This window comes from Ancylobacter mangrovi (assembly GCF_024752355.1).
Taxonomy (GTDB): domain Bacteria; phylum Pseudomonadota; class Alphaproteobacteria; order Rhizobiales; family Xanthobacteraceae; genus Ancylobacter; species Ancylobacter mangrovi.
In genome coordinates, this window is sequence record NZ_JANTHZ010000005.1 from 1 (window position 1) to 54886 (window position 54886).

Consider the following 54886-nt stretch of genomic DNA (forward strand, 5'->3'; position numbering starts at 1 on the left):
CAGGTTCAGCTCCGAGCCGAACAGCCAGCGCGCGTCATATTCGCGAAACCCCGTCGGCTTCACCAGAGGCACCGTCTCATACGCATAGGTGTTCGGAACAAGTGACGCCGAGGGCTTCGGGAACATGCTGCATCCTGTCGGTGGGGAAGGAACCGGCGAGTTATGACGGCTGGCGCGCGAGCTCGTCAATGCGCGCCTACACCGCCCGCCGCAGCGAGCGCGCCCCGCGCCACAGCGCCCAGATCCGCAGCAGCGGCGGCAGGGCGGGCACGCCGGTGAAGGGGTCGTGCGGGCGCGTCATGCGCGACAGGTCGCCGGGCACCAGCGCCAGCGGCAGGAAGGCCGGCAGATTGGCGGGGTCGGTGCCCGCCAGCGCCGCGATCGCCTTGTCGTAGTGGCGCCGCGCCAGCGCCCGCATCTCGCCGAGCGCCGCGCGCAGGGCCGGGCTCGCCTGTCCGGAGACGGCGTCCTCGCGCGTCAGGCCATGCGCCGCGAGGATGTCGAGCGGCACGTAGCACTGGCCGCGCCGCGCGTGGAAGGGAAAGGCGCGCAGCAGCCCGGTGATCGCATAGGCGACGCCGGCATGGCCCGCCACCTCGGCCGACGCCCGGTCGGCCGCCCCGGTCAGCACGATGGTGGCGAGGCGGATCAGCGCCGAGGACGTCTCGCCCGCATAGCCCTCGAGGTCGTTCACCGACGGCATCGGGTCGTCATAGAGGTCGAAGATGCGCGCATCGAGCAGCGAGAAGAAGGTCTCGCGCGGCAGGTCGTAGGTCTCGACCGCTTCGAGCAGCGCGCCCGCCACCGGGTTGGCCCGCACGTCGCCGCGCGCGCCGCCGATCAGCGCGTCGCTCCACCATTGCAGCCGCACCTCGCCCGCCATCGGGTTGGTGATCGCCTCGCGCACCCGCGCGACCTCGGCATTGAAGGCGTGCAGCGCGAACAGCGCCCCGCGCTTGTCGGCCGGTGCGAACAGGTCGGCGATGTAGCGGTCGCGGTCGAGCCCGCGCACCAGCGCGGCGCAATAGTCGGTGTCGCTGGTGGTCATGGCAGCGCCAGCAGCGCGGCGGCGACCGCCCTGTCCTCGGCGAGGAGCACGTTATAGGTCGAGGCCGCCGCCCGCGTCGGCATGGCGTCGACCGAGATGCCGGCATCGCGCAGACGCCAGCGCAGCGCGTCGGGTATCGCCCAGGGATCGACGCCGGTGCCGATCAGCAGGAGCTCGATCCGCGACGCCTGCTGGAACACGCGCGCCAGTGCGCCCGCGTCGATATCGGCCGGCACGCGCGGCGCCCAGGCGTGCATGCCCGAAGGCAGCGCCAGCAGCGAGCCCTCGGACGCCATGCCGGAGAAATGGAAGGCGAAGCGGCCATAGCCATCGATCGGCACCTGGAGCGGCAGATGGGCGTCGGGCGTGGCCATGGCTTCCTCTTCGGGCGCCGGGATCGCGCCCTGCTCCGGGCGGCGAGGCTGCGGGGAGCCCGACCGCGGGCTCCCGTCAGGCCGGAGGCATCAGGGCGCGATGCGCTCCGCGCGCGGATTCGCCGTCTTCGGCTCCTTCTCCACCAGCGTGCGCGTGGTGACGCCGAGATAGATCAGCAGCGGCGAGGCGATGAAGATCGAGGTGTAGGTTCCCACCAGCACCACGCCGAACAGCATCGTCACCGAGAAGGAGTGGATCGCCCGCCCGCCGAACAGCACCAGCGCCAGCAGCGCCAACGTCACCGTGACATGGGTGATGACCGAGCGCGAGAGCGTCGAGTTGATCGAATGGTTGAGCAGTTCCTCGGTCGGCATCTTCTTGTAGCGACGCAGCATCTCGCGGATGCGGTCGTAGATGACGATCGTGTCGTTCAGCGAGTAGCCGAGGATGGTGAGCAGCGCCGCCACGCTCGTCAGGTCGAAGTCGATCTGGAAGATCGCCATGAACCCGATGGTGAGCACGATGTCATGGAAGTTGGCGATCGAGGCGCCGAGCGCGAACTGCCATTCGAAGCGGAACCACAGATAGACCAGGATGCAGAACACGGCGAGCATCAGCCCGACGATGCCGTAGCTCAGCAGCTCCTGCGAGACGCGCGGGCCCACCACCTCGACGCGGCGGTACTCCACCGTGTCGCCGAGCGTGCCGCGCACCTTGCCGACCACCGCCTGCTGCGCCTGCTCGCCGCCCGGCTGCTCGGCGACGCGGATCAGCACCTCGCCGTCATTGCCGATCTCCTGGATCTGCACCTCGCCGAGGTCGAGCGCCTCGAGCTTGGAGCGGACGTCGGCCATGTTCAGCGAGTTGTTCGGGTAGCGCACCTCGAGCAGCGTGCCGCCCTTGAAGTCGATGCCGAAATTCAGCCCGAGCGTGAGGAAGGCGGTCAGCGCCACGATCGACAGCAGCGCCGAGATCGGGAAGCTGATGCGCCGGAAGCGGATGAAGTCGAAATTGGTGTCGTCCGGAACGATGCGGAGCAGACGCATGGGTGCTCGCCTTTCTCAGATCGGCACGTGCTGGGGGCGCCGCCAGCGTACCCACATCGCCACCATGAGGCGCGTGAGGGTGAAGGCGGTGAACACGGTCGTCATGATGCCGATGCCGAAGGTGATGGCGAAGCCGCGTACCGGGCCCGAGCCGACATAGAACAGCACGGCGGCCGCGATGAAGGTGGTGATGTTCGAATCGAGGATGGTCGCCAGCGCGCGCGAGAAGCCCGCGTCGATGGCCGAGATGGCCGACCGGCCCGCCCTCGCCTCCTCGCGTATGCGCTCGTAGATCAGCACGTTGGAATCCACCGCGATGCCGACCGTGAGCACCACGCCGGCGATGCCCGGCAGGGTGAGCGTCGCGCCGAGCATGGCCAGCAGGCCCATGATCATCGCCACGTTGATCGCCACGGCGAAGACGGCGACGATGCCGAACACGCCGTAGGTCGCGACCATGAACACCGCCACGGCGGTTGCGCCGACGATGGAGGCGATGATGCCGGCCCGGATCGAATCCGCGCCGAGGCCGGGACCGACCGTGCGCTCCTCCACCACCTGCAGCGGCACCGGCAGCGCGCCCGCGCGCAGCAGGATGGCGAGGTCGTTTGCCTCCTGCACGGAGAAGCTGCCGCTGATCTGGCCCGAGCCGCCGAGGATGGGCTCGCGGATCACCGGCGCCGAGATCACCTTGTTGTCGAGGATGATGGCGAAGGGCCGCCCGACATTGGCCTGCGTCGCCTCTGCGAAGCGGCGCGCGCCGTTGGTGTTGAAGCGGAAGGTGACGACCGGCTCGCGCGTCTGCGGATCGAAGCTCGGCTGGGCGTCGGTCAGGTCCTCGCCTGCCACCAGCACCCGGTCCTCGATCAGGTAAGGCACGGGCGGGTTGGCGTCGGAATAGAGCACCTGGGTGCCCGCGGGCGGACGGCCCTGCAGCGCCTGCTGCGCGCTCATCGTGTTGTCGACGAGGCGGAAGCTCAGCTTGGCGGTCTGGCCGAGCAGTGCCTTGAGGCGCGAGGGGTCCTGCAGGCCCGGCACCTGGACCTGGATGCGGTCCGATCCCTGGCGCTGGATCGAGGGCTCGGTGGTGCCGAGCTGGTCGATACGCTTGCGGATGATCTCGATCGACTGCGACACCGCCTGGATGGTGCGCGCCTGGATGCCGGTGCTGGTCGGGGTGATGGTGATCACGTTGCCGTCGCGCGACACGTCGGTGTCGAGCTGCCCGGTCGCCGACAGGGCGCCGCCGATCGGCTGGGCGAGCGCGCGCAGCTTGGTGTAGGCGCCGTCGGCATCCTGCCCCTCGCGGATGCGCACCTGCACGGAATCGCCCTGGATGCCGAGGCCGCTATAGCCGATGCGGTCGTCGCGCAGCACGCGGCGAGCATCGTCGCGAAGCTGCTCGAGCCGAGCCTTGCGCACCTCGGACTGGTCGACCTGAAGCACGATGTAGGACCCGCCCTGCAGGTCGAGCCCGAGCACGATCTTGCGCTGCAGGAAGCTCGGCAGGGCGTCGTAAGCGGCCGACGGGATCAGGCTCGGCACGATCATCAGACCGATGATCGCGCACGCCGCCAGGATCGCGATGGCCTTCCATTTGGAAAAGTAGAGCATGTCGATCTTTCCGGCCGCTTAGCAGGCGCGCGGCCGCAGGGGTAGGCCGTCAGGCGGCGCCTTCTTCCTTGGCCGGCTCGCCCTTGGCGCGCACTTCCGAGACCATGCTGCGAAGCTGGCGGATCTTCACGCCTTCGGCGAGCTGCAGCTCGATCTCCGAATCGTCCACCACCCGCGACACCTTGCCGATCAGGCCGCCGGACGTGACCACCGTGTCGCCGCGGCGGATGTTCTTCACCATCTCCTGATGCGTCTTCACCTTCTTCTGCTGGGGACGCAGGATCAGGAAGTACATGATCACGAAGATCAGCACGAAGGGCAGCAGCGACATCAGCATGTCGGTGCCAGCGGGGCCGGCGGCCTGCGCATAGGCGGGCGTGATGAACATGTCGGTTCCTTGTCCGTCAGATATAGGCGGGCGAAAGGCCCGGCGAAGCGGCGCGGACTATACTGGTGCGCCTGCCGATTGCAAACGCCGTCCACAAGCCCGCCGGTCACGGATAGGAAAGCCCGCGCCGCGGCGCTGCGACGGCTTGTCCGGAAGCTCCGGTCTGGCTATTCCCGCCGGGCTGAAGGAGCCTCGACATGACCTCGCTGCCTGACGACCTCACCTCCCCGGACCTCGGCGCCGTTCTCGTGCGCATCGCCGACGCGCTGGAGCGCATCGCCCCGGCCCGCGCCGCCTCGGCCGACTTCGACGCCGCCGACGCCTTCGTCTGGCAGGCCGAGGCCCGCCACCTCGAGCCGGTGCCGCGCGTCAACCGCGTCGAGATGGAGCTGCTCAAGGGCATCGACCGCACGCGCGACATGCTGGTGGACAACACGCTGCGCTTCGCCCGCGGCCTGCCGGCCAACAACGCCCTGCTCTGGGGCGCGCGCGGCATGGGCAAGAGCTCGCTGGTCAAGGCCTCGCATGCCGACGTCAACCGCAGCATGGCGGCGGAGGGGCTGAAGCCGCTCAAGCTGGTCGAGATCCACCGCGAGGATATTGAGACCCTGCCGGCGCTGATGACGCTGATGCGCGCCAGCGCCTACCGCTTCATCGTCTTCTGCGACGACCTGTCCTTCGATGCCGACGACACCTCGTACAAGTCGCTCAAGGCAGTGCTGGAGGGCGGCATCGAGGGGCGGCCGGAGAACGTGATCTTCTACGCCACGTCGAACCGCCGCCACCTGATCCCGCGCGACATGATGGAGAACGAGCGCTCGACCGCCATCAATCCCGGCGAGGCGGTGGAGGAGAAGGTGTCGCTGTCCGACCGCTTCGGGCTGTGGCTCGGCTTCCACAAATGCGACCAGGACGACTATCTCGCCATGGTGAACGGCTATGCCGCCCACTTCGCCATCCCGCTCGACGCCGAGACGCTGCGTAGCGAGGCGCTGGAATGGGCGACGACGCGCGGGGCGCGCTCGGGCCGTACGGCGTGGCAGTATGTTCAGGATGTCGCGGGGCGGCTTGGGGTATCGCTGTCGGAACCGCCCGCCGCCCCGCGCTGACCGGCGCCAAGGTCCACTCGTCGCGCCGGCATCGTGTCAGGCGGGTGTGACCCCGCCTGGCTGATCGGGTGCGGCGCTCAGAGCCCGGCGAGATACTGCGAGGGGTCCACCGGCTGAGAGCCCTTGCGGATCTCGAAGTGGAGCTGCGGGGTCGAGACGTTGCCGGTCTGGCCCGCCTTGGCGATCACCTGGCCGCGGCGGACGGTGTCGCCCTTCTTCACGTCGATCTCGCTGTTGTGGGCGTAGGCGGTCACGTAGCCGTCCGAGTGCTTGATCAGCACCAGATTGCCGTAGCCCTTCAGCTCGCTGCCGGCATAGGCGACGACGCCGTCCTCGGCGGCCTTGATCGAGGTACCTTCCGGCACCGAGACGTTGATGCCCTCGTTCTGCTGCCCGCCCGGCTTCGGCCCGAAGCCGGAGATGACGCGCCCGCGCACCGGCCAGCGGAACTGAACGTTGTTGTCGGTGCGCACCTCGTCCGGGGTCTCGGAGGGCTTCACGGCGGCAATCGTCTGCGGCTTGGCGGCGGCAGGCGCCGCGTTCGGGGCGGCGGCGACGGACGGGGTCGGCGCGGCGAGCGGCTTTGCCGCCGGGGCGGCCGGCACGGCCGGCGGCTCGGGGACACGGGACGCGCTGGCGACGACCGGCGCGCCGGCGGCGGGGATGGTCAGCTTCTGGCCGATCCGCACCTGCGCGTTCATATCGAGGCCGTTCGCCGCCGCGAGCGAGCCGCGGGCGATGCCATAGGTGCGGGAGATCGAGCTCAGCGTCTCGCCCGAGGTGACGACATGCGAGCCGCCGCCGGTGGCGGCCGCCGTGGCGACGGGCGCGGGAGAGGCCGGCGGCTCGGGCGTGGCGGCGACGGGCGCCGGCTGCGGGCGGGTGCCGTAGAGCGGCTGCGGCTGGCCATAGGCCGGCTGGCTGCCATAGGCGGGCTGGGCACCGTAGGTCTGCTGGGGCTGCGCGCCGTAGCCGGGCTGGGCGCCGTAGCCGGGCTGGGCGCCATAGGCCGGCTGCGTGCCGTAGACCGGCTGCTGCGGGTTGGCGCTGGCCATCTGGCGTGGCGAACCATAGGGCTGCGGCACCGGCTGGCCGTAGGGCGAGGGATAGTTGGAGGCGACCGCTCCGCCGGGAGGCGCCATCGGCGCACCCTGCACTGAACCTGTCGGCGCTGCGGCGACCGAGCCGGTATAGGCCGGCGCCCCGGTCTGCGCACCGAAGCGGCCGACATCCGAACTACACGCGGCCGCGACCCCTCCAAGAAGAGCCACGATGGACAGCCGCACAATAGGCCTGCAACCGGACGCCGGCAGGAAATTACGCATCGCACCACACCCGTACTCTAGACACGCATGGATTAAAGACCTGTATAGGTAAACGTCGGCTTAAGTCGGTGGCGCTGCGGCAGGATTGGCGGCGAATTCACGGCAAAAAATCAGAGGCTGGCCGCGATTCCCGCCATTATCGGAACAAAACGCACCCGGCCGAGGTCGCGCCGCTCCATTACCTGCCCCTCCCGCCCCTCGCCCGGCTTGCGCAGCCGCACCAGCGTCTGGGTGTCGTCGGGCGGGCCGAGCGGGGCGATGAGGATGCCCTCGGGCGCAAGCTGCTCGATAAGCGGCGCCGGCACCTCGCTCACGGCGGCGGTGAGCACGATCCGGTCGAAGGGCGCGCGGGCGAACAGGCCCTGCGTGCCGTCGGCGACGATCACCTCGACATTGGCGAGGCCGAGCTGGCGCAGCCGCACCGCCGCCGAATGGGCGAGCGTGCGATAGCGCTCCAGCGTCACCACGCGGCGGGCGATGTGGCCCATGATGGCGGCCTGGTAGCCGGTGCCGGTGCCGACCTCCAGCACCGAATGGGTCGAATCGAACTCCAGCGCCTGCGTCATCGAGGCGATCACCGAGGGCTGGCTGATGGTCTGCCCGCATTCGATCGGCAGCGTCTGGTCGGCCCAGGCGAGATCGCGGAAGGCGGGGTCGACGAAGCGCTCGCGCGGCACCTCCTCGAAGGCGCGCATGACGCGGTTGTCGAGCAGCCCTCGCCGGCGCAGCGCCAGAAGCAGCTCGGCACGCTCCACCAGTTCGTTCTTCTCGGCTTCCGTCACCGCCGCCTCCGCTCGCCTTCCCTATGGGATCTGTGAGCGCAGACTCGTCAACGTGCGGTTACCATTCAGCCGCGGAATACCTGCGCGAGGCGCGTCATCATCGGCTCGTCGGTCATATCGAGCCGCAGCGGCGTCACCGAGATGCAGCCCTCGTCGAGCGCATGCAGGTCCGAGCCGTTGGCCGGCTCGAACACCCGCTTCTCGAAGGCGATCCAGAAATAGGGGTTGCCGCGCCCGTCGGAGCGCTGGTCGATGCGCAGCAGGTCCTGGTTGCGCTGGCCCTGCGCCGTCACCTTCACGCCCCGCACCTCCTCAACCGGACGGTTGGGGAAGTTGACGTTGACGAGGATGCCGGCCGGCATCCCCTCCTCCAGCAGCGTGCGCACAACGCCGGGCCCGAAATGCTCGGCCACGGTGTAGGGCGGCGCGGTGCGGGTGGCGAAGCCGAAGGCCTGCGACAGGGCGATCGAGGGGATGCCCAGCACCGTGCCCTCCATCGCGCCGGCGACGGTGCCGGAATAGCCGACATCCTCGGCGACGTTCTGGCCGCGGTTGACGCCGGAGAGCACGAGGTCCGGCTTGCCCTCCTTCAGCAGGTGCCGCACCGCCATGATGACGCAGTCGGTCGGGGTGCCCTTCACCGCGAAGCGCCGCTCCTCGACCTGGCGCAGGCGAAGCGGATCGGACAGCGAGAGCGAATGCGACACGCCGGACTGGTCGGTCTCGGGCGCCACCACCCACACATCGTCCGACAGCGCCTGCGCGATCCGCGCGCACGCGTCGAGGCCGGGGGCGTGGATGCCGTCGTCATTGGTGACCAGAATGCGCATGGATCCGCTCGTTTCTCCCGCAGGACCGCGGCCGGGCACGCCCCGGCCCGCGGCTCAGTTCCGCTCGATCGTCTTCAGCCCGCCCATATAGGGCACCAGCACGTCCGGCACCGTGACGGAGCCGTCCTCGTTCTGGTAGTTCTCGAGGATCGCCACCAGCGCCCGCCCGACCGCGACGCCCGAGCCATTGAGCGTGTGGACGAAGCGCGGCTGCTTGGAATCCTTCGGCCGGTAGCGCGCATTCATGCGCCGGGCCTGGAAGTCGGTGCAGGTCGAGACCGAGGAAATCTCGCGATAGGCGTTCTGGCCCGGCAGCCACACCTCGATGTCGAAGGTGCGCGCCGAGGCGAATCCCATGTCGCCGGTGCACAGCTCGACCACCCGGTGCGGCAGGTCGAGCTTCTTCAGCACCGCCTGCGCGCAGGCGAGCATGCGCTCCTGCTCGTCCAGCGACTTCTCGGGCGCGACGATCGAGACCATCTCGACCTTGTTGAACTGGTGCTGGCGGATCATGCCGCGCGTATCGCGCCCCGCCGCCCCGGCCTCGGCGCGGAAGCAGGGCGTGAGCGCGGTGAATCGCAGCGGCAGCTCGTCCTCGGCGAGGATCGACTGGGCGACGAGGTTGGTCAGCGGGACCTCGGCGGTGGGGATGAGCCAGCGGCCGGTTTTCGATAAGATGATGTCTTCATACCGCGCCAGCCCCTGCGCGGTCATATACGGTACTATCCAGCCGTCCGACTTCGTATCTTCGAAGTATCCCGCAGCTCGACCATCTTCGCGACGCCCAAAGTCAAACTCTTCAAAAACTTGATCAAACGCAGCTTCTCGTTCCTCGTCAGTCGAAAGAGAATGGGCCAAGAACTGATCATCCCGGAACTTCGGCAGCTGCGCGGTGCCGAACATCGCCTCGTCCTTCACCAGCACCGGCGGCGCGACCTCGGTGTAGCCGTGCTCTTCCGTATGGGTGTCGATGAAGAACTGGCCGATGGCGCGCTCGAGCCGCGCGATGCGGCTCTTCAGCACCACGAAGCGGGCGCCGGAGAGCTTGGCGCCGGCTTCGAAATCCATCTGGCCGAGGCCCTCGCCGATCTCGAAATGCTGCTTCGGCGTGAAGGGGAAGACGCGCGGCGCGCCGAAATGGTCGATCTCGACATTGGCGCTCTCGTCCGCCCCGTCCGGCACGCTGTCGAGCGGCGCATTGGGGATCGCGGCAAGCGTGTCGTTCAGTTCGCGCTCGGCCGCCTTTACGTCCGTTTCCAGCGCGGGGATGTCGGTCTTCAGCGCGGCGACCTCGGCCATCAGCGTCTCGGCGCGGTCGTTCTCGCCCGCCTTCTTGGCGGCGCCGATCTCCTTGGAGGCGGCGTTGCGGCGCGCCTGCAGCTCTTCCAGCCTGGCGATGCCGGCGCGGCGGCGCTCGTCCAGCGCCAGCAGGGCGTCGATTTGCGCCCGCGCCTCGTCCTCCGGCGTGCCGCGCCGCACCAGCGCACGGGCGAGGCCCTGCGGCTCCTCGCGAATCCATTTGATGTCGTGCATGGAAGTCTCGCTCCCGCCCTTCGGCGTTGCCCTCGGGCGTCGTTACCCATGGGCCTCGGCCCGTTGGGGCACGGACCTACCCAATCGGCGCGGTCGCGACAAGAGCGGCTTTGGAAAGAGAGGGTTCGCAGGCGTCGGCCATGCGGGCCGGAGGGGTGACGCTCAGGTCGCCCCGCCCGTGGCCGCCCCGTCCGCCGCCGCCTTCTTCTTCTCCACCATGCGCACCAGCAGCAGCGAGACCTCGTAGAGCATGAGGGTCGGCACCGCGAGGGCGATCTGGCTCACCACGTCCGGCGGGGTGAGCACTGCCGCCGCGATGAAGACGCCGACGATGGCGTAGCGGCGGAACTTCCGGAGCTGGTCCGAGGTGACGATGCCGATCTGCGCCAGCAGCGTCAGCACCACCGGAAGCTGGAAGCAGATGCCGAAGGCGAAGATGAGCGTCATGATCAGCGACAGATACTCGCTGACCTGCGGCAGCATGGAGATTTCGGCCGAATCCGGCCCCGCCATCTGCTGCATGGAGAGGAAATAGGTCATCGCCAGCGGCATGGCGACGAAATAGACGAAGGCCGCCCCGATCAGGAAGCACACCGGCGTCGCGATGAGATACGGCCTGAAGGCACCGCGCTCGTGCTTGTAGAGGCCCGGCGCGACGAACATGTAGATCTGCGTCGCCACCACGGGGAAGGAGATGAACGCCGCCCCGAACATGCCGAGCTTGATCTGCGTGAACAGGAACTCCTGCGGCGCCGTGTAGATCAGCTTCACATGTTCCGTCCCGCCGGCCGCGAACTCGTAGGGCCAGAGCAGGATGTTGTAGATGTGCTTGCCCAGCAGGAAGCAGGCGAAGAACGCGACGAAGAACGCGATCAGCGACTTGATGAGCCGCGAGCGCAGCTCGATCAGATGTTCGATCAGCGGCGCCTTGCTGGCGTCGATGTCCTCCTGGCTCATGCCGCCGGCCCTTCATTGCCGTCGCCCGACGGAGCGGTCGGCGGTTCGTCCGGCGCCGCCTTGGGCGCGCGGGGCTTGCGGACGCTCGCCTTGCGGACGGTCTTGGCGGTGGCCTTGGCGGGCGCGGCCGGGCTGGCGGCGGCAGGCGACGTCGAATCGTCCAGCGCGGCGACGGCCTGCGCGACTTCCGGCTCCGCGGCCGGCGATGGCGCCTTGCGCCGCGGCGCGCGCTTGGGCTTCGCCTCGCCCGCCTCCGCAGCGGATGCCTTCGCCGCGGGAGATGCCTCGGTGACGACAACGGGAGGCTTGGCCGCGCGGCTGCGCTTCGGCTTGGCCGGCGCGGCCTCCGCCGGCGTCTCGGCCGCCTTGCGGTCCGCCTCGAGCTTGGCGGCGGCCGCCTTCACCTCGTTGGCCACGTCCTCGAACGCATAGGGCTCCAGCTCGCTCGGCTCGGGAAGCTGCGTCACCGGCTCGGCGGCAGGCAGGTCCGCCCGCTCCACCGGCTGGGTCGCGCTCTTCAGCTCGCTCTCGATATCGTGCAGCGGATTGGTCGGCAGCGCGCCGGAGATGCTCTTCTGCGCGTCGCTCGCCAGACCGCTGATCTCGTTGCGAAGGCCGCTGACGCTGTCCTTGAGGTCGGACAGCTCCGCCTCGCGCAGCGCCTCGTTGAACTGCCCCTGGAACTCGCCCGCCATGCGGCGCAACTTGGCCACGGACTGCCCCAGCGTGCGCAGCACGCGCGGCAATTCCTTCGGCCCGATCACGACTAGCGCGATGATGGCGACGACCAGAAGCTCGGACCAGCCGATATCAAGCATAGGTTATGACAGGGCCGCGCGGCGGCGCCCCTCCCCGATCCTTGGAACCCGAAGATCGGGAATCAGCCGACCTTGGTACGTTCGGCTTCGGTGGCCGGCTGATGGTCGATGTTACGCACCGGTTCCGCGGGCTTCGCGGGCGGCGCGTCGTCGTCGTCGGCCATGCCCTTCTTGAAGGCCTTGATGCCCTTGGCGGCGTCTCCCATCAGTTCGGACAGCTTGCCGCGACCGAAGAGGAGGAGCACGACCACCAGCACTATGATCCAATGCCAGATGCTCAACGAACCCATAATCAAACTCCCTTATCGAAGCGCCGCCGGCCCCTAGCGGCCGCGCATCGCAATTCCACCCGGGACACTAGGGCCGGGCCGAGGCGAAGACAAGAACCTCTGCCGGATCGATGTGCACGCCTACGTCATGCCCGCGCGAAAGCCCTGCGGTCGTTCGCCGCCGTACAACCAGCGGGCGGTCCAGCCCCTCGACCGCCACCTCGTAGAGATCGAGCTCGCCGAGGAATCGGTGGCTCACCACCCGGCCCGCTATGCCGGTGCCGGGCGCGCGCAGCTCCAGCCCCTGCGGGCGGATCGCGGCGACCGCCCCGCTCCCCTCCCTGAGGTCCGGCGCGGGGAAGGAGCCGAGCGGGGTCGCGATCCGGCCCGCGCCAACGATGCCTTCCACCTCGTTGATTTCGCAGAAGAAGCGGGCGACCTCCACATCCACAGGGCTGCGGTAGAGCTTCTCCGGCGTGCCGACCTGAACCAGAGTGCCGGCGCGCATCAGCGCGATGCGGTCGCCCATCCGCATCGCCTCTTCCGGGTCGTGGGTAACGATGATGCAGGTGGCGCGCGCCTCGCGCAGCACGCTCAGCGTTTCCGCGCGCACACTGCCGCGCAGGCGACTGTCCAGCCCCGAGAACGGTTCGTCCATAAGGAGAATGCCGGGGCGCGGCACGAGCGCGCGGGCCAGCGCAACCCGCTGCTGCTCGCCGCCGGAAAGCGCATGGGGAAAGTCGCCCGCATAGTGTTCGAGCCGCACCCGGCGCAGCGCACGCAACGCCTCCTCGCGGGCCTCCTTCGGGCTCAGCGCGCGCAGGCCGAAGGCGACGTTCTCGAGATTCGTCAGGTGCGGAAACAGCGCGTAGTCCTGGAACACCAGCCCGATATTGCGCTGCTCGGGCGGCACGAACGCTCCCGGCCCGGCCACCTCGGTGCGGTCGAGCCGGATGCTCCCGCGGCTCGGGCGCTCGATGCCGGCGATCAGGCGCAGCAGCGTGGTCTTGCCGCAGCCGGACGGGCCGAGCAGGCACAGGATCTCGCCCGGCTCGACCACCAGCGACACGCCGGCCACGGCCTCGAGCGTCCCGTAGTCGTGGTGGACGTCGTCCAGCACCAGCCGGCTGGCCAGCGAGACCGGGGTACGGGAGGGGGAAGGCTGCATCGCGGCTCTTTCATCGGCGCGGAGACGGGGCTTATCGGAGGCCGGACGCGTTCGCGGCCCCGCCTTCAGCCTTCCGCGTCCTCGCCCGCGTCTTCGTCTTCGCCCGCCTCGGGCTCGGGCGCGAAGGAGAGGTCGAATTCCGGCTCCAGCGGGTCCTCGTCGTCCTTCAGCGCCGTGTCGTCGTCGGGCAGCGGCACCGTTAGGCCAGCCGATACCCTTGCGTCAATCAGGCCGGTGCCGCGCAGTTCCTCGAGGCCCGGCAGGTCGCCGATCGCGTCGAGGCCGAACTGCACCAGGAACAGCTCGGTGGTGCCATAGGTCACCGGCCGGCCCGGGCTGCGCCGGCGCCCGCGCATGCGCACCCATCCCGCCGCCAGCAGCACGTCGAGCGTGCCCTTGTTGGTGGAGACGCCACGGATTTCCTCGATCTCGGCGCGCGTCGCCGGCTGGTGGTAGGCGATGATCGCCAGCGTCTCCAGCGCCGCGCGCGACAGGCGGCGCGGCTCAGGCTTGTCGCGGGAGAGCAGGAAGCCGAGGTCCGGCGCGGTGCGCAGCATCCACTTGCCGGCGACGCGCACCAGGTTCACCCCGCGCGCGGCGTAGTCTTCAGAGAGCTCGGCGAGCAGCGCCGGCAGGTCCGCGCCCTCCGGCAGGCGGGCGGCCAGCGTCGCCTCGTCGAGCGGCTCGCCGGCGGCGAACAGCATCGCCTCCAGAAGGCGAAGCGCCGGCTTGCGGTCCCCCTCCTGCCCGGAAGCGCCATGGACGTCGTGCGGCACGCGCGCCGCTTCGGCGCTCATGCGTCCTCCCCGTCCGAAGAATTGTCCGAGGCTTCGCGCGCCCGCCCCTCGGTCCGGCTGCGGATCCAGATCGGGGCGAAGGGCGCTTCCTGCTGCACGTCGATCAGCCCCTCGCGCACCATTTCCAGGCTCGCCGAGAAGCCGGAGGCGAGCGCGGTGGCGCGCATCTTCGGGTCGGCCATCCAGTTCAGCAGGAAGCCGTCGAGCCGCGCCCATTCCCCGCCCAGGGCCAGCCGGCCGATCAGCCGCTCCAGCCGCTCGCGGGCGTCGGCGAGGGGAATGACGTTGCGCGGCGCGAAGCGCACGCGCGAGAGCGCCATCTTCTGGCGCTGCGCGCCATAGGCGGAGAGCAGGTCGTACAGCGTCGCCTCATAGACCGGCGTTCCCTCGCTGCGCAGCGGCTCCGGCGCGCCGCGCCCGAACACCTCATGGCCGATGCGGTCGCGCGTGGCGAGATGGGCGGCGGCGCCGCGGATCCGCTCCAGCCGGCGCAGCCTCTCGGTGAGGTCGGCGGCGAGATCGGCCGCGCTCGGCCCCTCCTCGCGAGGCGGCTCGGGCAGCAGCAGCCGCGATTTCAGATAGGCGAGCCACGCCGCCATGACGAGATAGTCGGCCGCCAGCTCCAGCCGGATGCGCCGCGCCTCCTCGATGAAGACGAGATACTGCTCGGCGAGTTCCAGGATGGAGATGCGCGCCAGGTCCACCTTCTGCGTGCGGGCGAGCGCGAGCAGCAGGTCGAGCGGCCCTTCGAAGCCGTCGACGTCCACGACGAGCGAAGGCTCGCCCGTCCGGCGTAGGGCGTCCGCTTCGAAAGCGAATTGGCTCTGTTCCATGGAAGATCGCGGCTGACGTTTAGGATGCCGCGATCATATCCGAAAAACGAGCGCGCGCCTGCGCTTGTTCGATTTTATGCGGCTGGGCGAGCCGGGCCAGCGCCGCCTCGCAGCGTCGTGCCGCCTCGCCGGCGAGAAGCGGCGAGCGCGAGGCGACCTCGCGCATCTCCGCGAAATCGCCGTTGCAGTGCAGGGCGAGGTCGCAGCCGGCGGCGAAGGAGGCCTCGGCGCGATCGGCCAGCGAACCCTTGAGCGCGCCCATGGAAAGATCGTCGCTCATCAGCGCGCCATCGAAGCCGATCTCGCCACGGATGATCTCCTCGATCATCCGGCGCGAGGTGGTGGCGGGGCGTTCGGCGTCGATCGCGGCATAGACCACATGGGCGGTCATGCCGAGCGGCAGGTCGTTCAGGCGGCGGAACGGCTCGAAGTCGGTCGCCTCCAGCACCGCGCGCGGCGTCTCCACCACGGGCAGGCTGAGATGGCTGTCGGCGCGGGCGCGCCCGTGGCCGGGAATGTGCTTGAGCACCGGCAGCACGCCGCCGCTCATCATGCCCTCGGCGACCGCGCGGGCCAGCGGGACCACCTCGTCCGGCGTCGCGCCATAGGCACGGTCGCCGATGATGCCGTGGCCCTCGGGCAGGCGCAGGTCCGCGCAGGGGACACAGTCGACATTGATGCCGAGCGCGGCGAGGTCCTCCGCCATCAGCCGCGCCCCGAGCCGGGCGGCCTCGACGGCGCGCTCGCCCTCGCCCGCCTCGGCGATGGCGGCGAAGGTGCCGGCGGGCGGATAGGCCGGCCAGTGCGGCGGGCCCAGACGCTGCACGCGCCCGCCCTCCTGGTCGATCAGCACCGGCGCCTCGGGCCGGCCGCCGATGTCGCGGAAGGCGGAAACCAGCGCCGCCACCTGCTCGGGCGTCTCGACATTGCGCCGGAACAAGATCAGCCCCCAGGGGCGCGCCTCGCGCAGGAAATCGGTTTCCTGCGCCGACAGGCGGGCCCCGGCGCAGCCGGTGATGAAGGCGCGCGGCGCCGCACGGGAAGTCATCGGGTCGGGCCGGCGGTCAGTTACGCTGGACCATGCAGTCGCCGCCCTGGGAGCGCAGCGCCTGGCACAGATTGTTCGCCTCGTCGCGGCTCGCGAACGAGCCCACCTGGGTGCGGTAGTAGATGCCGCGATCGCCCAGATCGGCGCGACGGATGGCGACCTGCTGGCTGCCGAGGATGCCGGGATACTTCGCCTGCATCGACTTCCAGGTGGCCTGCGCCTCGGCCTCGGAGCGGACCGAGGCGACCTGCACCACATAGGTGCCGGCCGGCGCGGGCTCGGAGGTCGCCGCCGGGGCCGGCGGGGTGTTGTCGGTCGAGGGCACCGCCGCGACGCGGGTCGGCGGCAGCGGGACGTTCGGCACGATCGACGGCGTGTTGGACATCGGCGTCGGATCGGTCGAGACCGGCGCGCCAGAGCCGGGGCTCAGCGCGATGGGCGTGGAGGCGGTCGGCTGGACCGAGGATTCGACCGCGGACGGGCTGTCCGTGGGCATCGGCGAGGGCGAGGGCGAGGCGTCGTCGACGATGGTGCCGTCCGCGCGGACGGTCAGCGTGCGCACGCGCTTCGGCTCGGTCATGTCGGAGGGAGCGGGCGCGGCGGCCTGCTGGCCGGAACTGGCCTGCCCATTGCCGGGCGTGGTCTGGATCACGCGCGGCTGCGGCTGGGCGGCCTGCGACATGTCGACCGGCTGCTCCTCGCTGGAGACGACCTTCTCATTGCCCGTGGTCGGGGCGCCGCCGACGCGGTCATAGATCAGCTTCTGGCCCTCGCTCGCCTGATCCTGCGGCGGCTTGTCGGGCACGACCTTGTTCGGACCCTGGTCGGCATGGATCACCGGCGGCTCGCCGTTGACGGTGGTGACGCTCGGGCCGGACATGTAGGCGTAGACGCCGGCGGTGGCGGCAACGGCGACCACGACCAGGCCGCCGACCATAACCAGCCGGCTGCGGCCGCGACGGCGCGGCTCCTCGTCGGCCTCGACCTCATAGGTCTGGTCGACGCCTTCCTGCGCCTCGTAGCCGTCGCCTTCCAGCGCGGAACGGCCATAGTCATAGGCATCGTCGCCGGCGCCGAAATCGGGGGTAGCAGACGGGGCGCGCGCGCTCGAGGCCTGCTCGGCGGCGCTGCGCGCCATCCAGGACGGCAGCGGGCGGTCGGGCGGCGGCGGCTCGGTGCGGTAGGCATCGGCGCGCGGCGCGGGATGGCCGAGATCGTCGCCGAGGTCGAACGGCTCGGACAGGGCGCGCGAGATCGCGTCGGCCGCGCCGTCGGAGATCGCGCCGCGATCGGTCGGGCGCGGGGACGGCGCGGGGGCGCGCGCCGCCGGCTCGGTCGGGCGCGGGGACGGAGCGGGCGCGCGCGTCGCCGACTCGGTCGGGCGCGGACGCGGCGGCAGGAAGGGCGGCTGCTCGGAGGCGGGCGCCGAACGCGCTTCAGGCGCACGCGGCTCGGGAGCGCGCGGTTCCGGAGCACGCGGCTCTGGGGCCCTGGGCTCGGGGGCACGCGGCGCGGGAGCGGCCGGGCGCTCGGGGCGCAGGCTGCGATTGAGATCGCGCGCCGTGTCCTCCAGCGACGAGCGCTCGGTGCGCGGACGCGCCGGCGCGTCGACCCGGGGCTCGGAGCGGAAGTCGGCGGCAAGCCCGGAGAACGGCCCCGGCGTAGCGGGACGGGAGGGCGCGGCCGGGCGCGGCGCGGGAGCGGCGGGGCGCGGGGGCATCGGCGCGCGGGGCGCGGCGCCGGCACTGCCGGCTCCGGGCGCCGGCGCCGCGGGGCGCGGACGGGCGGGAGCGCCAGCCGGCGGCGCGGAGGCCTGCGCCTTCTTCAGAAGGTCGGCGAACTCGTCTTCCTGGCCCATGAGGCGTGCGAGTTCGGCAAGCGGATCCTCGGCCGAAGAATCCTGCCGATTACGCATCGTATCGTTGCCCATATCACCGAACCTGTTCGCTGCGTCTCGAAACCTCGCCCCCGGGTGGGAGGCGGCGGTACGGCGGCGGCGGGCGCGAGAATTCGCGCGGCACGCTCACCGCATTTCTTCAGGAGCACCGACCCCAAGAATGGAAAGTCCTGAAGCGATGACCAGCGCGACGGCGTGAACGAGTGCCAACCGCGCATAAGTCAGTTTTCGATCATCTTCGATAATGAAGCGTAAATGAGGCAAGTCTTTGCCGCGATTCCACTGTGCATGCAGCGCACTGGCAAGATCGTAGAGGTAGAAGGCGAGCCGGTGCGGCTCGCGCGCGATCGAGGCTTGCTCGACAAGTCGCGGATAGTTGGCGATCAGCCTGGCGATCGCGACTTCCCCTTCGTCGCCCAACATCTCCAGCGGCGCCTCGGTGAAGGCGGAGGCCGACGGCGGCAGATCGGCGAACGCCTCCTTCGCGTTGCGCAGGATCGAATGCGCCCGCGCATGGGCGTACTGGACGTAGAAGACCGGGTTGTCCTTGCTCTGCTCGATCACCTTGGCGAGGTCGAAATCGAGCACCGCGTCGTTCTTGCGGTTGACCATCATGAAGCGCACCGCGTCGCGGCCGACCTCGTCGACCACCTCGCGCAGGGTCACGAAGTCCCCTGCCCGCTTCGACATCTTCACCGGCTCGCCATTGCGCAGCAGCCGCACGAGCTGGCACAGTTCGACGTCGAGGCTCGCCGCGCCGTCGCTCGCCGCCTTCACAGCCGCCTGCATGCGCTTGACGTAGCCGCCATGGTCGGCGCCCCACACGTCGATCATGCGGGTGAAGCCGCGGTCGAACTTGTTCTTGTGGTAGGCGATGTCGGCCGCGAAATAGGTGTAGGCGCCGTCCGACTTCATCAGCGGACGGTCGACGTCGTCGCCGAACAGGGTGGCGCGGAACAGGGTCTGCTCACGGTCCTCCCAGTCCTCCACAGGCTGCCCCTTGGGCGGCGCGAGGCGCCCCTCATAGACGAGGTCGCGCGCCCGCAGCTCGGCCAGCAGCCGGTCGATGACGCTCGCATTGCCGGCCGCGCGCTCGTGCAGCGTGCGCTCGGAGAAGAACACGTCGTGATGGATGTTCAGCGCGGCGAGGTCGTCGCGGATCATCGCCATCATGGAATCGATGGCGATGGCGCGCACCGCCGGCAGCCAGTCCGCCTCGTCCCGCTCGAGCAGCGTGCGGCCGTACTTCACCACCAGTGCCTTGCCCACCGGCACCAGATAGTCGCCCGGATAGAGGCCCTCGGGGATGGCGATGGTCTCGCCCAGCGCCTCGCGGTAGCGCAGGAAGGCCGAGCGGGCCAGCACGTCGACCTGCGCCCCGGCGTCGTTGATGTAGTATTCGCGCGTCACGCTCCAGCCGGCGAAGGCGAGCAAATTCGCCAGCGCGTCGCCGAACACCGCGCCGCGGCAATGGCCCACATGCATCGGCCCGGTCGGGTTGGCCGAGACGTATTCGACGTTGATCGACGTGCCCCCGCCGATGTCCGCGCGGCCGAACTCGAGGCCCTGCGTCAGCACCGCCGCGATCACGCGCGGCCAGTAGGAAGCGTCGAGCGCGATGTTGATGAAGCCCGGCCCGGCCACCTCCACCCCGGCCACGCCAGCCACCGCGCTGAGCTTGCCGGCGATCTTCTCGGCGAGGTCGCGCGGCTTCATGCGCGCCTCCTTCGACAGCACCATCGCCGCATTGGTGGCGAGGTCGCCATGGCTGGCGTCGCGCGGCGGTTCGACGACCACGCGCGTCACATCGACATCCGCCGGCAGCGTGCCTTCGCGGGCGAGCTCTTCGACGGCAGAGCGGACGTGATCGGCGAAGGTCGCGAACAGATTCATGAGGAGACGCTCCCGGCACGGCAGGCCGAAATGGGGGACCGCATCCGCGGTCACAACGGAGGCCATATCTGAGGCCAGATGGGGCCGCTGCCGCTACCGCAGTTCCGGTGCCCTGTCAAAGAGCCGCGCATATTCCGCCAACGCATAGCGATCGGTCTGGCCGGCGAGGAAATCGGCGATCCGTCGCGCGCGCCCGTCCTCCGCCCGCCCCTCGATGCCGGCCCGCCACTCCGGCGGCAGTGCCGAGGGGTCGGCCATGTAGCGGGTGAACAGGGCGCGCACCACCTCGCCGGCGGCTTCCATCTCGCGCATCACGCGCGGATGGCGGTACATGCGCGGGAACAGGAAGGCCTTGATCGCCCGCTCCGCCTCGGCGAACGGCGCGGAGAAGGCGACGACCGCCCCCTCGTGGCGGCGCACCTCGTCCGAGGAGCCCGGCGCAGCGGCGGCTAAGCGCCGGCGGGTCTCCCCCACCACATCCTCGATCAGCGCCGTGATCATCCGCCGGCCGATCTCATGGATGAAGCGCGAGGCGTCGAGGTCGGGCCAGCGCACCGCGATCTCGGCGATGATGTCGCCGACCAGCGGCAGGTCGGCGATCTCGTCCACGGTGAACAGCCCGGCCCTCAACCCGTCGTCGAGGTCGTGCACGTCATAGGCGATGTCGTCGGCGATCGCCGCCACCTGCGCCTCGGCGCCCGGCCAGCTCCACAGCCACAGGTCCTGCCGCTCGGCATGGACGGCCATGGCATGCGGCAACGGCCCCGCCACCGGGCCGTTGTGCTTGACGATTCCCTCGTGCGTCTCCCAGGAGAGGTTGAGCCCGTCGAAGGCCGGGTAGCGGCTCTCCAGCCGCGTCACCACCCGCAGCGACTGCGCGTTGTGGTCGAACCCGCCATAGGCCTTCATGCACGCGTCGAGCACCCGCTCGCCGGCATGGGCGAAGGGCGGATGGCCGAGATCGTGCGCCAGCGCCAGCGCCTCGGCGAGGTCCTCGTCGAGCCCGAGCGCCCGCGCCAGCGAGCGCGCTACCTGCACCACCTCCAGCGTATGGGTCAGCCGGGTGCGGTAATGGTCGCCCTCGTGGTACGAGAAGACCTGCGTCTTGTAGGCCAGCCGCCGGAACGCGGACGAATGGATGATGCGGTCCGCATCGCGGCGGAAGGCGCTGCGCCCGTCGCTTTCCGGCTCGGCGAACAGCCGACCCCGGCTTTCCTCCGCCCGCGACGCCCACGCCGCGCGCGGCTCGGCTCCGGCCACCGCCATGCGCGGATCTCCCTTGCAGAATGCCCCTTTGACTCGGGGCCGCCAGCACTTAACTATTCGGGCAAGTCATATTCAACCCGAAGGCCCGCGACATGAGCGCAAGCACACAGGGCGCGAACGCGTCGAGCCCGCCCGTCTCTCCCGAGACGGCGGCCCCGCTGTCCCTTTCCGTCGGCGTCACCGCCAGCGCCGCGAAGCGTATCGCCGAAATTCTGTCGGCCGAGCCGGCCGAGAGCATGCTGCGCGTCAGCGTGGAAGGCGGCGGCTGCTCCGGCTTCCAGTACAAGTTCGACATCACCCGCGAGCGCGAGGCGGACGACGTGCTGATCGACGAACGCGGGGCGCGGGTGGTGATCGATCCGGTGTCGCTGGAATATATGTCGGGCTCGCATATCGACTTCGTCGACGACCTGATGGGCGCCTCGTTCCGCATCGAGAACCCGCACGCCACCGCTTCCTGCGGCTGCGGCACCAGCTTCGCGCTGTGAGCGGGCCGGTCGGCGTTCTCTGCGCCATTCCTCAGGAACTCGCCTTTCTCGCCGACAATCTCGACCACGCGGACATCTCCGACGCCGCCGGCATGCGCTTCCATGCCGGTCGGCTCGACGGGCACAAGGTGGTGCTGGCGCAGGCCGGCATGGGCAAGGTCAACGCGGCCATCGCCGCCACCCTGCTGATCGAGCGCTACGACTGCCGCCTGGTGCTGTTCTCCGGCATCGCCGGCGGGCTCGACCCGGCGCTCGCCATCGGCGACGTGGTGGTCGCCGACCATGTGGTCCAGCACGATGCGGGCTACACCACGGCGGACGGGTTCACCGTCTACCAGGCCGGGCACCTGCCCTTCTTCAGCCCGCATGAGGAGCTTGGCCACGCCGCCGATGCCGCGCTGATGGAGCGCGTGCGCGCGGCCCTCGCCGATCTCGAGCTCAGCCCCCTCACCGCCGGCGAGGGCAGCCGCCCGCCGCGTCTCCACTTCGGGCGCGTGCTCACGGGCGACCAGTTCGTCGGCAGCGAAGCCATGCGCGAGCGCCTGTTCGGCGAGCTCGGCGGGCTCGCGGTCGAGATGGAGGGCGCGGCCATGGCGCAAACCTGCGCCGCCTTCGGCGTGCCATGGCTGGTGGTGCGTGCACTGTCCGACCTCGCCGGGCACGAATCCCGTTTCGATTTCCGGCAATTCGTGGACGAGGTGGCGCTTTCCTCGGCGCTGATCGTGCGCCGGCTGCTGCCTGTGCTGTAGAGTGCCGGCGAATCCTTCCCGAGCGCCCGCCCGGAGTGCCCGCCGATGCGCATCGCCACCTGGAACGTCAATTCCGTCCGGCTCCGTCTCGAGAACACGCTCGCCTGGCTGAACGAGACCCGGCCGGACGTGGTGTGCCTGCAGGAGATCAAGTGTCAGGACGACCAGTTCCCGCGCGAGGCGTTCGAGCAAGCGGGCTACAACGTCGCCGTCCACGGGCAGAAGGGCTTCAACGGCGTCGCCGTACTCTCGCGCCTGCCCTTCGACGAGATGAACACCGGCCTGCCCGGCGGCGATGGCGACGTGCAGTCGCGCTTCATCGAGGTGGTGGTCTCGACCCCTGAGGGCGTCGTGCGCGTGTGCGGCATCTACCTGCCCAACGGCAACCCGGTCGGCACGGACAAGTACCCCTACAAGCTCGGCTGGATGGAGCGGCTCAAGGCCCATATCGCCGAGCGCCTGACGCTCGAGGAACCGCTGGTCGTGTGCGGCGACTACAACGTCATCCCCGAGGCGAAGGACGCGGCGCGGCCGGAGATGTGGGTGAACGACGCGCTGTTCCTGCCCGAGACGCGCAGCGCCTTCCGCGAGCTTCTCAATCTCGGCCTCACCGACGCGGTGCGCGCGACGACCGACGAGGGCGGCATCTACAGCTTCTGGGACTACCAGGCCGGCGCCTGGCAGAAGAACAACGGCATCCGCATCGATCACCTGCTGCTCTCTCCGCAGGCCGCCGACCGGCTCAAGGCGGTGGGCGTCGACAAGGAAGTGCGGAGCTGGGAGAAGCCGTCCGATCACGTCCCGGTCTGGGCGGAGCTCGGCCTGGGCAGCTGATTTCTGTTAAAAACCGAGCGTTGCCAGTCGCTCAACGGGCGATCTTCATGTACTTCTCGAGGTAGACGAGAGCCATGGACCGCTCGTCCGGCGTCGCCGAGGCGAAGGCGTCGTCATAGAGGTCGACGACCCATTTGTCGTCCGGACCGGCCGCCGCGTCGCGTGCCAGCGTGAGCCACATCAGGCCCTGCGCCGCCTGGCGGGGCACGCCGTCGTCGCCCTTGAACAGCAGCCCGCCCAGCGCCGCCTGCGCCTGGTACTGGCCCTTATGCGCGGCGAGGCCGAGCCAGCGGGCGGCGAAGCGCGGGTCGCGCCGCACGCCGTCGCCGTCGATATAGAGCCGGGCCAGATGGTACTGCGCGTCCGGGTCGCCGAAATAGGAGGCGGCATAGGCGAACATGTCGCGCGCCCGGCTCGTGTCGCGGTGGATCTTGGTGTTGGGAATGCCGACCAGATAATAGCCGCCCAGCGCCACGAAGGCGTCCGCCACGAAGCGGGCCTGCGGCGTCGCCGGGTTGTCGTCGGCGTGCATGTTGGCGATCTGGCTGAAATACTGGAACGCCTTGATGTCGTTGCGCTCGACGCCCTCGCCCTCGGCATACATGCGCCCGAGCTTCCACTGCGCGCCGGCATGACCCTGGTCGGCCGCGTAGCGCAGGGAATCGATGCCCTTCTCGGTCTCGCCCGAGCGCAGCGCCTGGGTGCCGAGGCGCACCATCTCCTCGAGCGGGCGCGCACCGCCGGGCGTGACCGGCAGCGCGGCATCGGTAGTGCCGGTGCCGTTGGTCGAGCCGTCGAATGCGGCCACGGGGACGAGCGTGGCCGCCATCGCGGACGCCACGATCACGCCCTTGAGGACGGAAAGGGGGAGTCGCTCAGATATCCGCATAGCACGATGTCTCAGCCGCGCCGCCGGGATGGGTGACCGCGCCCTCACGGGCGGGCCCCACGGCCTGCGCGAACTTCCAGATGGCCCCCGAGCCCACGGGCGACGGACGCGGCGCCCACGCCGCCTTGCGGGCGGCGAGTTCCTCGTCCGAAAGCGCCACGTCGAGCGTGCCCTCGATCGCGTCGATGGAAATGATGTCGCCGTCGCGGATCAGCCCGATCGGGCCGCCGACCGCCGCCTCCGGCCCGACATGGCCGATGCAGAAGCCCCGCGTGGCGCCGGAAAAACGGCCGTCGGTGATGAGCGCGACCTTGTCGCCCATGCCCTGGCCGTAAAGAGCGGCGGTGGTCGCCAGCATCTCGCGCATGCCGGGGCCGCCCTTCGGCCCCTCATAGCGGATCACCAGCACCTCGCCTTCCTCATAGGCGCGGTTGGTCACCGCCTCGAAGCAGGCCTCCTCGCCGTCGAAGCAGCGCGCCGGGCCGGAGAACCGCTGGTTCTTCAGCCCCGCGACCTTCACGATCGCCCCGTCCGGCGCGAGATTGCCCTGGAGCCCGACCACGCCGCCGGTGGGGGTGATGGGATCGTTCGCCGGGCGCACCACATCCTGATGCGGGTTCCACTTCACCGAGGCCAGGTTCTCGGCGATGGTGCGGCCGGTCACGGTCATGCAGTCGCCGTGCAGGAAGCCGTGCTCCAGCAGCGTCTTCATCAGCAGCGGAATGCCGCCCACCTCGAACATGTCCTTGGCGACATAGCGCCCGCCGGGCTTGAGGTCGGCGATGTAAGGCGTGCGCCGGAAGATTTCGGCGACGTCGAACAGGTCGAACTTGATGCCCACCTCGTGGGCCATCGCCGGCAGGTGCAGCGCGGCGTTGGTGGAGCCGCCCGAGGCCGCGACCACGGTCGCCGCGTTCTCCAGCGCCTTCAGCGTGACGATGTCGCGCGGGCGGATCTTCTTGGCGAGGAGGTCCATCACCTGCTCGCCCGCCGCCATGCAGAACCGGTCGCGGATCTCGTAGGGCGCCGGCGCTCCGGCCGAATAGGGCAGCGCGAGGCCGATCGCCTCGGAGACGGTCGCCATGGTGTTGGCGGTGAACTGCGCGCCGCAGGCGCCGGCCGAGGGGCACGCCACCTGCTCGAGCTCGTCGAGATCGTCGCCCGACATGGCGCCGACCGAATGCTTGCCGACCGCCTCGAACAGGTCCTGAACGGTGACCGGCTGGCCGCGGAACGAGCCGGGCAGGATCGAGCCGCCATAGATGAAGATCGACGGCACGTTGAGGCGCAGCATCGCCATCATCATGCCGGGCAGCGACTTGTCGCAGCCGGCGAGGCCGATCAGCGCGTCATAAGCGTGCCCGCGCATGGTCAGCTCGACGCTGTCGGCGATGACTTCGCGCGAGGCGAGCGAGGCCTTCATGCCCTCGTGGCCCATGGCGATGCCGTCGGTGACGGTGATGGTGCAGAACTCGCGCGGGGTGCCGCTGGCGGCGGAAACGCCCTTCTTCACCGCCTGCGCCTGGCGCATCAGCGCGATGTTGCACGGCGCGGCCTCGTTCCAGCAGGAAGCGACGCCCACCAGCGGCTGGTGGATCTGCTCCTTGGTCAGGCCCATGGCGTAGAGATAGGACCTGTGCGGGGCGCGCGCCGGGCCTTCCGTCACATGACGGCTCGGCAGGCTCCGCTTGTCGATAATGGTCCTGGCGTCCATTCTTGATCACACATCCCGGCGCGGAGGTTTCACACGGGCAACCGCGCCCGGACACCACTCTCCTCCGTCTATCAGTCGGATTTCGTGCCGGTTTGTGGCGGCTTCGGGGCGTGCGGCCCGCCGCCTCTTCATATGGTTGCGAATGCGTGACACTGTTGCGGTCCGGTCACAAATTCGCGATAGCTGCTCGGGCCGGGAATAGAGCCCTTTGTCGGCCGAAAAAGCCGGTTCTGGAGAGCATCATGACGAGCGGCAACATCGTCGAACGACTGCGGGCCATGGCGGCCGACATTGACAGCTTCCGTCGCGACAAGGTCGAGGACGAACTCTCCGAAGCCGCCGACGTCATCGAGAGGTTGCGCGCCGAGCTCGACCGGATGGAGAGCCTGCTGAAGCAGGCCGCGCCCGCGAGCCCCGGCCTCTCCGGCCAGAACCAAGCCTCCTGAGACGCCCGCGCGGACGGACACTCCCGGCAGCGGTGCGCCCTCCCGGGTAAGCCGCGCTCAATCCGACGCGCTGCGGGTCCAGGTCGCGGAGGCGACGCCGTCCAGCCCACGCACGCGGGCGAGGGCCGCATCGAGTTCCTTGAGGCTCACCGACGTGTTGATGAGCGTCGCGCGGAGCTCGACCTTGCCGTCCGGCCGGTTCTGCGGCTCGATCGCGTCGACCGGAAACTGCGCCGCTTCCAATAAGTCGGACAGCCGGCCCTGCAGCCCGGCCGCCTCGCCGGCCTGCGCCACCACGCTCACGCCATAGGTCGCCTCGGTCGATTCCGGGGTACGCGGCGCGCGCTCCAGGGCGCCGACGAGCGGGCGCAGCGTCGTGTTGCCGGCGAGGACGAACGCCGTGAGCAGCGCCGCCTGCGCGATCAGGTCCGCGCCGGCGCAGGCGCCCACCGCGGCCGAGCACCACAGCGTCGCCGCCGTGTTCAGCCCGCGTATGTTCGCGCCGTCCTTCATGATGACGCCGGCGCCGAGGAAGCCGATGCCCGAGACCACATAGGCGATCACGCGCACCGCGCCCTCGGGCCCGGTGAGGTGCATCGCCATGTCCACGAACTGGCAGGCGCCGAGCGCCACCAGCACGTTGGTGCGCAGCCCGGCCGTGCGCTGGCGGAACTGGCGCTCAGCGCCGATCAGCGTGCCGAGGGCGAATGCCACCGCCAGGCTGATGAGCGTCGAGAGGAAGTCGCCCGGATCGAAGCTTTCGATGAACGGCATTCAGCCCCCCGCCCGCCCTTCCGTCCGTCGTGAAGGCCGCCGCGTCAGGCGGCCTTGCCCAGGCGCGAGAGCGCCTCGCGGATCTTGGCGGCGCGCGCCTCGGCACCCTCGCGCCGCTCGCGCTGCTCCTCGATCACCTCTTCCGGCGCCCGGCGGATGAAGTCGGCATTGCCGAGCTTGGCGTCGACGCGGGCAATGTCGTCCGCCGCCTTCTTCAGCTCCTTGGTGAGGCGCGCGGCTTCCGCCTCCATGTCGATGAAGCCGGCGAGCGGCAGCGCGACGGTCTCCCCGCGCACCACGATCTGAGCCGAGCCGGCCGGCGCCTCGGGCTCGAACACGACGCTCGACAGCCGGGCGAGCCGGGTGAGCGCATCGTGCCAGATCACCACCCGGTCGCGCGTCTCCTCGCCCGCGCCGACCAGCACCAGCGGAAGCTGGGCGCCGGCGGGCACGTTCATCTCCGCCCGCACCGAGCGGATCTCGGCCACGAGGTCGATCAGCCAGCCGAGCTCGGCCTCGGCGCCCGCCGCCTCCAGCCCCGCGGGCGCGGGCCATTCCGCCAGCGCCAGCATGGTGGCGCGCGGCGCGCCGGCATCGCCCGTCAGGCCCCACAGCTCCTCGGTGAGGAAGGGCATGAAGGGGTGCAGCATCTTCAGGATCTCGTCGAGCACGAAGGCGGTGGTCGCCCGCGTTTCCTCCTTCCAGCCGCCGCCCGGGCTCATGAAGACGGGCTTGGCGAGCTCGAGGTACCAGTCGCAGAAGATGTTCCACACGAAGCGGTAGGCCGCGCCGGCCGCCTCGTTGAACTTGTACGCCTCCAGCGCCTGCGTGATCTCGGCGCTGGTCTTCTGCATCTCGCCGAGGATCCAGCGGTTCAGCGTCGATTCCGCGTTGCGCGGCCGGAAGGAGGGGTCGCGCTTGCAGCCGTTCATCTCGGCGAAGCGGGCGGCGTTCCACAGCTTGGTCGCGAAGTTGCGGTAGCCCTCGACGCGCGAGGTGGCGAGCTTGATGTCGCGCCCCTGCGCCGCCATCGCCGCCAGGGTGAAGCGCAGCGCGTCGGCGCCGTAGGTCGCCACCAGGTCGAGCGGGTCGATGACGTTGCCCTTCGACTTCGACATTTTGGCGCCCTTCTCGTCGCGGACGAGGGCGTGGATGTAGACGTCCTTGAAGGGCACTTCGCCGTCCATGAAGTGCAGGCCCATCATCATCATCCGGGCGACCCAGAAGAAGATGATGTCGAAGCCGGTGATCAGCACCGAGGTCGGGTAGTAGCGCTTCAGCTCCGCCGTCTCGTCCGGCCAGCCCAGCGTCGAGAACGGCCACAGCGCCGAGGAGAACCAGGTGTCCAGCACGTCCTCATCGCGGGTGATGAGGGCGGCGCGCCGGTCCGCGTCCGCCGCCAGCGCGCGCGCCTCCTCGTCGGTGACGATGCCGTTCTGCACGCAGTGCGCCAGCGCGGCGGCCACCGCCTCCTCCTCGGTCTCCTCGACGAAGACCGAGCCGTCCGGCCCGTACCAGGCCGGGATCTGGTGGCCCCACCAGAGCTGGCGCGAGATGCACCAGGGCTGGATGTTCTCCAGCCACTCGAAATAGGTCTTCTCCCAGTTCTTCGGCACGAAGGTGGTGCGCCCCTCGCGCACCGCCGCCAGCGCCGGCTGGGCCAGCGTGTGGGCGTCGACATACCACTGGTCGGTGAGCCAGGGCTCGATCACGACGTTGGAGCGGTCGCCATGCGGCACGGTGTGGGCGTGCGGCTCGATCTGGTCGAGCAGGCCGCGCTCCTCCATAAGCGCGACGATCGCCTTGCGCGCCGCCTCGCGGCTCTGGCCGTCGAGGCCGAGCACGATGTCGAGGTCCGGGCCCGGCTGGACGCCGTCGAGGAAATCGCCGTTGCCGACCAGCGTGAGCCGCGCCTCGGAATCGAGCACGTTGATCATCGCCAGCTCGTGGCGGCGGCCGACCTCGAAGTCGTTGAAGTCGTGCGCCGGGGTGATCTTCACCGCGCCGGTGCCCTTGGTCGGGTCGGAATATTCGTCGGCGACGATCGGGATCAGGCGGCCGACCAGCGGCAGGCGCACCTTCGCCCCCGCCGCGACCAGGCCCTGGTAGCGCGGGTCCTCGGGATGCACCGCGACCGCGGTATCGCCGAGCATGGTCTCCGGGCGCGTGGTGGCGACGACGATGTAGTCGCGGGTCTCGAACTCGACCGGCTGGTCGTTCTCGTCGAACACGATCGGGTGCTCATAGGTGACGCCGTCCGCCAGCGGGTAGCGGAAGTGCCAGAGATGGCCCTTCACCTCGACCTGCAGCACCTCGAGGTCGGAGATCGCGGACTGGAACTTGGGGTCCCAGTTCACGAGCCGCTTGTCCTTGTAGATCAGCCCTTCCTTGTAGAGCCGGACGAACACCTTGAGGACCGCGCGCGAGAGCCCCTCATCCATGGTGAAGCGCTCGCGCGACCAGTCGCAGGAGGCGCCGAGCTTCTTGAGCTGGTTGATGATGGTGCCGCCCGATTCTTCCTTCCACGCCCAGACCTTCTCGACGAAGGCGGCGCGGCCCATGTCGCGGCGGCCGGGAAGCTGGCGCTCGGCGAGCTGGCGCTCGACCACCATCTGGGTGGCGATGCCCGCATGGTCGGTGCCGACCTGCCACAGCACGTCCTTGCCGCGCATGCGCTCGAAGCGGCAGAGGATGTCCTGCAGCGTGTTGTTGAGCGCGTGCCCCATATGGAGCGAGCCGGTGACATTGGGCGGCGGGATGACGATGCAATAGGGCTCGGCCCCTACCCGCTCCGCACGCCCGGCCTTGAACGCCTCGGCGTCCACCCAGGCCTGGTAGATGCGGTCTTCGACGGCGGCGGGATCGAACCTGTTGTCGAGCATGATGGCTCCGGCACCTCATTTGGAACGGGAGCGAGAGAAAGCGGAGCCGGTCGCTCAAGTCAACTCGCGCCGCGCCATGAAGCCGCGCATACGCTGCGTCGGAGCGGCAAAACGCGCCGGCGGGGATGATTTTGTCTTGATGGAGAGAATGAGCGACGCCCTGAGACGCCCGGCCGCTCACGCGGGGTGGGACACCCACGGGGCGGCTGTCAGCCGTCGACGCGCACAACGAGCCGCGATGCGCAGCCCAGCGTCAAGATGACCACTGGAAAGAGCAGAGTGCCCTCGCCTGCCCCTCGCCATCGAAGCAGCGGCCGACCTCGGAGGATCGGGCCGCCGTAACCCGAACTGCTTACTGCCCCTGGCGGGCGACGCGCTCGATCTCGGCGCGCACGAGTCGCTCCACCAGCTCCGGCAGGTGCTCGTCGAGCCATTCCTTCAGCATCGGACGCACCGCCTCGGCGACGAGGTCGTCCACCGTCCGGGAGTTTGAGGCGACCGTGCGCGCCAGCGAACCGAAGGCGGCCGAGACGGCGTTGTTGGTCGCTCCCGAGACGAGACGCTCGCGGACCGCATCGGCAAGCGGCCCCGACGCCGCCTCCGCAGCCGGACGCACCGGGGCGGAACGCTCGGCCGCACGCGGGAAGGACGCGCCGGTCTCGGACGGCCGGAACTCCGCCGAGCGGCGCTCCTCCGCCGGCTCGGCGGTACGCTGGACGGCGGCGGGCTGAGCCGCGGCGGACTTCGGGTTCACCTGCATGTCGGCGGCCTCCGTGGCGGTTCGGGCAGCGAAACTCGCCGCCTCGGCGGGCGGCGCTTCGAAAGGATCAGATTCGGCATCATCCGGGACGGCGGCCATCACGTCGCCGGCGTCCTCGCGGGCATCTTCGTCGGAGGTCTCGACGTCGACGGGGTCGGCCTCGAGCTCGAGAGCTCCAGCCTCCTCGGCCTCGACGATGTCCGTGTCGCTATCGGCGTCGACGTCCGAGCCGACGGCCACTGCGGCGAGTTCGGCCTGCACCGCCCGCTCGACCATGGCGAGGTCGGCCAGCGCCGAGGAGAAAGGCCGCTCGAAGTCCATCTCCTCGCCGGCGGCCGGCTCGGGAGACGGCTCCGCGGCGGGTGCCGGTGCGCGCTGCGCCGCGCCGGAGGCGCGGGCCGAACCGGGCAGGCGCGAACGCGCGGCGAAAGGATCGGCCGCCGGAGCCCGCCCGACCGGCGCGTAGGTGGAATAGCCCTGTCCGCCAGCCGGCACACCGCGCGAGGGCGCATAGCCGCGCGCGGCGGCCTCGGCAGCACGCGGGCGAAGGGAGGATTCGGCCTCGGAAGCCGAGGAGCGCATCGCGGCGAGGCGCATGCCCACCGCGCTCTCGCGCCGCCAGCCGGCGACGGCGGGGCGCGCCATCTCCTCACGCGTATCGGCCTCGGCCTGCGCGGCGGACTCGTCGTGAGCAGAGATGTCGTCTTGGACGGGAACGTCGTCGGCAGCAGCCTGCCGGCGTCCGGCATCGCGGGAGCGCGACCGCTCGGGCGTGCTGCCGGCAGCAGGCGAGGTATCGTCGGCTCGGCCGGACTTCCCGGCGCCGGGAGCCGGCTCTACCGATTCCGCGTCCGCCGCAGCCGCTTCCGCAACCGGAGCGGCGGGGGACGGGTCGCCCGCGACCTCGTCGGAGATGATGCGCCGGATGGAGGCGAGTATCTCCTCCATCGACGGTTCGCTGCCCCTCGCACCCACCGACATGCGCTGCATCCGATTATTGTGACCGGCGCCGCCGAAGACCCGCGCGAATCACGCGAATCACTCGTTAACGCCTCATGAATATGGCATTGCGCCAAGCGGCGCGCCAAGCCGACAGACCTTCAGGACTGTGGACGGGAGAACCGGCGGCGCTTACTGGCCGCCGGGGGTGCGCACGCCGATCCAGGCATCTCGGACCTGGTTGTAGTGCACCTGCGGATTGTAGTGCGTGACCTTGAGGCTGAGGCGGCTCGCGCTCAGGCCGCCGGCCGCCGACAGCACCGCGTAGGAGGCCACCACGCGGTCGCGCTGCGCCACCACCAGGCTGGCGCGGGCGTCGAACAGCGCCGTCTGCGCGTTCAGCACGTCGAGCGTGGTGCGCTGGCCGACGCGCCATTCCTCGCGCACGCCGCGCAGCGCGATCTCGTTCGCGGCGACCGAGGCCTGTGCGGAGTCGATCGCCGCCTTGGCCGCCTCGAGCGCGCCCCAGTACTGCACCACATTGGCGCGGACCTGGTCGCGGTTCACGTCGACCTCGATGCGCTGCTGGCTCAGCAGTTCCTTGTTTTGGCGGATCTGCGCGTACTCGGCGCCGCCCTGATAGATCGGCACGGTGAGGTTGAGCGCGACCGCGGCGGAGGTCGAGCGCTCCACGTTCTGCGTGCTGTTGTAGTCGGACGCCGCCGAGCCGTTCAGGGTCAGCGAGGGCGACAGCGCGGCCTCGGCCACCTTGACGTTGGACAGCGCGGCGTCGACCGCGAACTCGGCCGCCTTCACCGCCGGATGATGGCTGAGACCGTCCTGGACCGCGCTGTTCATCGACTTCGGCAGCAGATTGTCGATCGGACGGCCCGGCTTGAGGTTGGTCGGCTGTAGGCCGATGACCTGGAAGAACACCGCGTTGGAGGTGTTGAGGTTGGACTGGGCGAGCGCCAGCTCGCTCTCGGCATTGGCGACGCTCGCCTCGGCCTGGGCGACGTCGGTACGGGTGATCTCACCCACCGAGAAACGGTCGCGCGCCGCGCGCAGCTCTTCGCGCAGGGCCTCGAGGTTCTGCTGCTGCAGCTCCAGCAGCGCCTTGTTCTGCAGCACGTTCATATAGGCGGTGGCGGCATCGAGCAGCACGAGCTGCTCGGTGTTGCGCAGCAATTCGCGCTGGCCCCGCACCTGCGATTCGGCACCGCGGACCGAGTTCGCGGTCTTCAGCCCGTCATAGATGGTCTGGCTGATCGTGATGCCGAAGCCGGACGGGTAGGTCTTGTTGTTGGTGATCGACCCGGTGCCGAGCGCCGCCGCCTGGGCGCTGTCGACCCGCGTCTCCGCCCACTGCATGCCGACATAGGCGCTGCCGAACACCTGCGGACGGTAGCCCGACAGCGCGATCGGCACGTACTCGTCGGTCGCGCGGGTGGCCGCACGCTGCGAGTTCAGTGTCGGATTGTTCATATAGGCGGCGGAGAGTGACTGCTCGAGCGTTTGGGAACGAGCCGGATGGGCACTCACGACAAACGCCACCGTCGCGAATGCGACGATCCTGCCCCCGGTAGCAGACAGCGACATGGTCCCAAACCCCTGAGAACGCAACTTCTACGGAGTCTCCTTGAAAGGGAGACTCTCAATTTCTGTGCATGATGCGAATCTCAGAATAGGGGCTCGAACGGTGCATGTGAACCGGTCGGTTCACACCCGGATACGTTTTGCCGTGAACGCGGCAGAACGGCCACAGCACAGCGCCCATGCGGGGCCGCTGGCCCTATAAGGAACGGGCGCGCGGGGCGCATCACCGCCACGCGCGCCCGCGCCGTCCACAATCAGAAATATTCAGAAAACGAAGCCCGGCCGGGGCTCGAAGCCCGGCAGCGGCGGCACCGCCGCGTCGAACACGATGCGCGCGCCGACGCCGCCCGGCGTGTTGGTGTAGACCGTCGCGCGGGCCGAGCGCCCCTGCCCGACCACCGCCACCAGCCGCCCCTCGGGCTTGAGCTGGGCGAACAGGGCCTCGGGCGGCGAATCGATCGAGCCGTTCAGCAGGATCACGTCATAGGGCGCCTCGGCAGACCAGCCGGCCGTCATCGGCCCCTGCACATAGGCCGCATTCAGCAGCCCGAGCTCGACCAGCAGGTTCGAGCCCTGCGCCGCGAGCTCGGCGTCCTCCTCGAGCGCGACCACCTGTCCCGCCAGCCGGGCCAGCACGGCGGTGGAATAGCCGGTGGCGGCGCCGACATCGAGCACCAGCGCGTCCGGCCCGATCTCCGCCGCCTGCAGCAGCTTGGCGAGCACCATCGGCTCCATCAGGTAGCGGGCCGGGTTGCCCGGCTTCACCAGCAGGTCCTCGTCGATATAGGCGAAATTCTTCAGCCCCGGCGGCACGAAGCGCTCGCGCGGGGTGTCCAGCATGGCGGCAACGATCCTGAGGTCGGTGACGTCGTTGGCGCGCACCTGCGCGTCCACCATGGCGCGCCGCATCTCGGCGAAATCGATCATTCTGGGACAACCTCGCAAACAAAGCCGCCGGGCGGCGGCGGCTCCTGGCCGGAAACTGGAAGGGAGGATTGCGGCACACGCGCGCGCAATGCAAGCCTTCTCGAAGCTTTCCAATGTCGCGGAACGCCTCGCCCGGCCGGTTCGGCGCCCGGAAGCGGGGGACCGGCACGGATGCGCCGTTGCCGATCCCGGGCGGCTCTGTTATGAGGCGCCCCGGTCTTTCGGCCCGGCTGCGCGCCGGCCGTCTGGCCACGTGGCGGAGTGGTTACGCAGCGGACTGCAAATCCGCGTACGGGGGTTCGATTCCCTCCGTGGCCTCCAGTTCACACGCGCGTCGCCGGCTCCCCGTAGGGAATGCCGGCGACGCGTGATGCGTGCGACACACCGGGGACGCTGCCGCCTGCGTTAGGACCTCCCATCGTTTGACAAGACCGGTTGATCGTCGTTGATGAAGCCGGAGTTCGACGCTGCGCGCCGCATGGGACGCGCCGTTTCGGAGCACCCTGTGGCCGAAGGTCCCCACAAGCGTGCTTCGTTGCAAAGGAAGTATCTGATGTTCCTGCCGCCCAAGCTGGCCAATGCGATGAAGAACATGATCAGTCGCGAAACCCGCGACACGATCCATCGCCTGTTCCTGAACGATGGCCGTCGCCACTGGAAGGGCTACGCGATCTCCTTCGTGTTCATGGGCATCATGGCGGGCTCGACCTCCGGCCTCGCCTATCTCATGGGCGACGTGATCAACCGCATCTTCGTCGAGCAGAGCACGGCGGCGATCTGGATCCTCTCCGCGGCCGTGCTGGCGCTGAGCGTCATCAAGGGCTTCTCGTCCTATGGGCAGGCCGTGACGCTGGCGCGGGTCGGCAACCGCATCGTCGCCGACAACCAGAAGCGCGTGCTCGACCGGCTGCTGACGCAGGATGTGCGCTATTTCAGCGCCAACCACACCGCCGAGATCATGATCCGCTTCAATGCGGGCGCGCAGGGCGCGCGCAACGTGCTGAACCTCATCATCACCAGCCTCGGCCGCGACCTGCTCTCCGTGGTCGGCCTGACGGCGGTGATGATCGTGCAGGACCCGTTCATGGCGCTGATCGGCCTCATCGTGATGCCGATCGCGGTGGGCGGCGTGCGCAGCCTGATCCGCAAGGTGCAGAAGATCTTCGCCCGCGAGTTCCACAGCGCGGTGCAGATCATGACCGAGTCGATCGAGGCGTTTCAGGGCATCCGCACCATCAAGTCCTTCACCATGGAGGAGGAACTGCGCGGGCGCATCTACGGGCGCATCGATTCGCTCGAGAAGGCTTCGAACCGCATGATCCGCGCCCAGTCGCAGTCCGGCCCGCTGATGGAAGCGCTGGGCGGCGTGGCGATCGGCCTGGTGGTGATGTATGCGGGCTGGGGCGTGCTCCACGCCGGCCGCACGCCGGGCGAGTTCTTCTCCGTCATCACCGCGCTGCTGCTCAGCTACGAGCCCGCCAAGCGGCTCGCGCGCCTCAACATCGACATGACCTCGCACCTGCTCGGCGCGCGGATGCTGTTCGAGATTCTCGACATGAAGCCGGTCGAGCAGGACCCGCCCGGCGTACCGCAGCTCCAGCTCAAGGGCGGGCAGATCGAGTTCGACGACGTGTTCTTCGGCTACCGGCAGGACGAGCCGGTGCTGCGCGGCCTCACCTTCGTCGCCGAGGCCGGCAAGACCACGGCGCTGGTCGGCCCCTCGGGCGGCGGCAAGAGCACGGTGATGAACCTCATCGAGCGCTTCTACGAGGTCGAATCGGGGACCATCGCCATCGACGGGCAAAAGACCAACCAGGTCTCGCTGCGCTCGCTGCGCGAGGCGATTGGCTTCGTCAGCCAGGATGTGTTCCTGTTCTCCGGCACGATCCGCGAGAACATCGCCTTCGGCCGCCCCGGCGCGAGCGAGGAGGACATCGTCGCCGCCGCCAAGGCCGCCCATGCGCACGACTTCATCATGAGCTTCGCCGGCGGCTACAACAGCCGCGTCGGCGAGCATGGCGCCCAGCTCTCGGGCGGCCAGCGCCAGCGCATCGCCATCGCCCGCGCCTTCCTCAAGGACGCGCCGATTCTGCTGCTGGACGAAGCCACGGCGGCGCTCGACAGCGAATCCGAGGCCGAGGTGCAGCGCGCACTCCGCTCGCTGCAGATGGACCGCACGACGCTGGTCATCGCCCACCGCCTGCAGACGGTCGTCAACGCGGACCGCATCTTCGTGATCGACGGCGGGCGCGTGGTGGAAAGCGGGCGTCACGACGAACTCGTGGCCCGCCGCGGGCGTTACTACACCTTCCATCAGCTTCAGTTCGCCGGGCAGCAGGAGCGGCTCAGCGCCTGAGGGATATCAACAGGCTGCGCATTGCGGCTTCACAAACCGGCCGAGCATTGCTATACGGCCGGCCTCCGAGACGCACAGCGCCCCGCGCCGGCGTCTCTGGTCCCTGATAGCTCAGTTGGTAGAGCGTTCGACTGTTAATCGAATGGTCGCAGGTTCGAGTCCTGCTCAGGGAGCCAACCCTCTTCCCGCACAGCCGAAGCCGGCAAGATGGCGTCCGCGATAGAGCGACCGCCGGCAGGTTCAGCCGCGCGGGCGAGCCTCCTCGTCCCACGAAGCAATAAACGCCGCCGGCCCGGACGCGTCGCCCCGGCAGCCCACTCCCCGACTCGCTTCAGGCGCCGTGGCCGGCTTCCGCTGCTTCCTGCTTCAGCGCGTCGAGCTGGGCACGGATATGGGCGGCTTCGGCGGCGGTGGTGGCGAGGCTTATCGCCGACATGAAGTCGTCGCGCGCCTCGCGGGGCCGGCCGAGCTGCATCAGCAGCGCGCCGCGCAGCCCGTGATAGTGGAAATAGCCCGACAGCCGGTCGCCCAGCGGCTCAACCATGGCGAGCGCCGCCGCCGGACCGCGCAGCTTCGACACCGCCACCGCCCGGTTCAGCGTCACCACCGGCGAGGGCTGCATGATCTCCAGCGTCGCGTAGAGCGCGTCGATCCCGGCCCAGTCGGTCTCCTCCGGCCGGGCGGCGCGGGCGTGCAGCGCCGCGATCGCCGCCTGCACCTGGTAGGGGCCGGGCCGGCGATGGCGGATCGCCTTGTCGAGCAGGGCGAGACCCTCGGCGATCATCGGCCCGTTCCACAGCCGGCGGTCCTGCCTGTCGAGCAGGATCACCGTCCCCTCCCCGTCGAAGCGCGCCGCGGCCCGGGCGTGCTGGAGCAGCATCAGCGCGGCGAGCCCCATGATCTCGGGTTCGGCCGGAAACAGCCGCAGCAGCAGGCGGGCGAGGCGGATCGCCTCCTCGCACAGCGGCTCGCGCGCCGCGGCGGTGTCGCCCGCGGCCGAATAGCCCTCGTTGAACACGAGATAGATCATCGCCGCCACGACACCGAGCCGCTCGGCGCGCTCCACCGCGCCCGGCGCCTCGAACGGCACTCCGGCCTCGCCGAGCTGGGCCTTGGCAATGCGCGCCTTGGCGCGGGTGATGCGCTGCTCCATCGCCGCCTCGCCGACGAGGAAGGCGCGCGCGATCTGGCCGACCGAGAGGCCGGAGACGATGCGCAGCGCGAGCGCGATCTGCTGCGTCGCCGGCAGCTCGGGATGGCAGCAGATGAACAGGAGCCGCAGCACGTCGTCGCGGTAGTGCGAGCTGTCGAGGCGCTCGGCGATCTCGGCCTCGGCGTCCTCCGCGTCGGAAAAGGTCTCCTCCGGCGGCAGCGGCGCCTGCTTCGCCCGCCGGCGCACCGCGTCGATCGCGACGTTGCGGCCGACGAAGACCAGCCAGGCCGCGGCGTCGCGCGGCGGGCCCTTCTGCGGCCAGGTCTTCAGCGCGCGCAGGCACGCTTCCTGGAAGGCTTCCTCGGCGAGGTCGAGGTCATGGAAATAGCGCAGCAGCGCGGCGAGCGCCTGCGGCCGGGCGGCGGCGAGCGTCGTGCCGATCCACGGCGCCTCGTCCATCACGGCCTCGCGCCGCCGTCATGGAACAGGCCGATCGGCCGGATCTCGTAGGAGCCGCCCGGATTGGCCGCGCCGAGCTCGCGGGCGATGTCGAGCGCCTCCTCCAGATTCGCGCAGTCGAGGACGTAGAAGCCGAGAAGCTGCTCCTTGGTCTCGGCGAAGGGGCCGTCGAGCACCAGCGGCGGGTCGCGGTCCTTGCGCAGCGTGGTGGCGGCGGTGGTCGGCAGCAGCCGGGCCACCGGGCCGAGCTTACCCGCCTTGGCGAGCCGCTCCTGCACCACGGCGAGTTTCTGCATCACCGCATCGTCCTCCTCCTTGGTCCAGGCGCAGACGACATCTTCCTGATGGTAGCAAAGGAGGGTGTAGAGCATGGCGGGCCTTTTCCGTGTTGAGGTCAGCCGCCGCTGATGGCGGTGATGACGAAGACGTCCGCGCCGGCGGCGAGCGGGGTCGACAGGCTGGCGCGGCGGCCGCCGACGAAGACGTTGATGTGGCGCCGGATCGCCGGCGTCTCGTCGCACAGGCGCTCGCGCATGCCGGGCCAGAGCGCGTCGAGCCCGTCCACCATCTCCGCCACGTCGCGGGCGGAGACGGAAACGAGCCGCCCGGCGCCGGGGAACAGGACGACGAGATGAGGCGGCAGGCGCACGAGGACCGGCGCGCGCGCCGCGTCCCCTCGCTCCTGCAACGTCCCCTCGCCCGTCGTCCTCATCGTCCGGTCCTCACGGCTCGGCTCCTCACGGCTCGATCACCAGCGTCTCGACCGAGGTGATGGTCGGCAGGTAGGGCGCGAGGCAGTCCCAGCTCTCGCCCTCGTCGGCGCTGCCATAGAGCCCGCCGGCATTGGTGCCGAAATAGACCCCCGCCGGCTCCAGCGTATCCGTCGCCATCGCCTGGCGCAGCACGTTGAAATAGGCGCCGTCCTGCGGCAAGCCCTCGCGCCGTGCCTGCCAGCTCCGTCCCGCGTCGCCGGTGCGCCAGACCGCGGTCCGGCCCTCCGGCATGAAGCGGCCCTTGATGTCACCGTTCAGCGGAATGAGGTAGAGGCTGTCCGGGTCGCGCGGATGGGCCGCCGCCGGGAAGCCGAAGGAGGACGGAAGCCCCTCCTCGATGCTCTCCCACTGCCGCCCGCCATCGTCCGAGCGGTACATGCCGCAATGGTTCTGCTGGTAGAGCCGCCCGCCCCCGCCCGGCGCCATGACGAGGCAATGCACGCACTGGCCGAATTCGGGGTAGTTCTGGCCCTCGGGCATGTAGTCGGCGCGGGTGCCGCGGTTGCGGGCCTGCCAGCTTTCGCCGCCATCCTCGGTGGCGAACACGCCGGCGGCGGATATGCCGACCCAGATCCGGTCCGCATCCGCCGGGTCGAGCACCAGCGAGTGCAGGATCAGCCCGGCGCCGCCCGGATTCCATTCCGGCCGGCTCGGATGCTTCTGCAGGCCCTCGACATGGACCCAGCTCTCCCCGCCGTCGCGGCTGCGGAACAGCCCGGCCGGTTCGACGCCGGCATAGAGGCTGCCGTCGCGGCCGACGGCGAGGCTCCACACCGCCTTCACCGGCGCCTGCCCGGCCTCATAGGCGAGGCCCTGGCTCGAATGGGTCCAGCTGCGGCCGAGATCGGTCGATTTCCACACCGCCGGACCGAACCATTCATTGCCGCCGCCGGCATAGATCGTGCCGCTCGCCGGATCGGCGACGACGTGGTTGGTCGGCCAGGTCTCGCAGAACGGCCCGCGGACCTGCCATGAGCGGCGCGCGGCGTCGCTCTCGAGGATGAAGGCGCCCTTTCGGGTGCCGACGAGAATGAAGACCTGTTTCGCCATGATGCCCGCCCGTCACGTGGTCGAAACCAGGACCATCCAGGAAACGCCGAAGCGGTCGGTCAGCGTGCCGAAGCTCGGCGAGAAGAAGGTCTTGGCGAGCGGCATGGTAACCGTCCCGCCCTCGGCGAGCGCGGCGAATTTCGCCTCGGCCTCCTCCGTCGAGGTGACCGAGAGCGCCAGCGAGATGCCCTGGAAGGTGCCGCCGCCGGACTGGCAGCCGTCGGAAGCCATCAATTCGACCTCGCCGACCCGGAAGCTCGCATGCATGATCTTGTCGTCCCACCCGTCCGGCGTCATGCCGGGCGGCGGCGGCTCCGGCGCTTCGCGGAAGCGCAGCAGCATCGTGACCTCGGCGCCCACCGCCTTCCCGTAGAAGGCGATCGCCTCCTCGGCGCGGCCGTTGAACATCAGATAAGCCTGTACATTCACCGTCTTGTCCTCCCTTTGCCGATCCCCGTGCCCGGCATCGCGCCCATGCCGGGCGGCGCCGTCGACACGAGGACGAACGGGAACAGCCTAGCCCGACATCACGGCGGGATTTTTTCGCGGCCGCCTCCGGCATCTCCCCGGCGCTTCGCCGCGGCGCTCCAATCTAGGGAGCGACAGGGTACTGGGACCCGCCGCGCGGGACGACTTACCCACGGTAAGATTTTCTGGAACCGAATGCCGGGCGCCGCCGTTCTACCGGCGTCCTGAAAATCCGTTTGGGGGCTCTCATGGAAGACGCACAGATCGGCTGGATCGCCGCCATCATCATCGGCGGGCTGGCCGGATGGATCGCATCCGCAATCATGGATTCCGGCACCGGAATCCTGATGAACATCATCCTCGGCATCATCGGCGCGGCCATCGCCAGCTTCATCTTCAGCTTCGTCGGCGTCGGCTTCGGCGGCTGGCTCGGCTATCTCATCGCCGGCATCATCGGCGCCTGTATCCTGATCTGGCTGGCACGCGCCATCCGCAGATGACGACGCCACAATGACCCGGCGATGGTGAAGCGGCAAAGGTGAAACGGCGCCGCAACCTGGCCACTCACCGCACCGGCCGGTGCGGCGGATCGTGAACGGGTCCAATGGGTTCGGTCGCGCCCCGCGCGGCCGGAGGGGGCGGACCATGTGCCTAAAATACCGCACTGCAAAATTTTCGTGCCGCAGGCGTGCGTTTGGGTTAACATTCGTTCATGGACGGAATCGAGGGTCGCGCACGCGCGATATGCGAGATCGGCCTGCGGGGCGGAGCCCTGATTAACGAGATCGATCTCCCCGCTGCGGTAGATCGCTACTGGCCGGTGTTCGCGGTCGAAATCGCCGCCGGCGTGATAAATCTCGATGCCCGCTGCTCGCTCGGCGACCTCGAAGCCGCGCTTGCCGCCTATGTCGCGTGGAAGGAGCGCCCGATGAGCGTTCCCCCGCTTCCCCCGGTCGATCCCCTCGCCCCGTCCCGCCGCCGGCCACGCCCGCGCGGCCGGATAGCTTGCGGCCCCACACTCAAGACTCCATAGTCGCGGTAACGGATTCGGCAGGTCGGGCGGGCTCGGGATTTCCTGCGCCCCGCCTCCGGCTGGCGACCCGGCCGAGCGTCGCCGCGGTACCCGCACGGCGTGAGGCCGGCCTCCCTCCACGACGTCTTCCCGGCCCCCGCACCATGCCGCGCAAGCCTTCCAACATTCTCTACGGCGCAGAGGACAAGGTCCCGCTCGGAACGCTGGTCAGCCTCGGCGTGCAGCACGCCTCGCTCGCCCTGCTGTTCGTGGTCTATCCGCTCGTCGCCGCCGCCGAGGCGGGCCTGTCCTTCGAGGCGACGCAGAGCCTCATCACCAGCTGCGTCATCTTCATGGGGATTGCGACCATACTGGAATGCTGGCCGCGCTTCGGGTCCGGCGTCCTGCTGGTGCAGATTCCCAACACCTCGCACCTGCCGATGGCGGTGCAGTCGCTCGCGGCCGGCGGGCCGGCGCTCTACGCCGCCATGAGCCTCGTCGCCGCCGTCTCCCAGCTCTCGCTGACCTTCTTCACCGGCGCGCTGCGCAAGCTGTTCCCGCCGGAGGTCTGCGGCGTCGCCGTTACCATGCTCGGCGTCGCGCTGGCCGAGCCCGCGCTGCGGCGCATGTTCGGCCTCGCCCACCAGGCGAGCAGCGCCGGCATGGACCTGCGCTACCCGATGGTCAGCTTCGCCGCGCTGGTCGTCATCGTCGTGCTGGCCATCTTCTCGCGCGGCATGCTGCGCCTGTTCGCGGTCGCCATCGGCACCGGCGTGGGCTGGCTCCTCGCCCATTATGTCGGCCTCACCCACGGGCCGGCCGGCCGCGCCCTCGCCGACCTGCCTCTCATCGACCTGCCCGCCATCGCCTGGCCCGGCCTCGCCTTCTCCTGGGCCATGCTGCCGGCGGCGATCCTCACCGGCATCATCTCGGCGGTGGACATGATCAGCACGGTCGTCTCCATGCAGCGCATGGACGACGCCGACTGGCGCCGCGCCGACATGGGGCAGGCCGCGCGCGCCATCCGTCCCAACACGGTGAGCGACATGGGCGCCGCCCTCACCGGCGGCTTCGCCAGCGCCTCCTCATCGGCCGCCATCGGCGTCGCCTTCGCCACCGGCGCCACGGCGTGGCGGGTGGGCGTGGCTTCGGGCATCATCATCCTGCTCGCCGCCTTCTCGCCCCGGCTCATCGGCGCGCTGTCGGTGATCCCGGACCCGGTGGTCGGCGCGATCCTGGTCTACAGCTCCGCCTTCCTCGTGGTCGCCGGCATGGAGCTCATCCTCTCCCGCCGCCTCAGCGACCGGCGGATCTTCACCGTCGGCCTCGCCATCATGGCGGGCCTCGCGGTCGCGATCCTGCCCGAGCTGGTGCAGGCGACGCCGAGCTGGGCGCACCCCATCCTCGGCTCGCCGCTCTCGGTCTCCACCGGCGTCGCCATCGGGCTGAACCTGTTCTTCCGCATCGGCATCCGGCAGGAGGCCTCGGTGCCGGTGACCGTGGACGACAACCCGTTCGAGGCCACCACCACCTTCCTCGAGTACCAGGGCGACATCTGGGGCGCGCGCCGCGACGTCATCGCCTCCGCCATCCCCGTCGTCGCCGAGGCGGCGGAGATGCTGCTCGACACCGGCGTCGCCGAGGACGGGCTCGTCATGCGCGCGCGCTTCGACGAGAACGACTTCGACGTCACGCTGCTCTATCGCGGCGCGCCGATAGAGATCCCGACGCTCCGCCCCTCGCCCGAGGACCTGCTGGGCGACGCCGCGGCGGTGGCGCGCTTCGTCGGCTACATGCTCTCCAAGCGCGCCGACAAGCTGGTGCTCGGCAAGCTGGGCGAGCGGCAGGCACTCACGCTGCGCTTCGAGCACTGACGATCGTTTCGCGCGCGCCGACTTCCCTTTCGTCGTCTTGCGCGCCCGACCCTTTGTGTTTAGTTCTGAGCACGCTCATGCGACAGGATCGACGGCTACCCGCCCCTGCGGGACGGCACCTTCCTGTTGACGCATGACGGACCGACGAGAGCTGGAAAGCGCGATGCAGATCGACCGGCTGGTGGAAGGCAATACCGTCGTGACGGTGGTCAAGGGCCGCCTCGACAGCAGCTCCTCGCCGCGCCTCGACGAGATGCTCGCCGTGATCCCCGATGGCAGCACCGCGGTGCTGCTCGACTTCGAAGAGCTGACCTATATCAGCTCGGCAGGGCTGCGCGTGGTGCTGAAGGCAGCCAAGCTCGCCCGCTCCTCCAGCGTCGCGCTGGCGGTCTGCAGCCTCACGCCGCAGGTGCACGAGGTGTTCGAGGTCAGCGGCTTCTCCTCGCTGATCCCCATTCACCAAAGCCGCGAAACGGCACTTGCTTCCTTTACGTAGGGGTGTCTTTCTGAGGTGCTTCAGCCCTCGGACGGAAACATGACGCTCCGTGAGATGGATGTCCGCCTCCCCAACGACCTGTCGCAGATGCCGGCGCTCGTCGCGCGGCTCGACAGCTTCGCGGAAGCGGCCGATCTGTCGCCCAAGGCGACCCACCGGCTCCAGCTCGCGGTCGACGAGTTCGTCAACAACGCCGTCGATTACGGCTATCCCGACGGGCGCCCCGGCGAGATCGGCGTGCAGGTGCGCTGCGCCGACGATTCGGTCGAGCTCACGCTGAGCGACGACGGCGATCCGTTCGATCCCTTCACCGCGCCGTCGCCGGACCTCGACGGCACCCTCGACGAGCGGCGCATCGGCGGGCTGGGCGTCCATCTGATCCGCACGCTCGCGCGCAGCTTCGCCTATCGCCGCGAGAACGGGCGCAATGTGGTCACCCTCTCCCTCGCCCGCGACGCGGCATAGCCGCCGGCTTCCCGCCCGTCACAGCCCCTCGGTCTGGGCGCGGTGAACCTGCGTGAAGCCGTTCACCAGCCGACGCGACAGCCACACGATCCGCTCGAACAGCACCGTCATGCGGAACAGCCCGTCGAGCGCCTGCGGCGGGACGCCGGCCTGCGTCGACAGCCGGTGTCGCAGCTCGTCCATGAGCTGGTCGCGATGCCCGAGCAGGGTCAGCACCAGCTCGGGGTCCTCCGCGCCAAGACTGACGGCATGGTCCGCCACCGCCTCCAGCAGCGCGTGCAGCGCCTCGATCAGCCTGCCCGCGGCGGGAAGCTGGCGCGCCGGCGCCGAGGCTTCGACGAACTCGGCCAGCGCCTCGTGCAGCGCTGCGGCCGTCCCCGCCGCATCGTCCAGCAGCAGCGCGCGCGACACCCGCCGCGCCGAGAGCTCACGGTCGAGCAGCGAGGCGAGATAGGACTTCACCAAGCTCGCCAGCCGCGTCCCGGCGACGCTCAGCTGCGCCGGCGGCGGGGTCTCCTGCACCTTCTCTTCACGCACATGGTCGAGCATCAGCGGCAGCCGGGCGGAAAGCCGCGCCAGCTCGCGCATGGCGAGGTCGAGCGCGGTGCCGGGGTCCGAGAGCGCCTCGCGCATGAGGAAGGCCGGCTCGCCCAGCGTCTCCGCTGGGTTCGAGGCCATCCGCGCCACCAGCCGGCGCGTCGGCATCTCGGCGAGATTGGTGATCAGCGCGCCCCCCGCCTGCGCGATTACGAACAGCACGGCGAGCTGCGCCGCCGCGCTCTCGCCCATCAGGCCGAACAGCCGGCCCATCTGCTGCGGCTCGGCGAGACCGTAGAGGTAGAGCGCCAGCAGCAGCAGCGAGCCGCCGAGCTTCTGCATCACCTGCAACCCGAAGACGATACGCCCGGCCCGGTTCTCGCCCGGGATCAGCAGCGCATTGTTGAGCGCCGACGCGGTGTTCGCGCCGATGATCAGAGGCAGCGCGGCGGCGAGGTCGAGCAGGTCGCTGCTCACCGCCGCGACGGCGATCGCCGCGGCGACCGAGGAGGATTGCGCCGCCAGCGCGAAGGCCGCGCCGATGCCGGCGAGCAGCAGCGGCGACTGCAGCGCCGCCGCCCACCAGGCGTCGTGCATCAGCGCCTCGCGCAGCGGGCCGACGGTCTCCGAGACCAGGTGCATGCCGAACAGCAGCAGCCCGGCGCCCAGCGCCGCGTCGAGCATCCGCCGCAGCCGGTCGCCCCGCGCCAGCTTGAAATAGGTGGCGAAGCCGACGACGCCGATCACCAGCCCTGCCGCCACCGAGGTGTCGATGGCGACGATGATCGGTAGCAGCGCGGTGCCGACATTGGCCCAGGTCGGCGCCAGCAGCGCCGCCCCCTCTCCCAGCACACCGCCCTTCACGAAGGAGATGATGATCCAGGAGACGGCGGTCGAGCTCTGCGTCGCCAGCCCGGCGACGATGCCGCTCAGCGCGCAACTCACAGGCCCGCGCAGCGCGGCGGCGAAGGCAACCCGGGCGCGCCGCCCCACCAGCGGCACGAGGTTCGACGACAGCCCGCGCACGCCGAGGAAGAACAGACCCAGCCCGCTCATGAGGGAGGCGATGGTGGCGATGGTGCTCAAGGCAGGACGGTTCCCCGGATGGAGTCTTTCCCACGGACGACGGCACGCAGGTGTCCGCGTCGGATGAAAGACCGGGTCGGTTTGGTGCAGCGCAGCGTGAGGCAGGTCGGCGGCCAGCACAAGCCGCCGGAGACGGCGGGCGGCCTCAGCCCGGTGCGAGGAAGGCGTTGATCTTGGACAGCAGGCGCGGCATTTCCACCGGCTTGGTGTCGAAATCGTCGCAGCCTGCCGCCATCGCCTCCTCGCGGTCCTGCGCCATGGCGTGGGCGGTCAGGGCGATGACGGGGATCGCCGCGGTCTCCGCGTTGCCCTTCACCTGCCGCGTCGCCTCCCAGCCGTCGAGCACCGGCAGGCTCATGTCCATGAGGATCAGGTCCGGCTTCTGCGCCACGGCGAGGTCCACCCCCTCCCGGCCGTTCACGGCGACGATCACCTCGAAGCCATTGCGCGTCAGCCGCCGCGAAAGCATGTCGCGGTTCATCTCGTTGTCTTCCACGAGCAGGATCTTCGCCATCGCCTGAACGTCCCGTCTACTTGGCCACCGGCCGGGCCGGCTTTTCCTGCCCGGCGATCGCCGCCAGCGCCGAGCCGAGCGTGCCGATCGGCTGGGCGCTCTTGCTCAGGATCAGCAGCGTGTTTCGTGCGAGGAAGCTGCGCTCGTCCTCGGTCAGCTCCTTGGCCGTGAGCACGACCACCGGCAGGTCCGCGAAGTCCGGCCGCTGGCGCACCTGCTCGAGGAAGGTGAAGCCGTCCATCTCCGGCATCATCAGGTCCAGCAGCACCAGCGAGGGTCGCGGGTGGCGGTCGAGCCATTCCAGCGCCTCGCGCCCGTTGGCGGCCTCGATCGCGGTCAGCCCTACGCCCTCGATGGTCGTGCGCACCATGGCGCGCACATGCGGATCGTCGTCGACGACCAGCACCGCGTGCTCGTCGCCCGGGGCGAATTTATGGATCAGCGCGATCAGCCGCTGCCGGTCGATCGGCTTGGTCATGTATTCGGCCGCGCCGAGCGAATAGCCGAGATTCCGGTCGTCGACGATGGTGAGCATGATCACCGGGATATGCTCCAGCGCCGGCTCGGACTTCATGATGCCCAGCACCGACCAGCCGTCGACCTTCGGCATCATCACGTCGAGCGTCACGATGTCCGGCGGGTCGGTGCGCATGATGTTGAGCGCCTCGATCCCGTCGCGGGCATGGCGCAGCACATAGCCTTCCTTGCCCAGCGTCGCGGTCAGCACCTCGTGCACCGCCGGGTCGTCGTCCACCACCAGAACGGTGATCGCGCCCGGATCGGCGACCGCGCCGGTGTCGATCTCCGGAAGCTCGGCGGCGACCTCGGCCTCGCGCGCGACCGGCAGGTCGATGGTGAAGGTCGAGCCCTTGCCCGGCTCGCTGGTCACCGTGATGTTCCCGCCCAGCATCACCGCGAAATGCTTGGTGATGGTGAGGCCGAGCCCGGTGCCGCCGAAATTGCGCGTGGTGGAGGAATCCGCCTGCGTGAACGCCTGGAACAGCCGGCCGAGCTGTTCCTCGGTCATGCCGATGCCGCTGTCGGTCACCGCGAAGCGGATGAAGCCGCCATCCTCGCTCTCATGGCGCGACAGGTGCAGCGCCACCTCACCCTGCTTGGTGAACTTGGCGGCGTTGCTGAGCAGGTTGATGAGGCTCTGCTTGAGCTTGGTGACGTCCGTGCGCAGCGTGCCGATGTCCTTCGGACAGTCGATGACGAAGCGGTTCTCGTTCTTCGCCATCATCGGGCCGACGATGGTCTTCACCTCCTCGACCATGCGGGCGAGGAACACCTGCTCCAGATAGACGTCCATGCGCCCGGCCTCGATCTTCGACAGGTCGAGGATGTCGTTGATCAGCCCCAGCAGGTGCTTGCCGGCGCCCTGGATCTTGTCGAGATCCGCGACCATGGCCGTGTTGCCCTCGTCAGCGGCGTCCTCGGCGAGGATCTCGCTGTAGCCGATGATGGCGTTGAGCGGCGTGCGCAACTCGTGGCTCATATTGGCGAGGAAGGCGGACTTGACCCGGCTGGCGGATTCGGCCGCCTCCTTGGCCTCGCGAAGCTGCTGCTCCATGCGCACGCGGTCAGAGATATCGACGAAGGTGGCGATCACCGCAGGTGTGCTGCGGAACTCGAGCGGCTCGTGCGAGACCATGGTGCAGATCTCGGTGCCGTCGGCGCGCGGCAGGTAGAATTCGCGGCCCTCGGCGAGCGGGGTGAGCATCAGCTCGGCCATCTCCGCGCTCTTGGCCGGATCGGCGAACAGCTCGGCCATCGGACGGTCGATGAGGTCGCGCGTGTCGCGACCGACCAGCCGCCCGAAGCAGCCATTGGCGTGACGCACGGCGCGCTTCTCGACATCCATGATCAGCAGGCCGACCGGCGCGGCGGCATCGATGGCGCGAAGCTGCTCCTCGTCCTCGCGCAGCTTCATCTCGGCGAGCTTGCGCTCGGTGATGTCGGTGTAGATGGCGATGAAGCCGCCGCCCGGCACCGGGTCGCGGCGCACCTCGAGGATGGTGCCGTCCGGCCGCACCCGCTCGAAGGAGTGGGAGTGGTCGAGCTGCGCCACCCGCTTGGCGAGCGCGGTCTCGATGTCGACGTCGCCGAACTCGCCGCGCGAGCCGAGATAGCGGATGTAGTCCTCGAAGGTGTGCTCGGTGCCGAGGAACTCCGCCGGCATGTCGAGATACTCGCAGAACAGCGTGTTCCACGTCACCAGCCGGTGCTTGGCGTCGTACATGGCGACGCCCTGGGACATGTTCTCCAGCGTCGCGCGCAGCAGGGTCGCCTCGCGGCCCGCCTGCGATTCGTCCAGCGCGTTCTCCGGCATGGCGTCACTTCCCATCGATCTAGACTTCCCGTGCGCCGAAGGTGAGCAGAATGGCGGCCATGTCGTCAAAGGCGGGCAGCCCGGCCTCGAACGCCCGGACCTGCGTGGCAAGCCGCGTGAGGACCTGCCCCCCCGCCCCGTCGGCGAAGAAGGCACCCACCCGGTCCTCGCCGAACAGTTCGCCGGCCGCGCTCTGCGCCTCGGTGAAACCGTCCGTCACCACCAGCAGCCGGTCGCCCTCGTTCAGATCGACCTGCGCCGCCTGGTAGTCGAAGCCTTCCACCACGCCCAGCGGCGGCCCGCCCGGGCCGCCGAGCCGCTCCACGCCCCCGTCCGCGCCCTGCAGATAGGGCGGCACATGGCCCGCGCGCACATAGGCGAGCCGGCCGGTCGCGACGTCCACGCTCGCCAGCACGAAGGTGACGAACATGCACCCCGCATTGCCGCGCGCCAGCCCGTCATTGGCGATCGAGACCGCCCGCGCCGGGTCGGCGAACAGTTCGGCGGCGTCCGGTCGGCCGGAGAGCGCGCGGAACATGGAATGGGTGCGCGCCATCATCAGCGCCGCCGCCGCGCCCTTGTCGGAAACGTCGCCGATGGCGAGCACCATCAGCCCGTCGCCAACCGGGAAATAATCGACGAGATCGCCGCCGACCTCCTTGGCCGGCTCCAGCAGCGCATCGACGTCGAGCCGGCGTCCGGCGACGGCGCCGGCGAAGGAAGGCGGCACCAGCGAAAGCTGAAGCGTGCGCGCCTCATTGAGCTCGACCTGCTTGCGCCGGAGCTCCTCGCGGGTCCGGTCGCGCAGCGCCTTCTTCTCCAGCGTCGCGAGCACGCGGGCACGCAGCAGCGTCGGGTTGAACGGCTTGAACAGGAAGTCGTCGGCGCCGAGCTCGATGCAGCGCACCACCGGGTCGATCTCATTGAGCGCCGAGATGACGATCACCGGAATGTCGTTGATCCGCCCGTCGCTGCGTAACGCCTCGAGCACGCCGAAGCCGTCGAGCTCGGGCATCATGATGTCGAGCAGCACGAGGTCGAAGGCCGCCTGGCCGATGGCGGCGAGCGCCTCAACGCCGTCGGCGGCCTCCTCGATCCGCGAGAAGCCGAGCCGGCGCAACCGGCGGATCAGCAGGTCGCGGTTCTCGGCGACATCGTCGACCACCAGAATCGCCGCGTTCTGGTCTGCCATAGGCCCGAATCCGTGATTTGCCGCGAGGAAGGCGAGCGAAAGCCGCGGGCGGGGAATATCCACGCAAAGCCCCCGCTGCGCAACGGCGCAGGCGGCTTTTCCCTTTCCCGCATCCGACGATGGCAAAAGCGGGCGCGTGACCCCACATTCAGACGAGGAGAATCGGCATGATGAGACTGAAGGAGCTTGCCCTCACCCTCGCCATGCTCACGCCGCCCGCGCTGGCACAGGCCCAGACGCCGGGGCTGCGCGGCACGTCGGCGGGTACGACGCTGAACCCGATCCTTTCCAATCCCGGAGCGGCCACGCCGCGGCCGTCGATACCGCAGGCCTCGGGTTCCGCCATACCCACGCGCCCCGACGCGGTGAAGCCCAACAGCCAGAACCTCATGCAGGGCCCGTCCTACTGGACGCCCGGCCAGCGCCGGCTGAACGTGCCGAACGCCGACGCCAATCCGACGACGCGGCGCGAGACACAGCCCTGGCCGCCGCCGCCCGCGATCCCGCCCGGGCCGAACAGGTAGCCTGAAAGTGAAAGGCCGGGGAGTTGCCTCCCCGGCCTTCGTGATTCTCGACGCTGTCGAACGTGCCTGCCGCGGCGGGCTCAGTCGCGCTCGCAGTCCGGCGGGGACGCCTCGGCGACCAGCGCCTCCAGTGCCTCGTCGAGCGGCAGCGTGGTCTGGTTCGGCGAGCCCAGCCGGCGGATCGAGACGGTGCGCTCCGCTGCCTCCTTGCGGCCGACCACCAGCAGCGCCGGCACCTTGGCCAGCGAGTGCTCGCGGACCTTGTAGTTGATCTTCTCGTTGCGCAGGTCGGTCTCCACCCGCAGCCCCATCTTGGTGGCCGCGGCGGCGATCTCGCGCGCATAGTCGTCGCCGTCGGAGGTGATGGTCGCCACCACCGCCTGCGTCGGCGCGAACCACAGCGGGAAGTGGCCGGCGAAGTGCTCGATCAGGATGCCGGTGAAGCGCTCCATCGAGCCGCAGATGGCGCGGTGGATCATCACCGGCGTCTTCTTCTGCCCGTCGGCATCGACATAGAAGGCGCCGAAGCGCTCCGGCAGGTTGAAGTCGACCTGCGTGGTGCCGCACTGCCACTCGCGGCCGATCGCGTCGCGCAGCGTGTACTCGAACTTCGGGCCGTAGAACGCGCCTTCGCCCGGCAGGATGCCGGTCTTGATCTTGCCGCCGGCCTGCTTCTCGATGGTCTCCAGCACGTCGCGCATCACCGCCTCGGCGTGGTCCCACACCGCGTCGGAGCCGACCCGCTTGTCCGGGCGGGTGGAGAGCTTCACCACGATCTCCTCGAAGCCGAAATCGGCGTAGGTGGAGAGGATCAGCTCGTTGATCTTCAGGCACTCGGCCGCCATCTGCTCCTCGGTGCAGAAGATGTGGGCGTCGTCCTGGGTGAAGCCGCGCACCCGCATCAGCCCGTGCAGCGCGCCGGAAGGCTCGTAGCGGTGCACCGCGCCGAATTCCGCAAGCCGCATGGGAAGATCGCGGTAGGACTTCAGGCCATGCTTGAAGATCTGCACATGGCCCGGGCAGTTCATCGGCTTCAGCGCATAGACCCGGTCATTGTCCTCGGCATCGCCGGCAGGCTGCACCTTGAACATGTTGTCCTTGTACCAGCCCCAGTGGCCGGAGGTCTCCCACAGCGACTTGTCGAGCACCTGCGGGGCGTTGACCTCGGCATAGTCGGCCTTGATGCGCCGGCGCATGTAGGAGACGAGGTTCTGGAACATGTTCCAGCCCTTCGGGTGCCAGAACACGACGCCCGGGCCTTCCTCCTGGAAGTGGAACAGGTCCATCTCCCGGCCGAGCCGGCGGTGGTCGCGCTTCTCCGCCTCCTCGAGCTGGTGGATATAGGCGTCGAGCTCCTCGCGGCTGCGCCACGCGGTGCCGTAGATGCGGGTCAGCATCGGGTTCCTGGCGTCGCCGCGCCAATAGGCGCCGGCCACCTTCATCAGCTTGAAGGCGTCGCCCACCTTGCCCACGCTCGGCATGTGCGGGCCGCGGCACAGGTCGAACCACTCGCCCTGCCGGTAGATCTTGATCTGCTGGTCGGCGGGGATCGCGTCCACCAGCTCGACCTTGAACGCCTCGCCCTTCTCGGCGAAGACGCGCTTGGTCTCGTCGCGGTCCCACACCTCCTTGGAGAAGGGAGCGTCGCGGGCGATGATCTCGCGCATCTTCTTCTCGATCGCCGGGAAGTCGTCGAGCGAGAACGGCTCGTTGCGGAAGAAGTCGTAATAGAAGCCGTTCTCGATCACCGGGCCGATGGTCACCTGCGTGCCCGGCCACAGCTCCTGCACCGCCTCGGCGAGCACATGCGCCGCGTCGTGCCGGATCAGCTCCAGCGCCTCCGGGCTCTCGCGGGTGACGAGCTCGAACCGCGCGTCGCGGGTGATGGGATCGGAAAGGTCGCTGAGCACCCCGTCGAGCTTCATCGCCAGCGACTTCTTGGCGAGCGACTTGGCGATGGAGGCGGCGATCTCGGTGCCGGTGGTGCCGGAGGCATAGGCTCGGACGGCGCCATCGGGGAAGGTGAGATTGACGTTTGCCGGCGCCGCGGCGCCCTCGTCAAAATTGTTGCTCACGAGACTGTCGGACATGCGCTTTTCTCCTGCCCACTCCTGCGAACCACGCAGGTAGGCTTGTTTGTCAGGTGTCGCCCGCGTCCTTCATCGGAGCGCGCGCGTAACGCCACGGCATATACCACGCGGCTTTTGGCGGCAATTCGACGGGCACCGCCTCGTAGCCATGCCCGCCCCAGGGGTGGCAGCGGCACACCCGGCCGGCCGCCATCCAGCCGCCCGCCCAGGCGCCGTGCCGCTCGATCGCCTCCTCGGCGAATTCCGAGCAGGTCGGCAGGTAGCGGCACTGCCGGCCCATGAAGGCGGAGAAGGTGTAGCGGTAGACGAGGATCGGCACGCGCAGCGCCAGCCGCGGCAGGCGCGCGGCGGCGTGGGCCAGCCGAGGCGGCGGGCGCAGGAAACGCGCGCTCATGGCCTTCTCCCCTTAACCCGGAACCACCGGGAGTCCGGAACGTTGCCTTTCGAACGATACACCGGCACCCGGCGGAGAACCGATCGATGAAAATGTCCCACCCGTCCGCCGCCTGCACCACCGTTCTCGGCGTGCTGGCGGGCCTTCTGCTGGCGATGGCCGCCATGGCCCAGGACGCGCCCTCCGCCCCCGCCGGGGCAGCCCCGACCGCTCCGCCCAACGTGGCTCCCCCGCCGGCCGCCAAACCGCCCGAAAAGAGCCCGCCCGAGAAGGCCGCGCCCGCAGCGAACGCACCGGCCGCGAAGCCGCCCGCTGCCAAACCTCCCGCCGCCACGCTTCCCGCGACCAAGCCGCCGGCAACGCCCGCTCCTCCGCCCGGCCCCACCGGCGGGACGCAGCCCGCGCCCTCGGCGGCGGATTCGCCCGAGGTCGACCCCGACATGCAGCGCATCGCCGCCTGCAAGGCCGAGGCGCTGAAGCGCCTGAAGCTGCGCTCCCCGGCGGTCGACGACATCTATCTCGACGTCGACGGCCTCACCGTGGCGCATGCCGACCTCAAGATCGGCGACACGCCGGTGAAGGGGGTCATCATGGGCGAGGCCTATATCCAGCGCGACCGCTCCGACACCGCCAACCGTTTCCTCTGCCTCACAGGCGACAAGGACCAGGTGATTTTCACCTTCTTCACGGAGCGATAGGCCCATGCCACGGCCCCGGCGCTGCCCGCTATTCGGCAGCCTGGGCGGTGCCCTTGCGCGCCTCGATCTGGCCCAGCGCATCGACCACGGCATCGAAGGTCAGCATGGTCGAGGCGTGGCGCGCCTTATAGTCGCGCACCGGCTCCAGCACCGAAAGCTCGGCCCAGCGCCCGGTCGGCGGCGGGCCGTTCTCCTTCAGCATCTTGCGCATGGCCTCGCGCACCTCGCGCAGCTCGTCCGGGGTCGAGCCGACCACCAGCTCGCCCATGAGCGAGGACGAGGCCTGCCCGAGCGCGCAGGCGCGCACCTCGTGAGCGAAGTCGCTCACCCGGCCGTCCTTCAGCGCGAGATCGATGGTCACGGTGGAGCCGCAAAGTTTGGAGTGCGCCGTTGCCGTCGCATCGGGCGAGGCAAGCCGGCCCAGCCGTGGTATATCGGCAGCGAGCTCCAGTATGCGGCGATTGTAAACCTCGTTCAGCATGGCCCTTCCGTCCGTCAGCCCCGCTGCGCCATCATCGCATTGCAGCGTCCGGCGCGTTCCTTATATAGGAGCGGATATTGCGGGTGAAAGCAGCCGGCTTTTCGGCAACCTTCTCCGCATTCGTCGAGTACGATGCAAGGAACAAACAGCGTGCCGGCACGTATGTGGCGAGTTCAACCGGTGACACCCCGGCGCCCGGTCCCAGATGCGCCGTCGAACGGAGTTCGTCATGGATGCCGTGCTTAAATCCCTGATGGCCAGCGCGAAAAGCGAGGCGGAATCGGCCGTCCCGGTCAATCCGGCGCGTCCCTCGCGCGAGGAGGCCGAGGCCGCGGTGCGAACGCTGATCGCCTGGGCCGGGGACGATCCGGAGCGCGAGGGCCTGCTCGACACGCCCAAGCGCGTCGTGCGCGCCTATGAGGAGCTCTACAGCGGCTACCGCACCTCCGCCGACAAGATCCTCGACCGCACCTTCGGCGAGATCGGCAATTTCGACGACATGGTGCTGGTGCGCGACATCGAGTTCCACTCGCATTGCGAACACCACATGGTGCCGTTCATCGGCAAGGCGCATGTCGCCTATTTCCCGGTGGAACGGGTGGTCGGCCTGTCCAAGATCGCGCGCATCGTCGACATCTTCGCCCGCCGCCTGCAGACGCAGGAGCACCTGACCTCGCAGATCTTGACCGCCATCGACGAGGCGCTGAAGCCGCGCGGGGTCGCGATCCTCGTCGAGGCCGAGCACATGTGCATGGCGATGCGCGGCGTGCGCAAGGCGGGCGCCTCCACCGTCACCACCCAGTTCACCGGCGTGTTCCGCGACGACCCGCAGGAGCAGGTTCGCTTCATGAGCCTGCTGCGCGGCATGCGTCCGTGAGCGCGCGGCGCTGATTCCATGCCCGATACCGTCCCGAGCTTCGCCCCGCGCGGCGACAAGG

53 protein-coding genes and 2 tRNA genes (1 of these 55 cut by a window edge) are annotated in these 54886 nt (G+C 69.6%); 17 read left to right on the forward strand and 38 right to left on the reverse strand.

Annotated elements, in window-relative coordinates; translation table 11 throughout:
• Positions 1–196: 196 nt before the first annotated feature.
• From NVS89_RS12235 to yajC, 5 genes are all read right to left on the reverse strand, one after another.
• Complete coding sequence (locus NVS89_RS12235) at positions 197–1048, reverse strand: phytoene/squalene synthase family protein (protein WP_258733040.1); 852 nt, start codon at positions 1046–1048, stop codon at positions 197–199.
• Entirely contained in the window at positions 1045–1422 is a 378-nt protein-coding gene (locus NVS89_RS12240) for an Mth938-like domain-containing protein (protein ID WP_258733041.1), read from the reverse strand. Before NVS89_RS12240 ends, NVS89_RS12235 begins: the two co-directional genes overlap by 4 nt.
• Before the next feature lie 90 nt (positions 1423–1512).
• A complete protein-coding gene (gene secF, locus NVS89_RS12245; RefSeq protein ID WP_258733042.1) occupies positions 1513–2469 on the reverse strand; it encodes a protein translocase subunit SecF in 957 nt (318 codons plus the stop codon).
• A gap of 15 nt (positions 2470–2484) precedes the next feature.
• Positions 2485–4083 carry a protein translocase subunit SecD gene (secD, locus tag NVS89_RS12250; RefSeq protein WP_258733043.1) on the reverse strand — a complete coding sequence of 533 codons (1599 nt, stop codon included), beginning with the start codon at positions 4081–4083 and terminating at the stop codon, positions 2485–2487.
• 49 nt (positions 4084–4132) lie between these two features.
• Positions 4133–4471: a preprotein translocase subunit YajC gene (yajC, locus tag NVS89_RS12255; protein ID WP_258733044.1), complete on the reverse strand. Its 339-nt coding sequence runs from the start codon at positions 4469–4471 to the stop codon at positions 4133–4135.
• Between the two features lie 197 nt (positions 4472–4668).
• Here yajC and NVS89_RS12260 point away from each other — a divergent pair, with 197 nt between their 5' ends.
• Complete coding sequence (locus NVS89_RS12260) at positions 4669–5580, forward strand: ATP-binding protein (RefSeq protein WP_258733045.1); 912 nt, start codon at positions 4669–4671, stop codon at positions 5578–5580.
• A gap of 77 nt (positions 5581–5657) precedes the next feature.
• Here the strand turns inward: NVS89_RS12260 and NVS89_RS12265 are convergent, their stop codons facing one another.
• The 14 genes from NVS89_RS12265 to NVS89_RS12330 form a co-directional block, all read right to left on the reverse strand.
• Positions 5658–6851: a peptidoglycan DD-metalloendopeptidase family protein gene (locus NVS89_RS12265; protein WP_258733046.1), complete on the reverse strand. Its 1194-nt coding sequence runs from the start codon at positions 6849–6851 to the stop codon at positions 5658–5660.
• Between the two features lie 164 nt (positions 6852–7015).
• Positions 7016–7687, reverse strand: coding sequence for a protein-L-isoaspartate(D-aspartate) O-methyltransferase (locus NVS89_RS12270; protein WP_258733047.1), 672 nt, complete (start codon positions 7685–7687; stop codon positions 7016–7018).
• 65 nt (positions 7688–7752) lie between these two features.
• Positions 7753–8517, reverse strand: coding sequence for a 5'/3'-nucleotidase SurE (surE, locus tag NVS89_RS12275; protein ID WP_258733048.1), 765 nt, complete (start codon positions 8515–8517; stop codon positions 7753–7755).
• 54 nt (positions 8518–8571) lie between these two features.
• Positions 8572–10050: a serine--tRNA ligase gene (gene serS / locus NVS89_RS12280; RefSeq protein ID WP_258733049.1), complete on the reverse strand. Its 1479-nt coding sequence runs from the start codon at positions 10048–10050 to the stop codon at positions 8572–8574.
• A gap of 162 nt (positions 10051–10212) precedes the next feature.
• On the reverse strand, positions 10213–11007 hold the full coding sequence (gene tatC, locus NVS89_RS12285) for a twin-arginine translocase subunit TatC (protein ID WP_258733050.1): 795 nt from the start codon (positions 11005–11007) through the stop codon (positions 10213–10215).
• Entirely contained in the window at positions 11004–11825 is an 822-nt protein-coding gene (tatB, locus tag NVS89_RS12290) for a Sec-independent protein translocase protein TatB (protein WP_258733051.1), read from the reverse strand. Before tatB ends, tatC begins: the two co-directional genes overlap by 4 nt.
• A gap of 62 nt (positions 11826–11887) precedes the next feature.
• Positions 11888–12115: a twin-arginine translocase TatA/TatE family subunit gene (locus NVS89_RS12295; RefSeq protein ID WP_258733052.1), complete on the reverse strand. Its 228-nt coding sequence runs from the start codon at positions 12113–12115 to the stop codon at positions 11888–11890.
• A gap of 67 nt (positions 12116–12182) precedes the next feature.
• Entirely contained in the window at positions 12183–13262 is a 1080-nt protein-coding gene (locus NVS89_RS12300) for an ABC transporter ATP-binding protein (RefSeq protein WP_258733053.1), read from the reverse strand.
• Between the two features lie 65 nt (positions 13263–13327).
• On the reverse strand, positions 13328–14059 hold the full coding sequence (gene scpB / locus NVS89_RS12305) for an SMC-Scp complex subunit ScpB (RefSeq protein ID WP_258733054.1): 732 nt from the start codon (positions 14057–14059) through the stop codon (positions 13328–13330).
• Complete coding sequence (locus NVS89_RS12310) at positions 14056–14892, reverse strand: segregation and condensation protein A (RefSeq protein WP_258733055.1); 837 nt, start codon at positions 14890–14892, stop codon at positions 14056–14058. Before NVS89_RS12310 ends, scpB begins: the two co-directional genes overlap by 4 nt.
• Positions 14893–14911: 19 nt before the next feature.
• On the reverse strand, positions 14912–15940 hold the full coding sequence (nagZ, locus tag NVS89_RS12315; protein ID WP_258733056.1) for a beta-N-acetylhexosaminidase: 1029 nt from the start codon (positions 15938–15940) through the stop codon (positions 14912–14914).
• A gap of 16 nt (positions 15941–15956) precedes the next feature.
• Entirely contained in the window at positions 15957–17855 is a 1899-nt protein-coding gene (locus NVS89_RS12320; protein ID WP_258733057.1) for an SPOR domain-containing protein, read from the reverse strand.
• A gap of 108 nt (positions 17856–17963) precedes the next feature.
• Complete coding sequence (argS, locus tag NVS89_RS12325) at positions 17964–19730, reverse strand: arginine--tRNA ligase (protein WP_258733058.1); 1767 nt, start codon at positions 19728–19730, stop codon at positions 17964–17966.
• A gap of 93 nt (positions 19731–19823) precedes the next feature.
• Positions 19824–20996, reverse strand: a complete 1173-nt coding sequence (locus tag NVS89_RS12330) for a deoxyguanosinetriphosphate triphosphohydrolase (RefSeq protein WP_258733059.1) — start codon at positions 20994–20996, stop codon at positions 19824–19826.
• A gap of 92 nt (positions 20997–21088) precedes the next feature.
• Here NVS89_RS12330 and erpA point away from each other — a divergent pair, with 92 nt between their 5' ends.
• Genes erpA through xth form a run of 3 tightly spaced genes read left to right on the forward strand, consistent with a single transcriptional unit; the run spans position 21089 to position 23067 of the window.
• Complete coding sequence (gene erpA / locus NVS89_RS12335) at positions 21089–21484, forward strand: iron-sulfur cluster insertion protein ErpA (RefSeq protein WP_258733060.1); 396 nt, start codon at positions 21089–21091, stop codon at positions 21482–21484.
• On the forward strand, positions 21481–22233 hold the full coding sequence (locus tag NVS89_RS12340) for a 5'-methylthioadenosine/adenosylhomocysteine nucleosidase (protein WP_258733061.1): 753 nt from the start codon (positions 21481–21483) through the stop codon (positions 22231–22233). Before erpA ends, NVS89_RS12340 begins: the two co-directional genes overlap by 4 nt.
• A 45-nt stretch (positions 22234–22278) precedes the next feature.
• Positions 22279–23067 carry an exodeoxyribonuclease III gene (gene xth / locus NVS89_RS12345; protein WP_258733062.1) on the forward strand — a complete coding sequence of 263 codons (789 nt, stop codon included), beginning with the start codon at positions 22279–22281 and terminating at the stop codon, positions 23065–23067.
• A gap of 31 nt (positions 23068–23098) precedes the next feature.
• Here xth and NVS89_RS12350 read toward each other — a convergent pair whose 3' ends face one another.
• On the reverse strand, positions 23099–23896 hold the full coding sequence (locus NVS89_RS12350) for a tetratricopeptide repeat protein (RefSeq protein WP_374114566.1): 798 nt from the start codon (positions 23894–23896) through the stop codon (positions 23099–23101).
• A gap of 46 nt (positions 23897–23942) precedes the next feature.
• Positions 23943–25670, reverse strand: a complete 1728-nt coding sequence (ilvD, locus tag NVS89_RS12355) for a dihydroxy-acid dehydratase (RefSeq protein ID WP_258733064.1) — start codon at positions 25668–25670, stop codon at positions 23943–23945.
• Positions 25671–25912: 242 nt separating this feature from the next.
• On the opposite strand from ilvD, the gene NVS89_RS12360 reads away from it, so the two are divergent.
• Complete coding sequence (locus NVS89_RS12360; protein WP_258733065.1) at positions 25913–26116, forward strand: hypothetical protein; 204 nt, start codon at positions 25913–25915, stop codon at positions 26114–26116.
• 57 nt (positions 26117–26173) lie between these two features.
• On the opposite strand, the gene NVS89_RS12365 is transcribed toward NVS89_RS12360, so the two are convergent.
• The 5 genes from NVS89_RS12365 to NVS89_RS12390 all read right to left on the reverse strand — a co-directional run bounded on the left by NVS89_RS12365 (position 26174) and on the right by NVS89_RS12390 (position 33994).
• Positions 26174–26890, reverse strand: coding sequence for an MgtC/SapB family protein (locus tag NVS89_RS12365; RefSeq protein ID WP_258733066.1), 717 nt, complete (start codon positions 26888–26890; stop codon positions 26174–26176).
• Positions 26891–26934: 44 nt separating this feature from the next.
• Positions 26935–29772: a valine--tRNA ligase gene (locus NVS89_RS12370; RefSeq protein ID WP_258733067.1), complete on the reverse strand. Its 2838-nt coding sequence runs from the start codon at positions 29770–29772 to the stop codon at positions 26935–26937.
• Between the two features lie 352 nt (positions 29773–30124).
• Positions 30125–31513 carry a DUF2497 domain-containing protein gene (locus NVS89_RS22930; RefSeq protein ID WP_309486545.1) on the reverse strand — a complete coding sequence of 463 codons (1389 nt, stop codon included), beginning with the start codon at positions 31511–31513 and terminating at the stop codon, positions 30125–30127.
• 150 nt (positions 31514–31663) lie between these two features.
• Positions 31664–33070: a TolC family outer membrane protein gene (locus NVS89_RS12385; protein WP_258733068.1), complete on the reverse strand. Its 1407-nt coding sequence runs from the start codon at positions 33068–33070 to the stop codon at positions 31664–31666.
• 261 nt (positions 33071–33331) lie between these two features.
• On the reverse strand, positions 33332–33994 hold the full coding sequence (locus NVS89_RS12390) for a protein-L-isoaspartate O-methyltransferase family protein (protein WP_258733069.1): 663 nt from the start codon (positions 33992–33994) through the stop codon (positions 33332–33334).
• 247 nt (positions 33995–34241) lie between these two features.
• Here NVS89_RS12390 and NVS89_RS12395 point away from each other — a divergent pair.
• The 3 genes from NVS89_RS12395 (at position 34242) to NVS89_RS12405 (ending at position 36526) form a co-directional block, all read left to right on the forward strand.
• Positions 34242–34315 (forward strand) — tRNA-Cys (locus NVS89_RS12395).
• A 262-nt stretch (positions 34316–34577) separates the two neighbouring features.
• Positions 34578–36350 (forward strand): ABC transporter ATP-binding protein, encoded by a 1773-nt coding sequence (locus NVS89_RS12400; protein WP_374114569.1) that lies wholly within the window; start codon positions 34578–34580, stop codon positions 36348–36350.
• Positions 36351–36450: 100 nt separating this feature from the next.
• Positions 36451–36526 (forward strand) — tRNA-Asn (locus NVS89_RS12405).
• A 155-nt stretch (positions 36527–36681) separates the two neighbouring features.
• Here NVS89_RS12405 and NVS89_RS12410 read toward each other — a convergent pair.
• The 5 genes from NVS89_RS12410 to NVS89_RS12430 are packed head-to-tail and all read right to left on the reverse strand — an operon-like array spanning position 36682 to position 40214.
• A complete protein-coding gene (locus NVS89_RS12410; RefSeq protein ID WP_258733071.1) occupies positions 36682–37962 on the reverse strand; it encodes an RNA polymerase sigma factor in 1281 nt (426 codons plus the stop codon).
• Positions 37962–38333, reverse strand: a complete 372-nt coding sequence (locus NVS89_RS12415; RefSeq protein WP_258733072.1) for a YciI family protein — start codon at positions 38331–38333, stop codon at positions 37962–37964. Before NVS89_RS12415 ends, NVS89_RS12410 begins: the two co-directional genes overlap by 1 nt.
• 23 nt (positions 38334–38356) lie before the next feature.
• Positions 38357–38674, reverse strand: a complete 318-nt coding sequence (locus NVS89_RS12420) for a ubiquitin family protein (RefSeq protein WP_258733073.1) — start codon at positions 38672–38674, stop codon at positions 38357–38359.
• 25 nt (positions 38675–38699) lie between these two features.
• Positions 38700–39785, reverse strand: a complete 1086-nt coding sequence (locus tag NVS89_RS12425; protein ID WP_258733074.1) for a WD40/YVTN/BNR-like repeat-containing protein — start codon at positions 39783–39785, stop codon at positions 38700–38702.
• Positions 39786–39797: 12 nt separating this feature from the next.
• Complete coding sequence (locus NVS89_RS12430; RefSeq protein WP_258733075.1) at positions 39798–40214, reverse strand: VOC family protein; 417 nt, start codon at positions 40212–40214, stop codon at positions 39798–39800.
• A gap of 287 nt (positions 40215–40501) precedes the next feature.
• On the opposite strand from NVS89_RS12430, the gene NVS89_RS12435 reads away from it, so the two are divergent.
• From NVS89_RS12435 to NVS89_RS12455, 5 genes are all read left to right on the forward strand, one after another.
• Positions 40502–40753, forward strand: a complete 252-nt coding sequence (locus tag NVS89_RS12435; protein ID WP_258733076.1) for a GlsB/YeaQ/YmgE family stress response membrane protein — start codon at positions 40502–40504, stop codon at positions 40751–40753.
• 212 nt (positions 40754–40965) lie between these two features.
• On the forward strand, positions 40966–41286 hold the full coding sequence (locus NVS89_RS12440) for a hypothetical protein (RefSeq protein ID WP_258733077.1): 321 nt from the start codon (positions 40966–40968) through the stop codon (positions 41284–41286).
• A 143-nt stretch (positions 41287–41429) separates the two neighbouring features.
• Entirely contained in the window at positions 41430–43139 is a 1710-nt protein-coding gene (locus tag NVS89_RS12445) for a uracil-xanthine permease family protein (RefSeq protein WP_258733078.1), read from the forward strand.
• 133 nt (positions 43140–43272) lie between these two features.
• Positions 43273–43635 (forward strand): STAS domain-containing protein, encoded by a 363-nt coding sequence (locus tag NVS89_RS12450; protein ID WP_258733079.1) that lies wholly within the window; start codon positions 43273–43275, stop codon positions 43633–43635.
• A 39-nt stretch (positions 43636–43674) separates the two neighbouring features.
• The gene (locus NVS89_RS12455) at positions 43675–44100 is read left to right on the forward strand and encodes an ATP-binding protein (protein WP_258733080.1); all 426 of its coding nucleotides are present in this window, start codon (positions 43675–43677) and stop codon (positions 44098–44100) included.
• Between the two features lie 18 nt (positions 44101–44118).
• On the opposite strand, the gene NVS89_RS12460 is transcribed toward NVS89_RS12455, so the two are convergent.
• The 4 genes from NVS89_RS12460 to NVS89_RS22935 form a co-directional block, all read right to left on the reverse strand.
• Entirely contained in the window at positions 44119–45723 is a 1605-nt protein-coding gene (locus tag NVS89_RS12460) for a Na/Pi cotransporter family protein (RefSeq protein WP_258733081.1), read from the reverse strand.
• 145 nt (positions 45724–45868) lie between these two features.
• Positions 45869–46237 carry a response regulator gene (locus tag NVS89_RS12465; protein WP_258733082.1) on the reverse strand — a complete coding sequence of 123 codons (369 nt, stop codon included), beginning with the start codon at positions 46235–46237 and terminating at the stop codon, positions 45869–45871.
• 16 nt (positions 46238–46253) lie between these two features.
• Complete coding sequence (locus NVS89_RS12470) at positions 46254–48584, reverse strand: response regulator (protein WP_258733083.1); 2331 nt, start codon at positions 48582–48584, stop codon at positions 46254–46256.
• A gap of 4 nt (positions 48585–48588) precedes the next feature.
• Entirely contained in the window at positions 48589–49761 is a 1173-nt protein-coding gene (locus NVS89_RS22935; RefSeq protein WP_309486546.1) for a PP2C family protein-serine/threonine phosphatase, read from the reverse strand.
• Positions 49762–49928: 167 nt separating this feature from the next.
• Between NVS89_RS22935 and NVS89_RS12485 the strand changes: the two genes are divergently transcribed.
• Positions 49929–50285, forward strand: coding sequence for a hypothetical protein (locus NVS89_RS12485; protein WP_258733084.1), 357 nt, complete (start codon positions 49929–49931; stop codon positions 50283–50285).
• Positions 50286–50365: 80 nt separating this feature from the next.
• Here the strand turns inward: NVS89_RS12485 and thrS are convergent, their stop codons facing one another.
• Both thrS and yidD read right to left on the reverse strand, forming a co-directional pair.
• A complete protein-coding gene (thrS, locus tag NVS89_RS12490; protein WP_258733085.1) occupies positions 50366–52375 on the reverse strand; it encodes a threonine--tRNA ligase in 2010 nt (669 codons plus the stop codon).
• Positions 52376–52424: 49 nt separating this feature from the next.
• Positions 52425–52769, reverse strand: a complete 345-nt coding sequence (yidD, locus tag NVS89_RS12495) for a membrane protein insertion efficiency factor YidD (protein WP_258733086.1) — start codon at positions 52767–52769, stop codon at positions 52425–52427.
• An 86-nt stretch (positions 52770–52855) separates the two neighbouring features.
• Between yidD and NVS89_RS12500 the strand changes: the two genes are divergently transcribed.
• The gene (locus tag NVS89_RS12500; protein ID WP_258733087.1) at positions 52856–53467 is read left to right on the forward strand and encodes a hypothetical protein; all 612 of its coding nucleotides are present in this window, start codon (positions 52856–52858) and stop codon (positions 53465–53467) included.
• Between the two features lie 28 nt (positions 53468–53495).
• On the opposite strand, the gene NVS89_RS12505 is transcribed toward NVS89_RS12500, so the two are convergent.
• Entirely contained in the window at positions 53496–53948 is a 453-nt protein-coding gene (locus tag NVS89_RS12505) for an iron-sulfur cluster assembly scaffold protein (protein WP_258733088.1), read from the reverse strand.
• A 229-nt stretch (positions 53949–54177) separates the two neighbouring features.
• Between NVS89_RS12505 and folE the strand changes: the two genes are divergently transcribed.
• On the forward strand, positions 54178–54825 hold the full coding sequence (gene folE / locus NVS89_RS12510; protein WP_258733089.1) for a GTP cyclohydrolase I FolE: 648 nt from the start codon (positions 54178–54180) through the stop codon (positions 54823–54825).
• A gap of 18 nt (positions 54826–54843) precedes the next feature.
• Positions 54844–54886, forward strand: the 5' end (the start) of a protein-coding gene (gene hisI / locus NVS89_RS12515) for a phosphoribosyl-AMP cyclohydrolase (protein WP_258733090.1). The gene runs 449 nt beyond the window's last position; 43 of the gene's 492 nt are visible here — the first part of the coding sequence; the start codon lies at positions 54844–54846; its stop codon lies beyond the right edge, outside the window.

What these genes read in the sequence shown, in the direction of transcription:
- NVS89_RS12235 (WP_258733040.1), bottom strand. Translation starts at nt 1,048, where the DNA reads ATGACCACCAGCGACACCGACTATTGCGCCGCGCTGGTGCGCGGGCTC.
- NVS89_RS12240 (WP_258733041.1), bottom strand. Translation starts at nt 1,422, where the DNA reads ATGGCCACGCCCGACGCCCATCTGCCGCTCCAGGTGCCGATCGATGGC.
- secF (WP_258733042.1), bottom strand. Translation starts at nt 2,469, where the DNA reads ATGCGTCTGCTCCGCATCGTTCCGGACGACACCAATTTCGACTTCATC.
- secD (WP_258733043.1), bottom strand. Translation starts at nt 4,083, where the DNA reads ATGCTCTACTTTTCCAAATGGAAGGCCATCGCGATCCTGGCGGCGTGC.
- yajC (WP_258733044.1), bottom strand. Translation starts at nt 4,471, where the DNA reads ATGTTCATCACGCCCGCCTATGCGCAGGCCGCCGGCCCCGCTGGCACC.
- NVS89_RS12260 (WP_258733045.1), top strand. Translation starts at nt 4,669, where the DNA reads ATGACCTCGCTGCCTGACGACCTCACCTCCCCGGACCTCGGCGCCGTT.
- surE (WP_258733048.1), bottom strand. Translation starts at nt 8,517, where the DNA reads ATGCGCATTCTGGTCACCAATGACGACGGCATCCACGCCCCCGGCCTC.
- serS (WP_258733049.1), bottom strand. Translation starts at nt 10,050, where the DNA reads ATGCACGACATCAAATGGATTCGCGAGGAGCCGCAGGGCCTCGCCCGT.
- tatC (WP_258733050.1), bottom strand. Translation starts at nt 11,007, where the DNA reads ATGAGCCAGGAGGACATCGACGCCAGCAAGGCGCCGCTGATCGAACAT.
- tatB (WP_258733051.1), bottom strand. Translation starts at nt 11,825, where the DNA reads ATGCTTGATATCGGCTGGTCCGAGCTTCTGGTCGTCGCCATCATCGCG.
- NVS89_RS12295 (WP_258733052.1), bottom strand. Translation starts at nt 12,115, where the DNA reads ATGGGTTCGTTGAGCATCTGGCATTGGATCATAGTGCTGGTGGTCGTG.
- NVS89_RS12300 (WP_258733053.1), bottom strand. Translation starts at nt 13,262, where the DNA reads ATGCAGCCTTCCCCCTCCCGTACCCCGGTCTCGCTGGCCAGCCGGCTG.
- scpB (WP_258733054.1), bottom strand. Translation starts at nt 14,059, where the DNA reads ATGAGCGCCGAAGCGGCGCGCGTGCCGCACGACGTCCATGGCGCTTCC.
- NVS89_RS12310 (WP_258733055.1), bottom strand. Translation starts at nt 14,892, where the DNA reads ATGGAACAGAGCCAATTCGCTTTCGAAGCGGACGCCCTACGCCGGACG.
- nagZ (WP_258733056.1), bottom strand. Translation starts at nt 15,940, where the DNA reads ATGACTTCCCGTGCGGCGCCGCGCGCCTTCATCACCGGCTGCGCCGGG.
- NVS89_RS12320 (WP_258733057.1), bottom strand. Translation starts at nt 17,855, where the DNA reads ATGCGTAATCGGCAGGATTCTTCGGCCGAGGATCCGCTTGCCGAACTC.
- argS (WP_258733058.1), bottom strand. Translation starts at nt 19,730, where the DNA reads ATGAATCTGTTCGCGACCTTCGCCGATCACGTCCGCTCTGCCGTCGAA.
- NVS89_RS12330 (WP_258733059.1), bottom strand. Translation starts at nt 20,996, where the DNA reads ATGGCGGTGGCCGGAGCCGAGCCGCGCGCGGCGTGGGCGTCGCGGGCG.
- erpA (WP_258733060.1), top strand. Translation starts at nt 21,089, where the DNA reads ATGAGCGCAAGCACACAGGGCGCGAACGCGTCGAGCCCGCCCGTCTCT.
- xth (WP_258733062.1), top strand. Translation starts at nt 22,279, where the DNA reads ATGCGCATCGCCACCTGGAACGTCAATTCCGTCCGGCTCCGTCTCGAG.
- NVS89_RS12350 (WP_374114566.1), bottom strand. Translation starts at nt 23,896, where the DNA reads ATGGCGGCCACGCTCGTCCCCGTGGCCGCATTCGACGGCTCGACCAAC.
- ilvD (WP_258733064.1), bottom strand. Translation starts at nt 25,670, where the DNA reads ATGGACGCCAGGACCATTATCGACAAGCGGAGCCTGCCGAGCCGTCAT.
- NVS89_RS12360 (WP_258733065.1), top strand. Translation starts at nt 25,913, where the DNA reads ATGACGAGCGGCAACATCGTCGAACGACTGCGGGCCATGGCGGCCGAC.
- NVS89_RS12365 (WP_258733066.1), bottom strand. Translation starts at nt 26,890, where the DNA reads ATGCCGTTCATCGAAAGCTTCGATCCGGGCGACTTCCTCTCGACGCTC.
- NVS89_RS12370 (WP_258733067.1), bottom strand. Translation starts at nt 29,772, where the DNA reads ATGCTCGACAACAGGTTCGATCCCGCCGCCGTCGAAGACCGCATCTAC.
- NVS89_RS22930 (WP_309486545.1), bottom strand. Translation starts at nt 31,513, where the DNA reads ATGTCGGTGGGTGCGAGGGGCAGCGAACCGTCGATGGAGGAGATACTC.
- NVS89_RS12385 (WP_258733068.1), bottom strand. Translation starts at nt 33,070, where the DNA reads ATGTCGCTGTCTGCTACCGGGGGCAGGATCGTCGCATTCGCGACGGTG.
- NVS89_RS12390 (WP_258733069.1), bottom strand. Translation starts at nt 33,994, where the DNA reads ATGATCGATTTCGCCGAGATGCGGCGCGCCATGGTGGACGCGCAGGTG.
- NVS89_RS12400 (WP_374114569.1), top strand. Translation starts at nt 34,578, where the DNA reads ATGAAGAACATGATCAGTCGCGAAACCCGCGACACGATCCATCGCCTG.
- NVS89_RS12410 (WP_258733071.1), bottom strand. Translation starts at nt 37,962, where the DNA reads ATGGACGAGGCGCCGTGGATCGGCACGACGCTCGCCGCCGCCCGGCCG.
- NVS89_RS12415 (WP_258733072.1), bottom strand. Translation starts at nt 38,333, where the DNA reads ATGCTCTACACCCTCCTTTGCTACCATCAGGAAGATGTCGTCTGCGCC.
- NVS89_RS12420 (WP_258733073.1), bottom strand. Translation starts at nt 38,674, where the DNA reads ATGAGGACGACGGGCGAGGGGACGTTGCAGGAGCGAGGGGACGCGGCG.
- NVS89_RS12425 (WP_258733074.1), bottom strand. Translation starts at nt 39,785, where the DNA reads ATGGCGAAACAGGTCTTCATTCTCGTCGGCACCCGAAAGGGCGCCTTC.
- NVS89_RS12435 (WP_258733076.1), top strand. Translation starts at nt 40,502, where the DNA reads ATGGAAGACGCACAGATCGGCTGGATCGCCGCCATCATCATCGGCGGG.
- NVS89_RS12440 (WP_258733077.1), top strand. Translation starts at nt 40,966, where the DNA reads ATGGACGGAATCGAGGGTCGCGCACGCGCGATATGCGAGATCGGCCTG.
- NVS89_RS12445 (WP_258733078.1), top strand. Translation starts at nt 41,430, where the DNA reads ATGCCGCGCAAGCCTTCCAACATTCTCTACGGCGCAGAGGACAAGGTC.
- NVS89_RS12450 (WP_258733079.1), top strand. Translation starts at nt 43,273, where the DNA reads ATGACGGACCGACGAGAGCTGGAAAGCGCGATGCAGATCGACCGGCTG.
- NVS89_RS12455 (WP_258733080.1), top strand. Translation starts at nt 43,675, where the DNA reads ATGACGCTCCGTGAGATGGATGTCCGCCTCCCCAACGACCTGTCGCAG.
- NVS89_RS12465 (WP_258733082.1), bottom strand. Translation starts at nt 46,237, where the DNA reads ATGGCGAAGATCCTGCTCGTGGAAGACAACGAGATGAACCGCGACATG.
- NVS89_RS12470 (WP_258733083.1), bottom strand. Translation starts at nt 48,584, where the DNA reads ATGGGAAGTGACGCCATGCCGGAGAACGCGCTGGACGAATCGCAGGCG.
- NVS89_RS22935 (WP_309486546.1), bottom strand. Translation starts at nt 49,761, where the DNA reads ATGGCAGACCAGAACGCGGCGATTCTGGTGGTCGACGATGTCGCCGAG.
- NVS89_RS12485 (WP_258733084.1), top strand. Translation starts at nt 49,929, where the DNA reads ATGATGAGACTGAAGGAGCTTGCCCTCACCCTCGCCATGCTCACGCCG.
- thrS (WP_258733085.1), bottom strand. Translation starts at nt 52,375, where the DNA reads ATGTCCGACAGTCTCGTGAGCAACAATTTTGACGAGGGCGCCGCGGCG.
- yidD (WP_258733086.1), bottom strand. Translation starts at nt 52,769, where the DNA reads ATGAGCGCGCGTTTCCTGCGCCCGCCGCCTCGGCTGGCCCACGCCGCC.
- NVS89_RS12500 (WP_258733087.1), top strand. Translation starts at nt 52,856, where the DNA reads ATGAAAATGTCCCACCCGTCCGCCGCCTGCACCACCGTTCTCGGCGTG.
- NVS89_RS12505 (WP_258733088.1), bottom strand. Translation starts at nt 53,948, where the DNA reads ATGCTGAACGAGGTTTACAATCGCCGCATACTGGAGCTCGCTGCCGAT.
- folE (WP_258733089.1), top strand. Translation starts at nt 54,178, where the DNA reads ATGGATGCCGTGCTTAAATCCCTGATGGCCAGCGCGAAAAGCGAGGCG.